General features: G+C 62.1%; 43 protein-coding genes and 1 pseudogene. 14 read left to right on the forward strand and 30 right to left on the reverse strand.

All coding sequences use genetic code 11. From position 1 onward, the window contains the following. Window positions 1-432: 432 nt before the first annotated feature. From J5M66_RS11295 to J5M66_RS11315, 5 genes are all read right to left on the reverse strand, one after another. A complete protein-coding gene (locus J5M66_RS11295) occupies window positions 433-942 on the reverse strand; it encodes a hypothetical protein (RefSeq protein WP_243432987.1) in 510 nt (169 codons plus the stop codon). A gap of 8 nt (window positions 943-950) precedes the next feature. Continuing rightward, on the reverse strand, window positions 951-1,466 hold the full coding sequence (locus J5M66_RS11300) for a hypothetical protein (protein ID WP_207809847.1): 516 nt from the start codon (window positions 1,464-1,466) through the stop codon (window positions 951-953). Further along, window positions 1,463-2,116, reverse strand: coding sequence for a hypothetical protein (locus tag J5M66_RS11305; RefSeq protein WP_038862158.1), 654 nt, complete (start codon window positions 2,114-2,116; stop codon window positions 1,463-1,465). Before J5M66_RS11305 ends, J5M66_RS11300 begins: the two co-directional genes overlap by 4 nt. Window positions 2,117-2,342: 226 nt before the next feature. Continuing rightward, window positions 2,343-3,638, reverse strand: a complete 1,296-nt coding sequence (locus J5M66_RS11310; protein ID WP_207809850.1) for an OprD family porin — start codon at window positions 3,636-3,638, stop codon at window positions 2,343-2,345. 192 nt (window positions 3,639-3,830) lie between these two features. Beyond that, a complete protein-coding gene (locus J5M66_RS11315) occupies window positions 3,831-5,534 on the reverse strand; it encodes an amidase (RefSeq protein WP_122611565.1) in 1,704 nt (567 codons plus the stop codon). 444 nt (window positions 5,535-5,978) lie between these two features. Here J5M66_RS11315 and J5M66_RS11320 point away from each other — a divergent pair, with 444 nt between their 5' ends. Further along, window positions 5,979-7,094, forward strand: a complete 1,116-nt coding sequence (locus J5M66_RS11320) for an AI-2E family transporter (RefSeq protein ID WP_207809852.1) — start codon at window positions 5,979-5,981, stop codon at window positions 7,092-7,094. Window positions 7,095-7,104: 10 nt separating this feature from the next. Then, window positions 7,105-8,718, forward strand: a complete 1,614-nt coding sequence (locus J5M66_RS11325; protein ID WP_207809855.1) for a mechanosensitive ion channel domain-containing protein — start codon at window positions 7,105-7,107, stop codon at window positions 8,716-8,718. A 3-nt stretch (window positions 8,719-8,721) separates the two neighbouring features. Here the strand turns inward: J5M66_RS11325 and J5M66_RS11330 are convergent, their stop codons facing one another. The 6 genes from J5M66_RS11330 to J5M66_RS11355 form a co-directional block, all read right to left on the reverse strand. Beyond that, window positions 8,722-9,999 (reverse strand): OmpP1/FadL family transporter, encoded by a 1,278-nt coding sequence (locus J5M66_RS11330; RefSeq protein ID WP_207809857.1) that lies wholly within the window; start codon window positions 9,997-9,999, stop codon window positions 8,722-8,724. A gap of 86 nt (window positions 10,000-10,085) precedes the next feature. Continuing rightward, window positions 10,086-11,588, reverse strand: a complete 1,503-nt coding sequence (gene proP / locus J5M66_RS11335; RefSeq protein ID WP_024013032.1) for a glycine betaine/L-proline transporter ProP — start codon at window positions 11,586-11,588, stop codon at window positions 10,086-10,088. 449 nt (window positions 11,589-12,037) lie between these two features. After that, entirely contained in the window at window positions 12,038-13,336 is a 1,299-nt protein-coding gene (locus tag J5M66_RS11340; RefSeq protein ID WP_207809860.1) for a carbohydrate porin, read from the reverse strand. Between the two features lie 97 nt (window positions 13,337-13,433). Then, on the reverse strand, window positions 13,434-15,839 hold the full coding sequence (locus J5M66_RS11345; protein ID WP_207809862.1) for a glucose/quinate/shikimate family membrane-bound PQQ-dependent dehydrogenase: 2,406 nt from the start codon (window positions 15,837-15,839) through the stop codon (window positions 13,434-13,436). Window positions 15,840-16,201: 362 nt separating this feature from the next. Next, a complete protein-coding gene (locus J5M66_RS11350; RefSeq protein ID WP_207809501.1) occupies window positions 16,202-17,218 on the reverse strand; it encodes an NADP-dependent oxidoreductase in 1,017 nt (338 codons plus the stop codon). A gap of 55 nt (window positions 17,219-17,273) precedes the next feature. Continuing rightward, window positions 17,274-18,062 carry an SDR family oxidoreductase gene (locus tag J5M66_RS11355; protein WP_207809503.1) on the reverse strand — a complete coding sequence of 263 codons (789 nt, stop codon included), beginning with the start codon at window positions 18,060-18,062 and terminating at the stop codon, window positions 17,274-17,276. A 139-nt stretch (window positions 18,063-18,201) separates the two neighbouring features. Here J5M66_RS11355 and J5M66_RS11360 point away from each other — a divergent pair, with 139 nt between their 5' ends. Then, the gene (locus tag J5M66_RS11360; protein WP_207809506.1) at window positions 18,202-18,804 is read left to right on the forward strand and encodes a TetR family transcriptional regulator; all 603 of its coding nucleotides are present in this window, start codon (window positions 18,202-18,204) and stop codon (window positions 18,802-18,804) included. 5 nt (window positions 18,805-18,809) lie between these two features. Here the strand turns inward: J5M66_RS11360 and J5M66_RS11365 are convergent, their stop codons facing one another. Both J5M66_RS11365 and J5M66_RS11370 read right to left on the reverse strand, forming a co-directional pair. Further along, a complete protein-coding gene (locus J5M66_RS11365; protein ID WP_280074191.1) occupies window positions 18,810-19,211 on the reverse strand; it encodes a response regulator in 402 nt (133 codons plus the stop codon). After that, window positions 19,208-20,197, reverse strand: coding sequence for a response regulator (locus tag J5M66_RS11370; protein ID WP_130901270.1), 990 nt, complete (start codon window positions 20,195-20,197; stop codon window positions 19,208-19,210). Before J5M66_RS11370 ends, J5M66_RS11365 begins: the two co-directional genes overlap by 4 nt. Window positions 20,198-20,459: 262 nt before the next feature. On the opposite strand from J5M66_RS11370, the gene J5M66_RS11375 reads away from it, so the two are divergent. After that, window positions 20,460-25,709, forward strand: a complete 5,250-nt coding sequence (locus J5M66_RS11375) for an AAA family ATPase (RefSeq protein WP_243433059.1) — start codon at window positions 20,460-20,462, stop codon at window positions 25,707-25,709. Window positions 25,710-25,965: 256 nt separating this feature from the next. On the opposite strand, the gene J5M66_RS11380 is transcribed toward J5M66_RS11375, so the two are convergent. The 5 genes from J5M66_RS11380 to J5M66_RS11400 form a co-directional block, all read right to left on the reverse strand. Then, on the reverse strand, window positions 25,966-26,442 hold the full coding sequence (locus tag J5M66_RS11380) for an AraC family transcriptional regulator (RefSeq protein ID WP_016774798.1): 477 nt from the start codon (window positions 26,440-26,442) through the stop codon (window positions 25,966-25,968). Window positions 26,443-26,530: 88 nt separating this feature from the next. Continuing rightward, window positions 26,531-27,643: an alkene reductase gene (locus J5M66_RS11385; protein WP_207809508.1), complete on the reverse strand. Its 1,113-nt coding sequence runs from the start codon at window positions 27,641-27,643 to the stop codon at window positions 26,531-26,533. 171 nt (window positions 27,644-27,814) lie between these two features. Further along, window positions 27,815-30,049, reverse strand: a complete 2,235-nt coding sequence (locus J5M66_RS11390) for a molybdopterin cofactor-binding domain-containing protein (RefSeq protein ID WP_207809510.1) — start codon at window positions 30,047-30,049, stop codon at window positions 27,815-27,817. Continuing rightward, window positions 30,046-30,519 (reverse strand): (2Fe-2S)-binding protein, encoded by a 474-nt coding sequence (locus tag J5M66_RS11395; RefSeq protein WP_125927088.1) that lies wholly within the window; start codon window positions 30,517-30,519, stop codon window positions 30,046-30,048. The genes J5M66_RS11390 and J5M66_RS11395 overlap by 4 nt, the downstream gene beginning before the upstream one ends. After that, entirely contained in the window at window positions 30,516-31,796 is a 1,281-nt protein-coding gene (locus J5M66_RS11400; RefSeq protein ID WP_207809614.1) for a c-type cytochrome, read from the reverse strand. The genes J5M66_RS11395 and J5M66_RS11400 overlap by 4 nt, the downstream gene beginning before the upstream one ends. 285 nt (window positions 31,797-32,081) lie before the next feature. On the opposite strand from J5M66_RS11400, the gene J5M66_RS11405 reads away from it, so the two are divergent. The 3 genes from J5M66_RS11405 to J5M66_RS11415 all read left to right on the forward strand — a co-directional run bounded on the left by J5M66_RS11405 (window position 32,082) and on the right by J5M66_RS11415 (window position 36,120). Beyond that, window positions 32,082-33,284: an MFS transporter gene (locus J5M66_RS11405; RefSeq protein WP_125916302.1), complete on the forward strand. Its 1,203-nt coding sequence runs from the start codon at window positions 32,082-32,084 to the stop codon at window positions 33,282-33,284. A gap of 288 nt (window positions 33,285-33,572) precedes the next feature. Further along, window positions 33,573-34,487 (forward strand): LysR family transcriptional regulator, encoded by a 915-nt coding sequence (locus tag J5M66_RS11410; RefSeq protein WP_024013018.1) that lies wholly within the window; start codon window positions 33,573-33,575, stop codon window positions 34,485-34,487. A 130-nt stretch (window positions 34,488-34,617) separates the two neighbouring features. Beyond that, window positions 34,618-36,120 carry a sensor domain-containing diguanylate cyclase gene (locus J5M66_RS11415; RefSeq protein WP_207809513.1) on the forward strand — a complete coding sequence of 501 codons (1,503 nt, stop codon included), beginning with the start codon at window positions 34,618-34,620 and terminating at the stop codon, window positions 36,118-36,120. 6 nt (window positions 36,121-36,126) lie between these two features. On the opposite strand, the gene J5M66_RS11420 is transcribed toward J5M66_RS11415, so the two are convergent. The 3 genes from J5M66_RS11420 to J5M66_RS11430 all read right to left on the reverse strand — a co-directional run bounded on the left by J5M66_RS11420 (window position 36,127) and on the right by J5M66_RS11430 (window position 39,762). Continuing rightward, on the reverse strand, window positions 36,127-37,665 hold the full coding sequence (locus J5M66_RS11420; RefSeq protein ID WP_207809515.1) for a cryptochrome/photolyase family protein: 1,539 nt from the start codon (window positions 37,663-37,665) through the stop codon (window positions 36,127-36,129). 195 nt (window positions 37,666-37,860) lie between these two features. Further along, window positions 37,861-38,982 carry an alkene reductase gene (locus J5M66_RS11425; protein WP_207809517.1) on the reverse strand — a complete coding sequence of 374 codons (1,122 nt, stop codon included), beginning with the start codon at window positions 38,980-38,982 and terminating at the stop codon, window positions 37,861-37,863. Between the two features lie 102 nt (window positions 38,983-39,084). Beyond that, window positions 39,085-39,762 carry a type 1 glutamine amidotransferase domain-containing protein gene (locus J5M66_RS11430; protein ID WP_071172499.1) on the reverse strand — a complete coding sequence of 226 codons (678 nt, stop codon included), beginning with the start codon at window positions 39,760-39,762 and terminating at the stop codon, window positions 39,085-39,087. Window positions 39,763-39,974: 212 nt separating this feature from the next. On the opposite strand from J5M66_RS11430, the gene J5M66_RS11435 reads away from it, so the two are divergent. Beyond that, complete coding sequence (locus J5M66_RS11435; RefSeq protein ID WP_056786121.1) at window positions 39,975-40,559, forward strand: TetR/AcrR family transcriptional regulator; 585 nt, start codon at window positions 39,975-39,977, stop codon at window positions 40,557-40,559. A 673-nt stretch (window positions 40,560-41,232) separates the two neighbouring features. Here J5M66_RS11435 and J5M66_RS11440 read toward each other — a convergent pair. Together J5M66_RS11440 and paoC are read right to left on the reverse strand one after the other, a co-directional pair. After that, window positions 41,233-41,565: a hypothetical protein gene (locus tag J5M66_RS11440; protein WP_207809519.1), complete on the reverse strand. Its 333-nt coding sequence runs from the start codon at window positions 41,563-41,565 to the stop codon at window positions 41,233-41,235. Window positions 41,566-41,590: 25 nt separating this feature from the next. Next, window positions 41,591-43,801, reverse strand: a complete 2,211-nt coding sequence (gene paoC / locus J5M66_RS11445) for an aldehyde oxidoreductase molybdenum-binding subunit PaoC (RefSeq protein ID WP_207809520.1) — start codon at window positions 43,799-43,801, stop codon at window positions 41,591-41,593. A 266-nt stretch (window positions 43,802-44,067) separates the two neighbouring features. Here paoC and J5M66_RS11450 point away from each other — a divergent pair, with 266 nt between their 5' ends. Together J5M66_RS11450 and gabP are read left to right on the forward strand one after the other, a co-directional pair. Further along, window positions 44,068-46,194, forward strand: coding sequence for a TonB-dependent siderophore receptor (locus J5M66_RS11450; RefSeq protein WP_207809522.1), 2,127 nt, complete (start codon window positions 44,068-44,070; stop codon window positions 46,192-46,194). A gap of 235 nt (window positions 46,195-46,429) precedes the next feature. Next, window positions 46,430-47,836: a GABA permease gene (gene gabP / locus J5M66_RS11455; protein ID WP_016774785.1), complete on the forward strand. Its 1,407-nt coding sequence runs from the start codon at window positions 46,430-46,432 to the stop codon at window positions 47,834-47,836. Here gabP and J5M66_RS11460 read toward each other — a convergent pair. Further along, entirely contained in the window at window positions 47,833-48,045 is a 213-nt protein-coding gene (locus J5M66_RS11460) for a hypothetical protein (RefSeq protein ID WP_016774784.1), read from the reverse strand. The two genes, gabP and J5M66_RS11460, sit on opposite strands and share 4 nt — an antisense overlap. 18 nt (window positions 48,046-48,063) lie before the next feature. Beyond that, window positions 48,064-50,115, reverse strand: a complete 2,052-nt coding sequence (locus J5M66_RS11465) for a pyridoxamine 5'-phosphate oxidase family protein (protein ID WP_024013010.1) — start codon at window positions 50,113-50,115, stop codon at window positions 48,064-48,066. 285 nt (window positions 50,116-50,400) lie between these two features. Between J5M66_RS11465 and J5M66_RS11470 the strand changes: the two genes are divergently transcribed. Beyond that, window positions 50,401-51,030, forward strand: coding sequence for a glutathione S-transferase (locus tag J5M66_RS11470; RefSeq protein ID WP_024013009.1), 630 nt, complete (start codon window positions 50,401-50,403; stop codon window positions 51,028-51,030). 20 nt (window positions 51,031-51,050) lie between these two features. Here J5M66_RS11470 and J5M66_RS27235 read toward each other — a convergent pair. Beyond that, window positions 51,051-51,140 (reverse strand): annotated as a pseudogene (locus tag J5M66_RS27235) (metal ABC transporter ATP-binding protein); the annotation flags it as partial. A gap of 43 nt (window positions 51,141-51,183) precedes the next feature. On the opposite strand from J5M66_RS27235, the gene J5M66_RS11475 reads away from it, so the two are divergent. Continuing rightward, the gene (locus tag J5M66_RS11475; RefSeq protein WP_016774781.1) at window positions 51,184-52,104 is read left to right on the forward strand and encodes a LysR family transcriptional regulator; all 921 of its coding nucleotides are present in this window, start codon (window positions 51,184-51,186) and stop codon (window positions 52,102-52,104) included. Window positions 52,105-52,131: 27 nt separating this feature from the next. Here J5M66_RS11475 and J5M66_RS11480 read toward each other — a convergent pair whose 3' ends face one another. After that, on the reverse strand, window positions 52,132-52,908 hold the full coding sequence (locus tag J5M66_RS11480; protein WP_024013008.1) for an alpha/beta hydrolase: 777 nt from the start codon (window positions 52,906-52,908) through the stop codon (window positions 52,132-52,134). Window positions 52,909-53,063: 155 nt separating this feature from the next. Continuing rightward, complete coding sequence (locus tag J5M66_RS11485) at window positions 53,064-53,969, reverse strand: AraC family transcriptional regulator (RefSeq protein WP_207809525.1); 906 nt, start codon at window positions 53,967-53,969, stop codon at window positions 53,064-53,066. A gap of 126 nt (window positions 53,970-54,095) precedes the next feature. Here J5M66_RS11485 and rclC point away from each other — a divergent pair, with 126 nt between their 5' ends. After that, window positions 54,096-54,671 (forward strand): reactive chlorine resistance membrane protein RclC, encoded by a 576-nt coding sequence (gene rclC / locus J5M66_RS11490; RefSeq protein WP_122507415.1) that lies wholly within the window; start codon window positions 54,096-54,098, stop codon window positions 54,669-54,671. A 30-nt stretch (window positions 54,672-54,701) separates the two neighbouring features. Continuing rightward, on the forward strand, window positions 54,702-54,929 hold the full coding sequence (locus J5M66_RS11495) for a DUF2790 domain-containing protein (protein ID WP_136493316.1): 228 nt from the start codon (window positions 54,702-54,704) through the stop codon (window positions 54,927-54,929). A gap of 1 nt (window position 54,930) precedes the next feature. Here J5M66_RS11495 and J5M66_RS11500 read toward each other — a convergent pair whose 3' ends face one another. Both J5M66_RS11500 and J5M66_RS11505 read right to left on the reverse strand, forming a co-directional pair. Next, window positions 54,931-56,172, reverse strand: a complete 1,242-nt coding sequence (locus J5M66_RS11500) for an MFS transporter (RefSeq protein WP_207809526.1) — start codon at window positions 56,170-56,172, stop codon at window positions 54,931-54,933. A 118-nt stretch (window positions 56,173-56,290) separates the two neighbouring features. Next, window positions 56,291-57,424 carry a lactonase family protein gene (locus J5M66_RS11505; RefSeq protein ID WP_207809528.1) on the reverse strand — a complete coding sequence of 378 codons (1,134 nt, stop codon included), beginning with the start codon at window positions 57,422-57,424 and terminating at the stop codon, window positions 56,291-56,293. Window positions 57,425-57,671 lie beyond the last annotated feature (247 nt).

Genomic DNA, 57,671 nt, shown 5'->3' on the forward strand with positions numbered 1-57,671 from the left:
CGGGTGGGTTGGGTGTTGGTTTGATCATGGTGAAGCTCCTATTAAGTGGAGCCGTCAGGCACTGTCGCTAAACAGTGAGGTGGCGGCTGTACGCAGGTTAGCGAACCGGTTATAGGCACCCGGCAGACCCGAAGGTCTCCCACATACAGCCACCATGGCGCAGTCGCAGACATTGAATCCGCGACAAAGCATGGAACGCTGATGCACCTATTCAAGATCCGGGTCGCTAAACCCGATCGCTGATTCGTCAGCGACCGCACCACAATAGAACCCGCCCCCAAGGCGCACAAGCCGGCGGATTCTGGCTTGGCTGTAGGCAATGGCGCAAGGATTTGTAGCCTTGAGACCGTATCCGCAGGTGTCTTTTAAACAGCTTCGTTTAAATCAAAGAATTGCGCCGCAGTCCACCGCACCAGCCCACATCACCCAACCTTATGGCTGATACGGAATCAACCTGTCCCGGTCCATTTCCACCAACAACTGGTCAAGCATCTGCCGTTTGTTCTCGACCCCGGGAATCGGCACATACCACGTCATCACGCTCCAGCCTTCGCGGGAGTAGTTGTAGGTTTTGAGCAGTTGGCCATCCTTGAAGACCGAGCCGCGCAGGTTGTCCTGGTAGTGGTAGGGCATCGGGAAGGTGAACAGGGTGAAGACGTTGACCAGCGCCAGCCAGTTGACCTTGCCGTCGCTGGGTTCGGTGATCAACAGGCTGTAGCCGTTGCGGGTGTAACCGCCATCGAGCATCGAGAACGCGCCGGTCTTTTTCAGGACGCTGACGGTTTCGCGCTGATGCTGCTCGTCGATGCGCGTATACGCCGGCCCCATGCCGAGCGTGACCGGCACGTAGGCCTGATCGGCATGGTAATCGAGCGGTTGCAAGGTGTTGGCGCAGCCGCCCAGCATCAGTGAGGCACAGAGCAGGCCGGCGACTTTTATCATCGCGCGGTTCATTGCGCGACTGCCGGGATCAGCCGGTCCTGCTGCACATCCTGCGCGAAGGCGCGGGCGATGCGGCCGAGGTTCTGTTCGCGCATCTCGCCGCCCTGATCCAGTAGCCAGACGTATTTTTGAGTGATGTTGCGATAGGTGTATTGCTTCAGTCGCTTGTCACCCTGGAACACGGTGAATTCGGTTTGCGTGTCGAATTCGTTCGACAGCGGCAGCAAGAACAACGTCGCGGTGCTCAGCAGAATCACCGGAAACGGCGGCAGGTGACGTTCCACATTGAGTTTGACCTGCACGTTGTACTCGTCAGCTTTACCGCTGCCGGTTTCGATAGTGCGGAACACACCGGTCTGACGCAGGTGGTTGCGCAGGTTGGAGCCGTTTTCCGGATCATCGACCATAACGTGAATCGGCTGCAGATAATCCTGAGCGTCCGTAAGCGTGCGCTCGGGCAAGGTGTTGGTCGCCGCGCAACCGGTCAACAGAGCGGCGGCGGTGAGGGCGATGATTTTTTTCATGGTTTGGCATCCACGGCAATACCCGGAATGGGGCCGGTGAAGATGTAGGGCTGAGCACGGTTGAGGTCGAGTTTCAGCGGTTGCAGCGTTGGCAATCCTGGCGCCAGACGTTGCGCAATCAGCGCATCGCGGGCGTTCTGATCACTCCAGCGGAACGCGCAGAAACCGGCTGTCAGGCAGAACGAGCGGAACTCGCCGATGTAATAGGCCTTGCCGGGTTCCAGGCGCATCGGCAGGTTGAATTTTTCCCGCGCCTCTCTCGAGGTGAAAACAGTGCCTAGCCCAGGTTGATAACGTGCGGAAAAGAACTGGAAATCATAGAACTCGTAATCGCCCGGCTTCAGGGGAAGCACGAATACGCTCGCTGCGCCGACACCGTCCTGAACATCCTGCGGCGTGGAGTAAGCGCCGGCCATTTTCCAGACGCCGGCCGCACCGTATTCGGAACCGCGTTTGCGGAAAAAGATTCGCTGGTTGTCAGCGGCTGATTGCTTGAGTGATTGCGGCCCGATTGAGCCAACGAGATAACTGACTGGCTCGCTTGCCTTGGGTTGCAAGGGTTCGCTGACCCAGGAAGCGCTTTCGGTAATGCAGCCGCTGAGCGTCGCGGCGAGCACGACGGCCGCTCCGAGTTTGAATAGCTGAAACATGTACATCCCTGAATCTGCTTGCGTTGATTGACTACAAACAGGAAGGTCAATCAATGCCTTCCTGGCTTGGCTTTTTATGCGGGGGCGCAGAATAAACGAGGTGATGGCACTTGGCTAGCCGCTGTAGGCGCTGCGGTACGCTGAAATCAATTGATTTGGATCTCAGGGAGCAACCTCAGGGTTTGTGGCCGACGCAGGAACCTGTGGGCGGGTTGATCGTGTTACCTCACAAACCCAACGGGTACTGGATGACCACGTAAATCCGGTCAATATCATCGCCAGCCTGCGCTTCGTTGGCGCGGTGGGTGACGTGCGACAGCTGCACCGACAGATCCTTCGCGGCGCCGGATTGCACGACATATTTCAGGTCGATATCGCGTTCCCAGTGTTTGCCGCCGCTGCCTTGTTGCGGTTGATAGTCGCCGCTCTCGGCGTCGAAAGGGTTATAGGCGCCGCCCTTGGGCGCGTGCGTTCCGTCGATGTGGCTGCCGCTGACGTAGCGGGTCATGAAGTTCAGGCCGGGGATGCCGAAGGCGCCGAGGTCAAGGTCGTAGCGGGCTTGCCAGGAGCGTTCGTTGGCGCCGTTGAAGTCGGCGTATTTGATCGAGTTGGCAAGGTAGATCGAGTCGCCACCGACGAAATCGAACGGCGTGTCGCCATTGATGCGTTGCCAGCCGAGCATCACCGCGTGCGCGCCGAAGTTGTATTTGCCGGAGAGGCTGAAGGCGGTGTTGTCGATTTCGCCGGCCCGGGCGCGGCCGGTGTCGCGGGTGTGGTAGAGGTTGGCGTCGAGCAGCACGCCGGACTGTTTGAAGTGCAGGTTGCCGTAGTACTGGTGCCAGGTGTCGCTCAGTTCCGAGGCATACAACGCGCCGCCGATCGGGCTTGAGCTGAACAGGTCGGCACCGACGAAGCTGATGCCACCCGCTTCGGTGTTGGCGCCGTAACCGTAGAAGTCGCCTTGGCCGGAAGAGCTGTCCTGGTTCTTGAACGCGGTGAAATGCCCGGCGAGCAGATTGACGTTGTCGAGCTCGGCGCTGTTGAGCAAAAAGCCTGTGGCGTATTCCGGTTGCAGGCGTTTGTCGGAGGTGTCGAAGACCGGGGTTTCTACGGTCATTTCGCCGAAGGCGAGGGTGGTTCGCGAGACCTTGAGCTTGAACGCACCGCCAGCGCTGGAATAGTCGCGTTCGCTGCGGCCATCGCTGTCGATGGGTAGCAGACCGGTGCCGGAATGGCCCTTGCCGCCGTCGAGTTTCAGGCCGGCGAAAGCGTGGGCGTCGATGCCGAAACCGACTGTGCCCTCTGTGAAACCGGATGAGAAGTTGCCGATAAAGCCTTGTGCCCATTCCTGTTTGTAGTTTTTCCCAGAAGGCGTGGGCGAGCGGTAGTCGTTGCTGAGGTAGAAGTTGCGTAGCAAGAGATCGCTTTTGGCGTCGTCGAAAAAGCCGCTGGCGTGGGCGGTGCCGGTCAGACCGCAGAGCATGGCGAGCAGGGTGAGGCGGGAGGGGGCGCGGTTGATCATGGTCAGGGCCGGTGGTCATCAGGATGGCGCTGATGATCGGCGGATTGGCCTGGAAAGGATTGGGCCGGTGTGCTGAGTTGGCAGCCCTCACACCAAACCCTGTGGGATAGTCAGGTGGAAATGTGGCGGCTGTCAGGCCCCCATCGCTGGCAAGCCAGCTCCCACAGGGTTTGTGGGAGCTGACACAGTGCATCAAGCCAGCGGCGGTGTACGCGGTGGGATCTGGCGTTTGCTGCCGGTGGATTCGAAAGCGGCGGCGAAGCGCAGCAGGTTCGAATCGTCGTAGGCGCGGCCGGCGAAGGTCAGGCCGACGGGCATGCCGATGTCGGCCATCACGCCCATGGGCACGGTGACGGTTGGCACGCCGAGGTGGCGGATCGCGAGGTTGCCGTTGGCCACCCAGACGCCGTTGCTCCAGGCAATGTCGGCCGAAGCAGGATTGACATCCGCATCCGCCGGGCCGACGTCAGCGACGGTGGGGAACAGCACGGCGTCGAGGCCGAGGCTGTCCATCCAGTCTTCAAGGTCGATGCGTCGGGTCTGCTCCAGACCGCGCAAGCCATCAGGCACGGTTGGGATTTCATTCCACGGCGTGATGCCGCGCTCGGCCATGCGCACGTATTCGTCCATGCCGGCGGCCAGATCGCCTTCGCGGTTGGGCAGGGTGCCGGGGTCGTGCGGGAAGATCTTCGGCCCGTCGACGTCAACCAGACGATTAAGCTTCGGGTCACCGTTGGCTTGCAGGAAGTCGTCGAACGCCCAGGCAGTCAGATCCCACAGTTCATGGTGCAGAAACTCTTTCGACACCAGCCCACGGGTGAACACGGTTGGCGCGCCAGGGCGGTCGCCTTCGCAGTTGGAAACCAGCGGAAAGTCGGTTTCGACGACTTCGGCGCCAGCGGCCTCAAGGGCCTGACGCGCCTGTTTCCACAAATCGATCACGGACGCACGGGTGTTGATGCGCTGGCCGGTCGGGCCGCCAATGCCGGGAGCTTCGCTGGTGCCAGCGTCGGGGTCGGCATTGATGTACATGCGCGGGATGGCGAAGCGTTTGCCGGCCAGGGCTTTGGCGTCTGCGGCCAGTTCGCTGTACGCAGCCGGGCGCACTTCGCTGACACGCGGGATCGGCACCCACGGCTGCAAGCGCCAGAGGTCGCCACGGGTGTCGGTATCTTCGGCGACGACCACGTCGAGCACTTCGAGCAGGTCGGCCATGGTCCGCGCGAACGGCACGACGACGTCCATGGTCGGGGTCAACGGCCAGTTGCCGCGCACCGAGATTACGCCGCGCGACGGGGTGTAGGCGCACAGGCCGTTGTTCGACGCAGGGCCGCGACCGCTCGACCAGGTTTCCTCGGCCAGGCCGAACGCAGCGAAACTCGCAGCGGTCGCGGTGCCGGCGCCGTTGGACGAGCCGGAGGCGAACGGGGCGGTGAGGTAAGCGGCGTTGTACGGGCTTTCAGCGCGGCCATAGACGCCGCGTTGCATGCCGCCATTGGCCATCGGCGGCATGTTGGTCTTGCCCAGGCAGATCGCCCCGGCAGCGCGCAGGCGCTCGATGGTGAAGGCGTCGCGATGGGCGACCAGATCGGCGAACGCCGGACTGCCGGAAGCGGCGGTCAGGCCCTTGACCAGATAGCTGTCCTTGGCGGTGTAGGGGATGCCATCGAGCGGGCCGAGGGTTTCACCGTTGGCACGGCGGGCGTCGGAGGCGCGGGCTTCGTTCAGTGCTTCGGGGTTGCGCACGACGACGGCGTTGAGTGCCGTCGGGGTGTCGGCGCCGTCGTAGGCATCGATCCGTGCCAGATAGGCCTGCACCAGTTCCACGGCAGTGGTCTGGCCGGATTCGAGGGCGGCGCGCAGTTGGGCGATGGAGACTTCGGTGACTTCGATCATGGGGTCACCTGTTGAGCGAGGATGTTCTGGGCAGGGGTTTTCATAGCGGTTCTCGTGGCACGGCTTGAAGCGACAAGGTCGGGACTGGCGCCTATTTAACACCATGCGGCGGGCGGAGTAATCGGTGTGGTGATGGTTTTGTTGGTAGATGGCCTGAGCATCCGTGCTGCCTGACCTTGCGCTTTCGCGAGCAGGCTCGCTCCCACACTGGATTTGTGGGCGGGTTGAGATTGAGGATTAACGCAAAGCCTAGTGGGAGCGAGCCTGCTCGCGAAGGCGCCGGCAGATTCAAAAGGGTCTTGGCCCTGAAATACTGCTTTCGCCAGCAGGCTTGCTCCCACAATGTGTTGCGTAAACCGATAATCCCGCGCCCCACAGGAAGACCGGCCCAACATGTTCTAGGCTCAGCGCATCCCGAATGCAGCACCGCTCAGGAATGTCGCCATGGAAGATAAGCCGCTGATTGCCTTCAACAGTTCCAAAGCCTTGCTCGACGTACTGATCCGCGCCGGGTTGATCGCCACTCTGGTGCTGTTCTGCTACGACATTTTCCATCCGTTTCTCAATGTGATGCTGTGGGCGCTGATCCTCGCGGTCACCCTGTACCCGCTGAACCAGAAGCTCGGCGCCAGACTCGGCAACCGTTACGGTTGGGCGGCGATTGTGCTGGTATTGCTGGGGCTGGTGATTCTGATGGTGCCGCTGAGTCTGCTCGGCGCATCCGTGGCCGATTCGGTGAAGGTGGGCATGCAAACTGTGGAAGCGGGGCAGTTCGAGATTCCGCCGCCGCCCGCCAATGTCGCCGACTGGCCGCTGATCGGCGCGCCGTTGTATGGCATCTGGATGCACGCTTCGCAGGACCTGAGCTGGGTGCTCAAGGAACTGGCGCCGCACCTGACCAGTTGGGGCCGGGTGCTGTTGCATCAGGCCGCCGGCGTCGGCGCAGGCATCGTGGTGTTTGTCGTCGCGCTGATCGTCGCCGGACTGATCATGACCCACGGCGAACGCGGCCATCGCACGGCGGTGGCGATCACCACGCGGATTTCCGGCCCGGTGCGTGGCCCGCAGATCGCGCAGCTGTGCACTTCGACCATTCGCGCGGTGGCGCAGGGCGTGGTCGGTATCGCTTTTATCCAGATGATCTTGATCGGTGTGGCACTAGTGATCATGGGCGTGCCCGCTGCCGGCGTGCTGGCGTTGATGGTGTTGCTGCTGGGCATCATGCAACTGCCGGTGCTGCTGGTTACCGTGCCGGTGGTGGTGTTTGTCTTTGCCCATGATGGCGTCGGCCCCGGCACGATCATCTTCGCCGTGTGGATGGTGATCGCCGGGCTCTCCGACAACGTGCTCAAACCGATGTTGCTCGGGCGTGGCGTGGCGGTGCCGATGCCGGTGGTGCTGATCGGCGCGCTGGGCGGCATGGTCACCAGCGGCATCATCGGCCTGTTCACCGGGCCGGTGATCCTGGCGGTCGGTTATGAATTGTTCATCGGCTGGGTCTATCAGCCGGCCGACGTCAGCCAAGTGCTGGATGAAACCCCTCACGACAATCAGCCATAAGGAACGGCGCATGCGTAACAGGCTGATGGTGCTGGCGATGCTGCTGGCTGCAACACTGTGGTCCGGGCTCGGCCAGGCACTGGAAGACACCACGCCAGCAACGGACGAAGCGGTAGAACTGAAAGTGGCCAACCGCAGCATCATGCTGTTTCGCGCAACCATTCTTGGCGAGGCGCCGGCCTCACGGGGCAAGCGGGCGAAGCGGGTGATCAGTGAAGCGCTGGAGGAAGACCCTGAGCTGAAAATCAGCACTGATTCGATCCAGAACAGTTACATGGTGCTGATCGGCAATACCCGTGCGTTCATCGTTGCACCGAAAGACGTCGACAGCCTGGCCTATTCCTCGGTGCAGGAAGCCGCCGAGGGCGCAGCGGAAAAACTGCGCCAGGTGGTCAACGAGACCCGTGAGGCGCGCAACGTGCAGATGATTGTGCGTTCGCTGGCGCTGGCCGCGGTGGCCACGCTGATCTATCTGGCGCTGCTGTGGTGCCTGTCATGGCTGCGCCACAAGCTGTTGGCGAAACTGCCGGCGCTGATGGATCGCCACACCAAGGCGCTGAAGGTCGGGCGGGTGCAACTGATCGATTCGAATTTTCTCTACCCGTTGGTCAGCCGCTGTCTGTTGTTCCTGCGTTGGTTGCTGATCCTGCTGCTGACCTACGAATGGCTGGGCTTTGTCCTGTCACGCTTCCCGTATACGCGGCCGTGGGGCGAAAGCCTCAACAACTATCTGGTGGAACTGGCCGGTTATCTGTTGCAGAGCATCGTCGATGCGATACCGGGGCTGGGCGTGGCGCTGGCGATTTTCTTCATCGCCCGGGGCGTGACCGCATTTACCCGACGCATCCTGCGCCGGATGGCCGCGCCGGGGACGTTCAGCTGGCTCAACCATGAAACCCTGCAACCGACGCAACGCCTGACCGCACTGGCAGTCTGGCTGTTTGCGCTGGCGATGGCTTATCCCTATCTGCCCGGCGCCGGGACCGATGCGTTCAAAGGCTTGTCGGTGCTGATCGGACTGATGATTTCCCTAGGCGCCACCAGTGTCGTCGGGCAAGCGGCGGCCGGGTTGATCCTGACCTACACGCGGACTTTGCGCCCCGGCGAGTTTGTCAGGATCGGCGAGTACGAAGGCACCGTCACCGAATTGGGCATGTTCACCACGCGGATTCGCACTGGCCTCGGAGAAGTGCTGACGCTGCCCAACTCGATGATCACCGGCACCGTGACCAAGAACTACTCGCGCACCGTGCAAGGTCCGGGCTACGTGGTCGACACGGTGGTGACCATCGGCTACGACACGCCATGGCGCCAGGTCGAAGCGATGCTGCTGGAGGCGGCCAAACGCACGCCGGGCGTGCTCGAAGACCCGCCGGCGCAGGTGTTCCAGACCGCGCTGTCGGACTTCTATCCCGAGTATCGCCTAGTGGCCCAGGCCATCCCCAGCCAGCCGCGCCCGCGTGCGGTGTTGCTGAGCATGCTCCACGCCAATATTCAGGACGTGTTCAATGAATACGGCGTGCAGATCATGTCGCCGCATTACCTGGGCGATCCGCAGCAGGAAAAACGCGTGCCGCCGGAGCAGTGGTTCACCGCACCGGCGCAGGCACCGAAGGATGAGTGATCCCTAGAAACGCCAGACCACGCCGCCGCCCAGCACATGCAGGGCGGCGTTTTTGTATTCGCCGGAGACCGAGCCGCCGGAGCGCGCTTTGGTCTGTTGCACGTCCATGTCGCCGAGGTAGATCAGCGTGTAGCTCATGTGCACGTCGACATCGTCCTGCAATGCATAGCTGACCCCGGTCGCCAGGCGCCACGCTTCGTTCATCGGGTTGTCGACGGTGCGATCCTTGTCGTCCACTGCCGAGGAGTCGTAACCGAGGCCGACGTTCCAGCGCAGTTTCGGGTTGATCTGGTGCTGCGCGCCGATCGAGGCATGCCAGGTGTCCTTGTATTGCCGCTGCGCCGTTCTGGCAGTCGAGCCCAGGTCGGTATCGACTTCCACGCCGACCTTGCCGAAATCGCTCCAGTCCTGCCAGCCGAGGCTGCCGAGCAACGTCCACTGCGGATCGAGCTGGTAGGACACGCTGGTGGTGACGGTCTGCGGCACGTTCATGTCGACGTTCAGCTGATCGGCGTCGAGACGGTTGAGCGCCAGACGCAGCAGCGGATTGGTGATTTTCTTCAGCTCGGGTTTGTCTTCGAATTTGAGCTTGATCTTGCTGGTCCAGGCCAGCCCGAGTCTGGTCCGCTCGTTGAGGTTGTAGAGCACGCCGACGTTGGCGCCCGTGCCCCAGTCGGTGTCCTTGTAACGCAACTGACCATCCTCGGCGTTGCCCAGACCGAGCACGTTATTGTTGACCGCCACTTCGGTGCGGAAGTAGCCAAGCATGAAGCGCGGGCCGAGGCCGACGGACAGGTCGTCGGTGATCTTGTAGGCATAGGTGGGCTGGAACGACACACCGATAATGGCCGACTCCTGAGCGAAATAGCGCCCGGCCCAGTCATCGTCGTAGTCCAGCGCCAGACCGAAATTGCCGTACATGCCGAAGCCGATCGAGGAGCGCTCATCGAGTTGATGGCTGATGAAGAAGCTGGAGCCGGGCAGGTACTTCAAGGCGTTGCCACCTTCGTTGCCGCCGAAGGTATTGGCGTTGTCGCGGGAGAAGCTGACGTCGCCGAGGATCAACTGCGCGTTGAAGTTGATCTGAGTGCCCGCCAGTTGGCTGATGCCCGCCGGGTTGGTCATCAGAATGCTCGGGTCGCTGGCCATGACCGCAGAGCCGGCGTTGGCCAGCCCGGTGCCTTCGTGGCCGGCCTCGTAAATCATGATGCCGCCGGCTTCGGCCTGGAGGCTGGCGAAGAGCAATCCGCCAGCGACCGAACTTTTGATCAGCTTGAACATGTGAACTCCTTGAATGGCATGCGATCCGGTTTCAAGGCTAGCTCAAGCTCGGCGCGGCGTCGGACCGATTGCCGGCGCCGCACTGATCAATCGATGCGCGGATGCTGGAGCGCCAGTTCCTTGCGCTTGGCTTCCAGCGCGGCGATTTCGGCATCGATGTCTTCGATTTTCTGCTCGATGTTGTCGTGGTGTTCTTGCAACAGCTCCTTGGCCTCTTCGAGGTCGGAAGCCGCCGGGGCCGCGCCGCGCAGGGGCTTGTTGGCGGTTTCCTTCATGGTCACGCCAGTGACCAGACCGACCACGGCGATGACCATCAGGTAATACGCAGGCATGTACAGATCGTTGGTGCTTTCCACCAGCCAGGCCACGGCAGTCGGGGTCAGACCTGCTATCAGCACCGAGACGTTGAAGGCACTGGCCAGCGCGCTGTAGCGGATGTGCGTGGGGAACATCGCCGGCAGGGTCGAGGCCATCACGCCGATGAAGAAGTTGAGCAGCACCGCGAGGATCAGCAGGCCGGAGAAGATCAGGCCGATGCTGCCACTGTTGATCAGCATGAATGCCGGAATGGCGAAGATGAACAGGCCAATGCTGCCGACGACGATGAAGGGCTTGCGGCCGATCTTGTCGCTGATGAAACCGATCAACGGCTGCACGAAGAGCATGCCGACCATGATCGCGATGATGATCAGCACGCCGTGGTTTTCGCTGTAATGCAGGTTGTGCGTCAGGTAACTCGGCATGTAGGTGAGCAGCATGTAATAGGTGACGTTGGTCGCCGCCACCACGCCGATGCAGGTCATCAGGCTGCGCCAGTGTTTGGTTGCGACTTCCTTGAACGACACCTTCGGGCCGCCGGCGAGGCCTTCGCGGTCGCCTTGTTCGAGTTTTTCCACGTGTTGCTGGAACGCCGGGGTTTCTTCCAGGGCGTGGCGCAGATACAGGCCGATCATGCCCAGCGGCAGGGCGAGGAAGAACGGAATCCGCCAGCCCCATTCTTCGAAGCGCTGTTCACCGAGAATCGTCGAAATCAGCACCACCACGCCGGCGCCGAAGACGAAACCGGCGATCGAGCCGAAATCCAGCCAACTGCCGAGGAAGCCGCGTTTGCGGTCCGGGGCATATTCAGCGACGAAGATCGAGGCACCGGTGTACTCGCCACCGACCGAGAAACCCTGAGCCATTTTCGCCAGCAACAGCAGGATCGGCGCCCAGATGCCGATCGAGGCATAGGACGGAATCAGGCCGATGGCGAAGGTGCTCAGGGACATGATGACGATGGTCGCGGCGAGGACTTTCTGCCGTCCGTACTTGTCGCCCAGCGCGCCGAAGAACAAACCGCCAAGCGGACGGATGAGGAAGGGCACGGAGAAGGTCGCCAGCGCGGCGATCATTTGCACGCCGGGATCGGCGCCGGGAAAGAAGACCTTGCCGAGCACATAGGCGACAAAGCCGTAGACGCCAAAGTCGAACCATTCCATGGCGTTGCCCAGTGCGGCGGCGGTGATCGCCTTGCGCATCTTGGCGTCGTCGACAATGGTGATGTCTTTCAAACCGATCGGTTTGACGGTGTTCTTGCGTGATTTCATTGCGCTGTTCCCGCTCGCTGATCCAGATTACCGCTGCGATGCCATCTCCATGATGGCGCCGGCTCTTCTGGCTCAGATACATGCGGACACGAAATAATTCACCGATGGGCTGGAATTAATTTCGACAGGTGGGGCGGGTGGTCGGTGCGCTGAAGAGCTTGGTTGGAACATTCAAGACAGTTGTTGCCTGAGCCCATGCCATCGCGAGCAGGCTCACTCCTACAATTTTGCGCGGCGAATCACAATTCCCTGATCCAACACAAATCCCGTGTGGGAGCGAGCCTGCTCGCGAAGGCGGCGCTACATTCAATATCGCAGTCGCCTGACCCGACGCTTTCGCGAGCAGGCTCGCTCCCACAGTGGTTTTGTGTTTTTCAGGGATTTTGCGCACGCCGCCAATCCTGCAGGAGTGAGCCTGCTCGCGATGACGGCAGCCTTTCACCAAAGGCTTAAAGTGCAGCCTTTACTTGCAAACCCACCACCAGCGCATTATCGATGTCCTGCCCGGAAAACGCCCCCGGTTCGATGATGTATTGCAGGTTCGGCCGCAGGGTCAGCCATGGGGTGGCCTGGTAGCCGTAACCCAACTCGATCAACTGCTCGGCGCTATCGAGGTTCGGAAACGCAGCACCATTGGCCAGCGCGGCATCCTGCTGCACATCGCGGCTGCGCGGGTTCGGCACGGCGCGGCCGTAGCCCAGCGCCAAGGTGTCACGCGGGCGGCCTTCGAACGGTTTGTACAAAACCACGCCGGTGCCGTACCACTTGCTGAACGGCGAGGCCGCTTCGCTGGCCGCCGAATACTGACCGAACGCATGCAGGCTGCGGCCCTCGGAGGTCGGCGAACGCCATACGGCCTGATCGATCAGCAGATAATGCCCGCCACGCCCGGACACCTCGTCGTCGCTGCCAATGCGTTTGACGTCGGAGCTGTCGTAGTAATAGCCGAGCTTGTACTCGCCGGGCAGCTCGCCGGCGTGCTTGTACACCAACTCGATCGGCACGACGGTGCCAGTGGTGTGCTTCGGCCCCATATGCCAGGCGCGGCTGGAATTGCCGTTGCTCTCGGGGTCGACGTTGAACGCCGCCACACGCAGCTGCCAGGACGGCGACAGGTCGTATTTGACCCGCACGCCCAGACGAGCGTTGGGGTAGTTGGTCCAGCCGCTGCCGCCGGACATGTTCAGCGGATGGCCGCAAAAACCGGCGTTCATGAAGTTGCACAGAATGCCGCTGTCGAGACCGCCGAGGTCGTTGCCCATGGCCATGTAGCCGAGCTTCACGTTCAGCGCCGGGGTGAACAGGCTGCGCTCGTAACTCAGTTCAGTCAGGCGCGTGTACAGGCCGCCGTAGTTTTCCTGAATCGGCAGGCGGTTGCCGACCAGATCTTCCGAAGCGCTGTTACCGCGACGGTCGTTGATGGTCAGTTGCACTTTGCCGGCGTTGTCGACGCCGTAGAGTTTGCTCAGATCAAACTGCACGCCGAGTTTGATGTTCTGCGAGTAGCGCGCCGAACGGTGCAGGCCGCCGTCGGCGTTGTAAGCGGTTTCGCCGCTGTAATCGCCAGTGAACTTGACGCCGTCTGCATCGAGTTGATGACGCAAGCCGCCCCAGTCACCGGTGAGGGCGCTGCGGGTCAGCAGATCGGAATCGCTGGCGGCCAGCGCGGGGAGGGCAGTGGTGCAGCTCAGGCCCAGCAACAGGCCAGTGGAAAGTTTGGTACGAGAAAAGCGAACAGCCGATGACATGTGAATCCTTCCTGCTGAAATCTTTAACGCAATAAAACGGCGACGCGGTGCTTTGGGGCACCGCGCGCTTGGAGGAGGTTGGTTGTGCGGCAGCGAGTTACGGCAGGGCGTAAGCCATCACGTAATCGCCACGATCGGTCGACTGGCGTGCGCCGCCAGCGGTGACAACGATGTATTGCTTGCCGGTCTTCGGCGAAACGTAAGTCATCGGGCCGCCCTGGCTGCCGACCGGCAGACGGGCTTTCCAGACTTCTTCACCGTTGCCGCTGTTGAAGGCGCGCAGGTAGAAGTCCTGGGTGCCGGCAATGAAGATCAGGCCGCCCTGGGTCGACAGGGTGCCGCCGAGGGTTGGCAGACCGATCTTGATCGGCAAGTGCATGCGGATGCCCAGGGGACCGGTGTCTTCAACGGTGCCGACCGGAACCTGCCATGCGACTTTCTGGGTCTTCATGTCGATCGCGGTCAAAGTGCCGAACGGCGGCGCCTGGCACGGAATGCCGGCCACCGACAGGAAGCGGTTCTTGTTCACCGCGTACGGCGTGCCTTTGAGTGGAACAGCGCCCATGCCGGTGTTCAGCGCTTCGCCACCGCCAGCGGCCTGGCCTTTGTTCTGCGACGGGATCATCTGGATCCACAGACCCAGGCGCATGTCGTTGACGAAGATGAAACCGTGCACCGGGTCAGTGGAGATGCTGCCCCAGTTCATGCCGCCCAGCGAACCCGGGAAACTCAGCGATTTGTCGGTACCCGGTGCGGTGTACAGACCGTCGTAGCGCATGCTCTTGAAGTCGATGCGGCAGAGCAACTGGTCGTACGGCGTGGCGCCCCACATGTCCGATTCGGTCAGGTGCTGCGCGCCGATCTGCGGCATGCCCACGGATTTCGGCTGAGTCGGCGAGTACGGCTCGTTGGGGATGTTCGCGGCTTTCACCGGTACTTCCTTGACCTCGGTCAGCGGCTTGCCGGTGGCGCGGTCGAGCACATAGATCTGCCCGGCCTTGGTGCCGATGATCAGCGCCGGAACGCTTTGGCCGTCCTTGTCGAAGTCGATCAGGCTCGGCTGCATCGGCAGGTCGAAGTCCCACAGATCGTTGTGCACGGTCTGGAACACCCAGCGTTCTTCACCGGTGCTGGCGTCCAGCGCGAGGATCGAGGCGCCGTACTTATGGTCCAGTTCGCTGCGCTCGACACCATAGATGTCGGTGGACGAGCTGCCCATCGGCAGGAATACGGTGTTGGTCGCCGCGTCGTAGGACATCGGCGCCCAGCTGTTCGGCGTGCTGCGCACGTAGGTTTTGCCGTCGGCCGGTGCGTTGCGATCCTGCGGGTTGCCCGGGTCGAACGCCCAGCGCATGGTGCCGGTGATCACGTCAAAACCACGGATCACACCGCCCGGCATGTCGCTTTGCACGTTGTCGGCAACACGACCGCCAACCACTACGGTGGTGCCAGCCATCAATGGCGCGGACGACAACTGATAGTAGCTGTCCGGAACATCACCCAGACCGGCCTTCAGATCGACCTGGCCGTTGTTGCCGAAACCCTGGCAGAACTCGCCGGTGTCAGCATCGACCGCGATCAGGCGGGCATCGATGGTGTTGGTCAGCAGACGGCGCTGGCAGTTGGCAGCCGGCTCGGGTTTGGCTTCGATGATCGAAGAGTTGCTCGGCTGAGCGATGGTGACGGTGGCATCGAAATAGGCCATGCCACGGCAGCGCTGCCAGACTTTCGATTGCGCGTTGATCGCGTTCTTCCACAGCTCTTTGCCGGTGTCGGCATCGAGGGCGATCAGGTTGTTGTGCGGGGTGCAGATGAACACCTTGTTGCCGACCTGCAGCGGGGTGAGCTGGTCTTCGGCGCCGTTGCCATCGCTCTCGGCGACGTCACCGGTGTGGTAGGTCCACGCGACTTTCAATTTGTCGACGTTGTTGCGGTTGATCTGGTCGAGCGCGGCGAAGCGGCTGCCACCTTCAGTGTTGCCGTAGTGCGCCCAGTCTTTCTGCGCCTTGGCCGGCTCGACCGGAGTCAGGCCCGGGCCAGTGCCAGTCGCGGCAACGGTTGGGTGAGCGACGAACATGTTGCCGGCAGCAACCGCGACACCGACCGCGAGCACAGCGGCCACGGCATACGCGCCACGACCGGCTACGCGGCCATTGGCGCGCGCCAGCAGCGGGTAGACCAGAGCGACGACCATACCGATCGCGCTGAACATGAACAGCCGCGAGAACACCGGCCAGAACACCAGCCCGGCGTCAGCCACGGCCCAGATCGCGGTGGCCACGAGAAATGCGGCGAACAGCCAGGCGCCTGCAGTTTTCTTCAGTGCGATCAGCACACCGGAAACGGTCATCGCCAGACCGCCGACCAGGAAGTACCAGGAACCGCCCAGGCTGACCAGCTTCACACCGCCGACCGCGAGCGCCAGACCGAGCAGGGCGATGATCACGCCAAGGCCGACCAGAATGAACGTTGAAACGCCTGAGACGCGTTGACTGTGGTTCACATTGAAAGTCCCGTTTGAATGAAGCGCGGGATTATAGCGGTAACTAACCATTCAGTTAACCGCAGTTTTGCCATGAAAACGTGCACTTCTGTGAATCAAGCGTGGTGCAGGATGGGCGAAATGCAAGTTGAGAGGGTTTCTCGACGTTTCAACGGGGATGGCGAGTCGGGCGTGCAGTTGCAATGCACATCTACAAACACCGCGCTGAATTCACCCCTCATCGGAACGCCGCCCGCCCAGCCCTCTCCCCGGGGAGAGGGAGCCGATTGGTGGCTTTTCAGAACTTGTGTTCACCTCGGTATTGCAGGTTGGAATCACTCGATCAAACAAGTCGGTCAGTTCCTTCTCCCTCCGGGAGAGGGCTAGGGTGAGGGGCTTTTGAGGATGGCCGCGATGGCAACCTTGCCCTTGGCCCGACCTTGTTCAACGTAGTGCAACGCGTCACCAATCTGATCGAACGGAAACGTACGATCAACCACCGGTTTGATCACTCCTGCCTCAATCAACGCAGTGATTTTTTGCAACTGAACGCCATCGGCGCGCATAAACAGAAACGAATAATCCACCCCATGCTTGCGCGCCTTGCGCCGAATGCCACTGCTGGGCAGACGCATGACCAGCCCCAGCAGCCAGGACAAACCCTGCTCCTGAGCGAACTGCGCAGTCGGCGGCCCTGACAGGGAAATCAGTTTTCCGCCCGGTTTCAACACTTTCAACGATTTCTCCAGCACATCGCCGCCGAGGCTGTTGAGCACCACGTCGTAGTCGCGCAGCTCAATGGCGAAATCCTGTTGCTTGTAATCGATCACCACATCAGCGCCCAGCGCCTTGACCCACGCGACATTCGCCGTGCTGGTCGTAGTCGCAACAAAAGCGCCGAGGTGTTTGGCCATTTGAATGGCGACCGTGCCAACGCCACCGGAGCCGGCGTGAATCAGCACCTTCTGGCCTTTTTGCAGCCCGGCGACTTCGACCAAGGCCTGCCACGCCGTCAACGCCACCAGCGGCATGCAAGCCGCCTCGGTCATAACGAGATTGGCGGGTTTCAACGCGATCGCTGTTTCATCGACAGCGATGCGTTCGGCAAACGTGCCAATCCTGTTTTCAGGCGCACGCGCATAAACCTCATCGCCCGGCTTGAAACGCTTGACCGCCGCACCGGTGCTGAGCACCACGCCGGCGACATCGTTGCCCAATATCAAAGGCATTTGATAGGGCAGGATCATCTTGAATTCGCCGCTGCGAATCTTCAGATCCAGCGGGTTGACGCTGCTGGCGCGCACTTCGATCAGCACGTCGTGAGCGCCAACAAGCGGCTCGGGCAGGTCGCCAATCCGGCCGTTCTGCTTGCCGTAGCGCTCGATGAAAAATGCCTTCATTGCGGATGCTCTTGTCGGTAGGAACCCGCCGCGTTTGCAGCGGGTCCGGAAGGGCTCAGGCTTGAGTCAGATAACGCTGCGCCACCGCCGACTGGCGGATCTGCGCCAACAGGCCTTGCCGCGCCGCTTGCAAGGCATCCCAGCGCTCGCCTTCGTGCAGCGGCGGGATGGTCACGACTTCGCGACGGTCGAAACCGACCAGCGCGGCGTCGACCATGTCGCCGACTTCCATGATGTCGGTCAGGGTGTTGATGTCGATACCGGCGCGGTCCCAGATTTCCGTGCGGGTGGCGGCAGGCAGCACGGCTTGCACGTACACGCCTTGTGGCGACAGTTCCAGGCTCAGGCCCTGGGAAAGGAACAGTACGAACGCCTTGGTCGCGCCATACACCGACATGCCGAACTCCGGCGCCAGGCCCACCACCGAGCCGATGTTGATGATCGCGCCGTCGCCGGCCTTGGCCAGGCGCGGGGCGATGGCACTGGCCAAACGCACCAGCGCCGTGGTGTTGAGCGCGACCAGTTGCGCCACGCTGTCGGTGCTCTGCTCGATGAAGGTACCGGACTGCGCCGCGCCGGCATTGTTGACGAGGATACCGATGCGCGCGTCGTCACGCAGACGCGCCTCGACGGTTTGCAGGTCGCTCAGTTGCGTCAGGTCGGCCTGTAGCACTCCGACATTGACGTTGTGTTCAGCGCGCAAACCGGCAGCAAGGGTGTCCAGGCGCGCGTGGTCACGGGCGACCAGCACCAGATCGTGCCCGCGTTGGGCGAAACGTGCGGCGTAAACCGCGCCGATGCCGGAGGAGGCGCCAGTGATCAGAACAGTAGGGCGAGTAGTCATGGTGTGGGCTCTTTGTCAGTTGAAGACTGATTGCGGGCCTTTAGGATGATGATCGAAATCTAACCTGTCAACGGTTTTGATTATGGCCAACATCTATGTATCATCGGCCGATGAATTTTCAGCGCTGGAGGTATTCAACATGCGCGTATCCAAGGCTCAGGCTCAGGCCAATCGCGAGCACATTGTCGAAACGGCATCAGTGATGTTCCGCGAACGCGGTTATGACGGGGTCGGCGTGGCTGACCTGATGGCGGCCGCCGGTTTTACTCACGGCGGTTTCTACAAGCACTTCGGCTCCAAGGCCGACCTGATGGCCGAAGCCTCGGCCAACAGCCTGGCGCAGTCCACGGCCGCCGCCGAAAGCATGAGCGTGCAGGATTTCATCAATGTGTACGTGTCGCGCGAGCATCGCGATGGCCGCTCCACCGGTTGCACCATGGCAGCGCTGTGCGGCGATGCGGCGCGGCAGTCCGGGGATGTCAAAGCGGCGTTCGCTGAAGGTATCGAGCGCACGTTGCAGACGCTCGGCGAGAAATACCCGACCGCAGCGGATGCACCGCAAGGTGAGGGCCGAACCCGGATGATCGACCTGCTGGCCCGCGCCGTCGGGGCGATCATGCTGTCGCGCGCCTGCCCGGATGACTCGGCGCTGGCCGATGAGATTCTGGCGGTGTGTCACGCTTCGATGACTGAGTCGCTGCCCGCGATCGAAACTGCGGAACAAGACACGCAGGACAGCTGAAGCGATCAGTGCTGGCGGTGCAGGGCCTTGTCGAGTGCCGCCAGCAAAACCTCTTCTTCGAAGGGTTTGCACAGGCATTCAAACGCCTGGTAATGCCCGGACTCAGCCAGCGCCGCCTCGTCCCAATGGGCGGACATGCAGATCACCGGAAACTGTCGCGACAGCTGGCGCATCACGTCGATGCCGGACAGGCCGGGCATGCGCAGATCCAGCAGCAGGCAGGCGATTTCGGCGAAGTCTGCTTCGGCGAGAAACGCTTCGCCACTGGCATAAACCTGCGCGCGATAACCGACCGAACGCAGCAGATTCGACAGGCTTTTGCGCACCGACGCATCGTCATCGACGATGCAGACAATCGTCGGTCGGGTGTTCTCGATCACCGTCGGGCGACCCGCCGGGCCGCTCACGACAGGCTCGATGGGCCAGGCGAAGGCGCAGCGCTGATCAGTCCGTAGAGTTCGACGAGGTTGACCAGCGAGCGGGTCTGCATCTTCGCCATGATGTGTTTGCGATGAACCTTGGCGGTCACTTCACTGGTGCCCAATTGGTTGGCGATCTGCTTGTTCGACAGACCGCCGACAATCAGCGGCAGCACCTCGCGCTCACGCGGTGTCAGCTGCGCCGCCAATTGCCGCACGTGCTGAACCCGTTGCCATTGATTGAACGCCGTCGCGGCGTGTTGACGGGTGCTGCGCAGAATGCCGAGCAGTTCATCGTCATTGAATGGTTTGGTCAGGAACTCCACCGCGCCGGCCTTCATCGCCTGCACCGACATCGGAATCGTGCCGTGGCCGGTCATGAAGATCACCGGCCACGGCAAGCCGCGCTCGTTCAGCGCCGCCTGCAATTGCAGGCCTGTGGTTTCGGGCAGGCTGACGTCGAGCAGCAGGCACGCCGGGCCATTGGCGATGTCGGCCTCGAGCAGTTCTTCGGCGGACTGGAAAATTCGGTGTTCGATGCCTTCGGCGCGCAACAAGCGGCTCAATGCGCTGCGCACGCAGGCCTCATCGTCAACGATGAACACCGGCACCGATTGCGTATCGACCAACGGCGGCTGCGCCACCATCGGCGCCGAGGCCAGGGCGTTGAACACGGGCAGTTTGGGTTCGCGGTCTTTCAATAATCGGTAACCTCGACGGGCAACCGTCTGGATGATTTCTTTTTCCCCGAGCAGTTTGCGCAGCGAGGAAATCTGCACTTGCAGATTGTTCTCTTCGACGACGATGTCCGGCCACACCTGATTGATCAGCTCGTCCTTGCTGACGATGCGCCCATCGGCCTGCATCAGTACCGAAAGTATTTCGAACGCCCGCCCGCCCATGCGCAAGGGCCGGCCATCGAGAAAGGCTTCGCGCCGTTCCAAGGAAATCGTGGCTTGGCCGAGTCGGATCATGCGGGCCTCTGCGTTGCGGTGAGAAGGACAGGGCGCGGGCGCCGGGTTATCAGGTTCGTACGCTAGGGGACGGCCTGGCATAAAGCAATTATCCCGAGGGATAAGACGTGCGCTTGTATAGCGCAAGAAACAGCCGCGCAAGGCTCTGGACGGCCATCTTGAGGCTGCGGACGGACATCAGCGCAGCGGCTGGCCCTCTGGCAAAAAAACGCTGGGTATACTTCGCCACCAGCCTGAATCCCATTTCCAGCGGTGAATGCGTATGCCCGGCCAGCCATCCTCCTCTGCAATTTCCCGCGTGGCCGATGCGCCGATGCTCGATGAAGCATGGCTGGAGAGCTGTCGGTTCAGTCTGCTGCGCCGTGACCATGAACTGACCTGGTTCAGCCTTGAAGACGGCCGCTCGGGCCAGAGCTGGTTCGCCGTGCGTGCGCCGATCCAGCGTCCGGCGCTGTGCCAGCGGCTGGAGCGCGATTTCCATTTGCAGTTGCCTTCGCAGTGGGCGCTCAACCCGCTCGCGCTGATTCGCTCGGCGGACGGGCCGGTGTTGGTCTACCCGCAATGGGGCGCGCCGCTGGCTGGACTGATCGACGCCGCCGGCTTACCACTCGGACGGGTGTTGAATATCGCCGTCGCCGCCGCCAATGCGCTGGTCCACTCCAGGCATACCGAAACGGCGCAAAAACCTGTGGGAGCGAGCCTGCTCGCGAAAGCGTCATTCCAGCCGACAACACCCTTGACTGACCCACCACTTTCGCGAGCAGGCTCGCTCCCACAGGGTTCTTTATTGCCTTGGCATCTGCTGGTCTATGCCGACGACAGCGTCAGGCTGATGGGCTTTCACACCCACGCGCAGGAAACGCCGGCGACCGAACTGCCGAGCCTGGAACACTGGCCTTATCTGGCGCCGGAACAGCTGCAGCGCGACGGCGTCGATTCCGATGAGCGCAGCGACGTCTATGCGCTGTCGGCAATCATCTACGAGGCGCTGACCGGGCGCCCGCCGCTGATCGCTCGCGACGCCTCGCAATGGTTGCATGTGCACGCCGCCGTCCAGCCATTGTCGCCAGCGCAATATCAACCCGACCTGCCGCAAGGCATTTGCCATGTGCTGCTCAAGGGCCTGGCCAAGGAGCCGGACGCGCGCTATCAAAGCATCGAATCGCTGGCCGCCGATCTGACCTGGTGCCTGCGCCAATGGCAGAAAAAAGGCCAGATCGAAGCGTTCCGCCTCGGTGCTTTCGATGCTCGCGCAACGGCCACGCGCGGCGATGTGCTGTTTGGTCGTGATGACGAACGTCAGCAGCTGCTTGAACAGATCCGGCGCGTGCGCAGCGACGGCATCGCTCGGGTGCTGCTGGTTGCCGGCGCACCGGGAGCGGGGAAGTCGACGCTGATCCAGCAACTCCTGCGTAGCCAGGCACCCGGTTATTGGGCCAGCGGCAAGATCGAACTGCTGAACAATGACCGGCCCTTCGCGCCGCTGGCGCAGATTTTTCAGTCTCTGATCAGCCAAGTGTTGACCAAGCCCACGCTGGCCTTGCAGGCCTTGGCCGAGCAACTGCGCGAAACCCTCAAGGGCCGTGGCCGCTTGCTGCTGGACCTGGCACCGGAAGCCGAACTGCTGATCGGCGCCACCGCCGAACTGCCGAACATGCCGGCGCGCCACGCCCTGGATCGGGTCAATCGGGCGCTGCTTGATGTGCTCGAAGTCTTTGCGCAACCGGGGCATCCGCTGCTGCTGTTTATCGACGACTTGCAGTGGGCTGACGACTCGACGCAGGCGTTTCTCAAAGCCTTTATCGGCCGACCGACGCGGCATCTGCTGCTGGTTCTGGCGTATCGCGAGGGCGAGTTGACGGAGCATCCGGGCGGCTGGCTCGATGAGATGCGCAGAGCACCCGCGCTGCCAGTCAGTGACCTTCGACTAGGGCCGCTGTCGGTGCAGGCCGTTGCGCAACTGACGGCGGTCGAACTCGATGCTGACGTCGACAACCTCGAGGCGCTGGCCCGCGTCGTGCACTTCAAAACCGCCGGCAATCCGTTCTTCGTCAGCCAGGTCGCGCGCGCGCTGGTGGACGAGCGTCTGCTGCGTTTCGACGCGACGACGCGGCGCTGGGTGTGGAATCAGGCCGAAGTGAACGGCTATCGCTACGCCGACAACGTGGCCGAATTGATGGTGCAACGCTTGCTGCGTCTGCCGGTCAGTGCCCGTGAAGTGTTGCGCACCGCGGGTTACGTTGGTGGCCGCTGTGACGAAACGCTGTTGGGCGATTTGCTGGGGGACGATCCGGCGCAATTGCTGCGTGACGTGGATTATCTGGTCAGCGCCGGATTTCTCCTGCGCGAGCCTGGCCAACTGGTGTTTCCCCACGATCGGGTGTTGGAAGCCGCCGCTGCGCTGACCGCACCGGCCGGGCGTTCGGCTGAGCATGCGCGCATCGCTGCCGCCATGCTCGATCAATGCGGCGAGCAGCGGCAGGCGCGCGTCTTCGACATCGCCAGTCAGATTCAGCGCAGCGCCGGCAATGCGCTGCAAGCGCCTCGACGCGCTGAGTTCATCCAGTTATTGCTCGAAGCTGCCGAGCGCGCCCGCGATAGTGCCGCTGTCGAGCAGGCCGTGGATTATCTGCGCAGCGCCGAGGTGTTACTCGGCGACAACGGCTGGACGCAGCTCTACCCGCAAGCCTTCGCGGCGCGCTGGCTGGCAGCCGACTGCGCGATGTTGCTGGCGGATCTGCCCGGCGCGCAACAGCGTCTTGACGATTGCCTGGAACACGCTGCCACCGTGCTGGACCGGGCGAAAACCTACCGCCTGCGCGCCAGCCTGCGCACCTTGCATTCCGATTACCACGGCGCGATCGGCGAAGCTCTGGCCGGTCTTGCGTTGCTCGACATCGACCTGCAGCGACAACCCTCGAAGGCGCAACTGGGCGAAGCGTTCGAACGGGTTCGGCAATTGGTCGGTGCGCGACGGATCGCTGAGTTGACGGCATTGCCCAAAGCCAATGAGCCGCGAATCGAAATGGCCATGGAACTGCTGAGCACGCTGATCGCCTCGTTCTTCGTGCAGGACGACATTGCTTTTCTGCACTTGGCGAAGATGGTCGAACTGACTTTGCTCCATGGCACCACGCCGAGCAGCGGCTACGGTTTCGCCTGGTACGGCGTGATGATCGCCGACCGTTATGGCGAGTATCTGGACGGTGTTGCTTTCGCCGAACTGGCGCTTGATCTGACTGATCTGCACGGCTATGAGGCGGGGCGCACCGGCACGCTGGTGGCGCTGGATCAGGTCAGCGCGTGGACCCGGCCGATGGCCTACGCGCGGCAGAAGGCCTTCGCCGCGTTTGAGTGCGGTCAGGCCGGCGGCGATCTGGGCATGTCGTGTTACGCCTGCAACCACATCGGCTCCGATCTGCTGTTCATGGGCGAGCCGCTGCCAAACGTGTTGAACGAGCTGGACGTCGGCCTGAGTTGGGTGCGGCAGTTTCACTACATCGACATCGAGCGCATTCTTGTGGCGCAACAGGCGTTTGCCAGCGATTTGCGCAACGGGCCTGAGCCTCGTTCGATCGCAATGCTGGATGCTTTGGAACATGACCGCTTCGGCCCGCTGCATCGCGACCGCGTTTCACAGCCGACGCTGTTGTGGATGTGGTTGTATTCGGGCATGTCGGCGTTGTATTTCGGTGAAGTGCGTTACGCGTTGCGCCGTTTCGAAGACGCCGAGGCGTTGACCTGGTCGCTGCCGGCGCACATTGATCTGGCGCATTACTACCTGTTCTACAGCTTGGCACTGGCCAGTCCCGAGGCGCCGGGCTCTGTTGTCGAAAAACTGCAGAAGCTGGAGCAGCAACGGCAGCGTTTTCTGCAATGGGTCGAGCTCAATCCTTCGACCTTCAGCAACAAACTGCTGCTGATCGAAGGCGCGATGGCCCGCGTGCGCGGCGAAGGGCTGGCCGCCATTCGCTGCTTCGACCAAGCGCAAATCGCGGCGGCCGCTGCCGGGTTTATCCATGAGCAAGCACTGGCACATGAACAACTGGCCGAGGTCTGCCTGGCCAACGGCCTGGTCTCCGGCACGCATCATCACCTGCGTGTTGCGCGCGACTGCTATGTGCTGTGGGGCGCTGAAGCCAAGGCGCGCCAGCTCGAAGCGCAGCATCCGTTTCTCGCCCACGAGCATTCCCTGGAAGCGGGAACGCCGGTGACGCGGGTGCGCCTTGACCTGGAAATCGGCATTGAAGCGGCACGCGCGGTCTCGCAAGAGGTGTTGCTTGATCGGCTGGTGGAGACCTTGATGAATCACTTGATGATTCAGGCGGGTGCCGATCGCGGCGCGCTGCTGTTGGTCGCCGAGGGTGAGTTGCAATTGGCCGCTGCCGCGCATGTCGAGGCGGGCAACGTGCGGGTCAGTCAGGACAACGATCGCTCGCTGGAGCAGATCGCGCCGGTTTCAGTACTCAATTCGACCATGCGCACGCGCACGCCGCTGGTGCTTGACGATGCCCGCGCCGACTGCCCGCAAGCCTACAGCGCTGATCTGCAGCAACGGCAGACGCGCTCGCTGATGTGCCTGCCGTTGCTCAAGCAAGGCGCGCTGATCGGTCTGGTGTATCTGGAAAACAGCCTGGTACCGAAGCTGTTCAGCGCCGAACGCCTGACCATGCTGGAAATTCTCGCCTCGCAGGCAGCGGTGTCGCTGCAGACCGCGCGGCTCTACGCGCAACTGGTCGAGGACAACCGCTTGCGCGCGCAGATGGAAGCCGATTTGCGCAGCTCGCGGGCGGAACTGGCGCGCAACTCGCACCTGAAAATGATGGGCGAACTGTCGGCCTCGATCGCCCACGAAATCAGCCAGCCGCTGCTGGGCATTTCATCGAACGCCTCGGCCAGTCTGCGCTGGCTCAAGCGCGACACGCCTAATCTCGACGAGGCTATTCAGGGACTCGAAGACATCCGCTCCGACAGCGCCCGTGCCACCGAGATCGTCCAGGCCTTGCGCGCATTGGCCAGGCAGGCGCCGTTGCAACGATTGCCGGTGTCGATTGACGCGTTGATCGGTGAGGTCGTGCAACTGACGGCCAGCGATGTGCACAATCGCGGGGTGAGCTTGCACACGCAACTCAACGCTGCTGACCCGGTGCTGGGGGATCGGGTGCAGATCCAGCAGGTGATCTACAACCTGATCGTCAACGCGCTGGAAGCGATGGCTGGGCAGGGCGTGACTGACGGGCGCCTGGTGATTGAGTCGACGCTGTCCGATGGGCAGGTCTGCGTGGCTTTTCAAGACAACGGGCCGGGGATCGCCGAGCATCAGCGTGAAGAAATTTTCGATGCGTTCTTCACCACCAAGGGCAGCGGCATGGGCATGGGCCTGGCGATTTGCCGAACGGTGATTGGCGCCCATGGCGGGACGTTGCGCGTGGAAGACAGCGAAGAGGGCGCGCGGATCTGCTTCAGACTGCCGCTTGCGCCGGACGCCAGGATCAAAAGCCCCTCACCCTAACCCTCTCCCGGAGGGAGAGGGGACTGACCGAGGTGTTTGGTCGAGCTATGCCGACCTGGGATATCTAGCCGAACTCCGGTTTTGGAAAGCCCACAAATCGGCTCCCTCTCCCTAGGGAGAGGGCTGGGCGGTCGGCGTTCCGATGAGGGGGAATTCACCGCCACTCCAATGCCGAACGGCGGTGCGCCTTTAAAAAAAAAGCCGCGAAAAATCGCGGCCAAAAGGGAGGAGTGAACAAAACCCTTTGAAATCCGACTCAGGGCCGCAGTTCCGTCAAGCGCTGACCCATCGTCGAATTCAGCAACCCATCGCTGAGCCGCCACACATCCGCATCCACCAGCGCCACCCGCGCTCCGCACATCAGTTGGCGCCAGACCTTCGGCGGCATTCCCACCATGCGCCCGAACGTGCGCGTGAAGTGCGAGTGATCGGAAAATCCGCATTCATAAACAATCTCGGTAATCGCCATCGAGGTCAGCAACAGCCCTTTGGCCTTGTCGATCTTCATCTTCAGCATCCATTCCTGGGGCGAGCAGCCGGTGACGATCTTGAACGCCCGGGAAAAGTGGCTGCGTGACAGATTGCAATGTTCGGCAATCTCGCTGACGCGCAGGCTGCGGCTCAGATCGTGCAGCATGTAGGCCTTGGCGCGGCGTTCCTGCCAGCCGGACAGTGCGCCCAGTGGGCGCGCCAGGTGGCAGGAAGGGTCTGACTTCACCGATTGCGGGTTCATGGCGGCTCTCCTGATCGATGGGCAAAGTCTGGCCGCAGGCTTTATTTAAAGTCCTTAAACAAACCTTAAAAGTTATGAAGCCCAAGCCTCAGGCGTGAAACGGATAATCGACGTAACCACGCTGATCGCCGCCGAAGAAGCTGCTCGGATCCGGCGTGTTCAGCTCAAGCCCGTCGTGCAGCCGACGCGGCAGATCCGGATTGGCCAGGAACGGCCGGCCAAAGGCAATGATGTCGGCGCGATCGGCGTTCAGCGCCTGTTCGGCGGACTCGGCGTCGTAACCGCCAGCGAGGATCAGCACGCCGTTCCAGGTCTGGCGCAACTGGGCGATGATCGCGTCCCAGCGCGGGTCGAAGTTTTCGTCCTTGACCGTGCCGACCATGGCCGGCTCGACCAGGTGCAGGTAGGCCAGATTCCACTGGTTGAGCGCCTCGACCAGATAACCGAAGGTCGCTTCAGGCGTGTCATCGCCCATGCCCATGAAGCGGCCCATTGGCGTCAGACGCACGCCGACGCGCTCGGCGCCGACTTCATCAGCGACGGCGGCGACCACTTCGAGCAGAAACCGCGCACGGTTTTCCACACTGCCTCCATAGGCGTCATCACGCTGGTTGCTGTTGCTGTTGAGGAACTGGTCGAGCAGATAACCGTTGCCGGCATGGATCTCCACGCCGTCCATGCCAGCGTTCAACGCGTTGCGCGCAGCGCGGCGATAGTCGTCGACGATGTCGGCGATCTCCGCCGTTTCGAGGGCGCGCGGCACTGGCACATCACCCCACACGCCATTGCCTTGTTCATCGATGATAAAAGTCTTGCCCGGCACAGGCAGGGCGCTCGGCGCCACCGGCAAACCGGCGTCAGGCTGGAAACTCGGGTGGGAAACCCGGCCGACGTGCCACAGCTGCATGAAGATCAGACCGTTGGCCGCGTGCACCGCGGTGCTGACTTCGCGCCAGGCCTGCACTTGCGCATCGGTGTAGATCCCCGGCGTCCACGCATAGCCCTGGCCTTGCTGAGAAATCTGCGTGGCCTCGGTGATGATCAGCGCGGCACTGGCGCGTTGGCGGTAGTACTCGGCGTTCATTGCGGTCGGCACGTCGCCCGGCTGGCCAGCGCGCGAGCGGGTCAGGGGCGCCATCGCCACGCGATGGGCAAGGGTGTAAGGGCCGAGTGCGATAGGTTGGAACAGGCGACGGGTCATGGGTAGCTCCGGATTTCGATGAGTAGGGTTCAAGCGCGGCAGCCAGGTGCCGCGCGCTGTGCAGGTAACTTAACCGGGGGTGGCGGGGCTGATAATCCGTGGCCGGCGCTACGCAGTTTTGCGCGCAACGCAACGGCACCCGCGCTCATCGCTGATGAACGCGGGCGTGGTTCAGGCGGGTTGGGTCGAGCGAGTCAGCGGCAGATTCAGCCAGCGCCGGCCGGTGGCATTGCTGACCGCGTTGCCGAGAGCAGCAGCCATTGGCCCTTGGACGATTTCGGCAGCACCGAGGAAGGGTTCGCCCGGTTGATCGAGCAGGTGCACGTCGACTTTTTTCGGCAATTGCGTGAAACGCAGAATTGGATAACCGCTCCAGTCATAGCTGCGAATGCCGCCGGCGTCGTAGGCGACTTTTTCGTAGAGCGTCCAGCTGGCCGACTGGACGATGCCGCCCTCGACCTGATTGCGCAGGCCATCGGGGCTGACAATCTGGCCGACGTCGACCGCCGTGACCACATGATCGACGCGAATCTCGCCGGTCTGCGGATGCACCCGCAATTTCACCGCGAGGGCGCAGTAACCCATGATGTTTTTGTAGCGGGCGAAGGCAAAACCAATCCCCGCGCCGGGTTCGCTGCTCTTGTGGGGCCAGCCGATTTCGTCACGCACGCGCTCGATCACAGCCCGGGCACGCGAATCGCGCAGATGCGCCAGGCGTAACGCCAGCGGATCGAGCCCGGCCTTGATCGCCAACTCATCAATACCTGCCTCGATCGCGAAGATGTTGATGTGCGCACCGAGCGAGCGCATGGCCGAAGTGCGGAACGGCATGGTGGTGACGAAGTTCATGTTGATTCGCGTCGCGCCCAGCTCGTACAGCGGCACCGCGTTGCGATCGCCATCACCTTCGGGCTGGGCGATCGGCACCGAAGGCGCCGAGGTGAAGGGTTTCGCCAACAGGCGTGCCGGCAGCAGGCGACCAGCGTTGACGATGCGTTCGTTGTGCGGCGTGGTCCACAGCTCGTAGTTCCAGTCCTGCAAACGGCCCTGACTGAGGCCGGCATCGACTTCGGTGACCATCGCCGAGCTGTATGGCTCCCAGAGATTTTCCTGCTCGCGCATCCATTGCACACGCACCGGCGTGCCCGGCAGGCGCATGGCGATCAGCGCGGCATCGGCGGCGGCATCATCGGCGCCGTTGTGGCCGTAGCAACCCGAGCCTTCGGTGTGAATGCAGCGCACGCGCTCCGGCGGCAGACGCAGCATCTCGGCGATACCGGCGCGCAGCGGATAGACGCCCTGAGTGTGGGTCCACACCGTGAGCACGCCATCGTTGAACCAGGCCACCGCACAAGACGGACCGATCGAGCCGTGCATCAGATACTGCTTGGTCACCCGCGCCTTGAAGCGCGTTTCGGTCGCGCCGCTGGGATTGCCGTTGTTGCTGATCGGATAGCGCTTGGAGGGCAATTGCTTGAGCAAATCGTGAATCCCAGCGGCTTCGGGAATCGCCTCGCCGCCACTCCACTTGGCACTCTCAATGCCGCTGCGCATGGCCTTGATCGCTTGCCACTCATCACGGGCGACCACGGCCAGATAGTTGCCGTCGCGGATCACTTTGACCACGCCGTTCAACGCCTCGATGGACGCGGCATCGAACGCCTGAAGCGTGCAGCCGGGACGCGGCGGGCGAATCACCCGCGCATGCAGCATGCCCGGCAGGCGCATGTCCTGCACGAACGCCGCGCCGCCGCTGACTTTGGCCGGAATGTCCAGGCGCGGCAGGTTGTGCCCGATCAGTTTGAAATCGGCCGCCGCCATCGCCGGTGATTGCGCCTTGGCGTACTGGTGCACATCGACATGCTTGAGCGCGTCAGCATATGCCATGCGCTGACCATTCGGCCCTTCGATGATGCCGTCGCGAGTGCTCAGTTGCGCAGCATCGACTTGCCAGCTGCGCGCGGCGGCGTCGACGAGCATTTCTCGCACCTGCGCGGCAGCGTTGTACAGCGCAGTGCCGCTGTCGAAAATACTGTGGCTGCCGGCGGTGTAGCCTTCATTCGGCGTCAGCGCGGTGTCGGCGGTGAGCAAGTTGATCGCGCTGGCCGGCACCTGCAATCGCTCGGCAGCAATTTGCAGCAACGCGGTTTTCACCCCGGTGCCCAGTTCGACCTTGCCGGTGTACACGGTGATGCCGTCGGCGCCGATGCGAATCCACGCGTCCAGGTATGGGTTGGTGCGCAGGCTGCCGGGCAGATCGGGGGCCAGCACCACAGTGCCGAGGGTGTCGACTTCGGTATCGGCCAAGGCACGCCGCGCTACCGGCATCAGGGTGAAGGCCATGAGCAGCGCGCCGCCACGCAGGAAGGCCCGGCGGCTGGGGTTCAAGCCGTTTGCTTCGCTCATGTCAGGCTCCCGTTATGCCCGGCCACCTGTTTGATCGCCTCGATGATGCGCAAATGGGTGCCGCAGCGGCACAGATTACCGGCCATGTGCTCGCGGATGGTTTGTTCGTCCGGGTGCGGGTCACGTTCGAGCAACGCCTGCGCGCGCATCAGCATGCCGGCGATGCAGTAACCGCATTGCGCGGCCTGCTTGTCGATGAACGCCGCTTGCAACGGGCCGGGTTTCTCTGCGCTGCCGAGGCTTTCCACGGTGCGGATCTTTTTTCCTTCAAGGCCAGCGCAAGGTGTCAGGCAGGCGAACACTGGCTGGTCGTCAACGATCACCGTGCACGCGCCGCACTGGCCCAGGCCACAGCCGTACTTGGCGCCGTTGAGGTTCAAGTGATTGCGCAGCGCGTACAGCAGCGGCATGTCCGGTTCCAGCTCCAGCGCTTGGGCGGCTCCATTGACGGTGAGAGTGATCTGGCTCATTTCGTCTCCTGACGTAACGCTTCAATAGTGGAAGAAAGGTCGGTCCATGGCTGCTCGGGTCTGGCTTGCTCGCGCAAGTACGCCGCAAGTGCGCCGAGCTGGGCGTTGTCGAGGCTGGCGGCGAACGGCGGCATCACCGGGCCGGGCGCGCCGGGAATGGCGGGCACGCCTTCGAGTACGGTCTTGAGAAAGTTGCGCGGGCTGGCCGCTTGCAGCGCCGAAGTGCCTTGCAGGCCTGGGCGGCCGTCGATTTCGCGCATCGGCGCGGCGGATGCGTGACATCCGGCGCAGGCGCTGCTGAAGAGCAGGGCGCCGGTTGTGTGATCCGCTTGACTGCTCGGCTGCTTTTTCGCGGTGGTTTCGCTCACCGCTTGCGGGCTTTGCAGGCTCAGCAGGTAGTCGGCAATCGCCTCGGCTTCGCTGGCCGGCAAGCGCGCCAGACTCAGGCTGACCGGGCGCATCGGGCCGGCGGGTGTGCCGTGGCCATCGACGACATCGGCGCGCAGATAGCCGACCAATTGCTCGCGATTCCACGGATTGGCGCGCTGCCCAAGGCCGACCAGGGCCGGCGCTTCCCAGCCATCAACGCTGCCGCCCTGCAGATATTGCGAGGATTTCTCCGCGCCGATCAGGTTCAGCGGCGAATGGCAGCCGGCGCAGTGGCCCGGGCCGTCGACCAGATAGCGTCCGCGATTCCATGCCGCGCTGTGTTCGGCCAGCGGCGTGAGCGGCTCGCCATGCAGAAACAGCAGATTCCAGAACGACACCAGCGGGCGGATGTTCATCGGGAAGTTCATCTGGTTCTGCCGCGCCGGGGCGTGTACGGCGGGGCCGCTCATCAAGTAGGCATAGGCGTCGGCGATGTCTTCGGAGCTCATGCGCCGGTAGTGCACGTAAGGAAACGCCGGGTAGAGAAAGTGGCCGTCGCGGGCAATGCCTTCACGCATCGCCCGCTCGAAGGCCGGCAGTGACCATTCGCCGATGCCGGTCTGCGCATCCGGGGTGATGTTGGTGCTGTACAGCGTGCCGAACGGCGTCACCAGCGGCAGCCCGCCAGCCAGGTATTCGCCGCCGGGGCGGGTATGGCACACCGCGCAGTCGCCGGCCTCGACCACCCGTGCGCCGCGTTGCAACTGCGCAGTATCGAATGACGTCGGCCGTTTGATTGGCGCGATCGCCGGGCGCCACATCAGCGCGACGGCGACGATCAGACCGAGCACCGCGAGCACGCCGACGCTGATCCACAGGGTTCTGGATTTGAGCAAATGGCTGTTCATGGTCGGCAGAAAAACGCGGCGGACAGTGGCAGGACGAGTGCAGTGCGGGTCATGGAAACGCTCCTTGTAGCAGCCGGGGAAGGGCGCCGATGCGGACGTCAGCGCCAGGGCCAAAGCGTAGAGAAGACCCTTGCGGCGGAGAATCACCGGCCCGCGCAACAGCGCGTTGCGCCACAAGCAACGTTGCGCGCCACGCATCAGTGCGTTGTCAGTGGCACAGATTCTCGCGGCCGCCGGGTCACCGTAGCCTTGGCACAACTTTCCCGAACTCAACGAGGTGTCACCATGCTTACGGGCAACCCTGCCGTTGCGGCCCCGGCCGAACAGCCTGCTTCACTCTCCGGCCTGATGGTCGCGTTTCTGGCCTTCTGCTGCGGCGCGGTCGTCGCCAACCTGTATTACGCACAACCCATCGTCGAACTGATCGCCCCGCAGATCGGCCTGTCCAGCGCCAATGCCAGCCTGATCGTGTCGCTGACGCAGTTCGGTTACGCGCTGGGTTTGCTGCTGCTGGTGCCGCTGGCTGACCTGATGGAAAACCGCCGTCTGGTGGTCGGCTTCACCCTCGCCGCCAGCGTGACGTTGCTGTGCGCTGGCCTGACCCATTCGCCGTCGCTGTTTCTGCTGCTCTCTTTGCTGATCGGCCTGACATCGGTGGCGGTGCAGATTCTCGTGCCGCTGGCCGCGCACCTGGCGCCGGAAGCCAGCCGGGGGCGCGTGGTCGGCAATATCATGAGCGGCCTGCTCTTGGGGATTCTGCTGTCGCGGCCGCTGTCGAGTCTGTTGGTTGAAGTGTTCGGCTGGCGCGGGGTGTTTTACAGCGCGGCGGCACTGATGGCGGTGATCGCGTTGATTACCGCTGTGGCATTGCCGCGCCGGGTACCGACGCATAAAGCCACTTATGTCGCGTTGATCGGTTCGGTGTTTGCCCTGGCCCGGCGCTTTTCTGTGTTGCGCCAGCGTTCGCTGTATCAGGGTTTGCTGTTCGCCAGTTTCAGCCTGTTCTGGACCCTCGCGCCGATTGAGCTGATGCGTCACCACGGTTTCAGCCAGGCGCAAGTGGCGATCTTCGCCCTGGTCGGTGCGGTGGGTGCGATTGCTGCGCCAATTGCCGGGCGTCTGGCCGATGCCGGCCACGGTCGTCGCGGTACTTTGGTGGCGTTGCTGCTGGCGCCGCTGTCGCTGTTGATCGCCGCGTTGCCGGGCAGTGGTTACGTGTGGCTGGTGGTGTGTGCGGTGCTGCTGGATTTTGCCGTGCAACTGAACATGGTCCTCGGCCAGCGCGAGGTCTACGCCCTCGACCCGCACAGCCGCGCCCGCCTGAATGCGGTGTACATGACCAGCATCTTCGTCGGCGGCGCCCTCGGCTCACTGGTCGCCAGCCCGCTGTACGAACACTTCGGCTGGAACCTCTCGGCCGTTGCCGTGGCGGTGTTGCCGGCATTGGCGCTGGCGTTGTTCCTGGGTCGCAAGGCTGATCGGACCTGAATCAAAAGAACCCCACAAATCCCCCCTGTGGGAGTGAGCCTGCTCACGAAAGCGGTGGGTCAGCCTGCCCATCAATCACCTGATCCGACGCCTTCGCGAGCAGGCTCGCTCCCACAGGGTTTTGGGTGCACCGGGTTGATCGCTGGCCCGCCACAAAGCCATTGTGGCAACGAGGTACTCGATATGGACTTGTTTGCCGCACCACGCGCCCTCAAGCACGACGATACAAGACGTGTGGCGAGCGCTGATGCACAATCAGCGGCGTTCCCTCACCACCGGACCCCGCTTATGGACAAGTTGCTGGCCTTGAAGATGTTTGTTGAAACCGTGCGCTGCGGGGGCTATTCCTCAGCGGCGCGCAAGCTTGGGATTTCGACGTCTTCGGTGACACGGCAAGTGGCGGGCCTGGAAAACGAGTTGGGCGCCAGCCTGCTCAATCGCACCACGCGCAATACCAGCGTGACCGTCGCCGGCCAGACCTATTTCGAGAAGGCCGTGGCGATTCTCGATGCCATCGACGAAGCCGATGCGGTGGTCGCCGATCGTGGCAGTGATGCCCAGGGCCGCTTGCGCATCAGCGTGCCAGTGGAGTTTGGCCGGCGACTGATTGCGCCGCACCTGAGCCGCTTGCTTGAACGCCATCCCGGGCTGGAGATCAGTCTGTCGCTGAGCGATCAGGTCAGCGATTTGCTCAGCGAGCAGATCGACGTTTCGGTGCGGCTCGGCTCGACGGTGGTCAGCGAAGACATCGTCAGCAAACGCGTCGGCCACTTTCAGCGTTGGATTGTCGCCAGCCCGGATTATCTGGCGCGCAGCGGCGTGCTGGAGCATCCGCGGGATCTGCTCGAGCACCAATGCCTGCGCTTCGACTACGGCGGCAGCCATCACCATTGGACCTTTCAGGGCGACGAAGAGCCGATTCAGCTCAACGTCCAGGGTCGCCTGCAAAGCAACAACGCCGACATCCTGCGCGAAGCGGCGATTGGCGGTGGCGGGGTGGCGCTGCTGGCCGACTGGCTGGTGCGCGACGACGTCGCCGCCGGACGCCTGACGCGCTTGCTTGAGCACTACGAGGTCAATCCCGGCAGTGCCAGCAGTTGCATCAACGCGCTGTACCTGCCCAACCACCGTGGATCGAGCCGGATCAACGTGTTCATCGATTTTCTCGTGGAAATCCTCAAACCCGCCGCACCCGCTGCTTAGCACTACACACTCTGTTGCTGCAGCCGCTGCACACTGCTTGTATGCTTGCGCCCCGGAACACGTGGCCGCCGTGAGTGCCGACGTTCGAATGATGGCTGGAATGGATACCGGACTTCCTTAAGGTACTGACGTGAAGCGTGATACTCGCCTTGTAATGCTCCTGCTGCTGGTGATCGGCTGTTCCCTGACTTCGCTGACGATCTGGAAAGTCTGGTCTTCGCGCGAGCGTGCGCTGGCGGAAGTCGACGTGCATGGCCTGAACCTGACCCAAGCGCTCAACACCTACACCGAAGGCATCGTCCGGCAAAGCTCGCTGCTCTTGCTCGGGCTGGTCGAACGTCTGGAAACCGAGGGCAACGGCCCAGCGCAGATTCAGCGCATCCAGAGCCTGATCGACCGCCAGCAGGCGTTGATGCCCCAGCTCAGCGGCATCATCATCTATGACCGGAACGGGCATTGGCTGATGTCCTCCAACCGGCCGATTCCGGAGGGCGCCAACAGCAGCGACCGCGCCTATTTCATTCACCACCGTGACAGCCCGAGCCGCGAGCCCTTCATTGGCCCGCCGATCCAGAGCCGTGCCAATCACGAATGGGTGGTGACCATCAGTCGGCGCTTCAACGACGATGGCGGGCAGTTCGCTGGCGTGGTAGCGGTGACGCTGGGGGTGGAGAACTTCCTGCGGGTGTTCGGCAAACTCGACGTTGGCCAGGACGGCGCGATCGGTCTGTCTTACACCGATGGCACGCTGCTGGTGCGCTACCCGTTCCGCGAGCAGGACATGGGGCGCAACTTCTCCAGTTCGCCGATCTACGCCAAATACCTCGTCGACCGTTCGGTCGGCACTGCCTCCTACACCTCCAGCCTCGACGGCGTCGAGCGGCTGTACGCGTTCCGCAAAAGCGAAACGCTGCCGCTGATCACCACCGTGGCCCTGGGCAAGGATGAAGCGCTGGCGGCGTGGCGTATTGAAGCGGCGTTGTCGGCGGTAGTAGTGATCGGGCTGCTGGGGCTGACAGGATTGATCGGCTGGTTCCTGATTCTCGATATCCGCCGCCGCACTGCGGCTGAAGAGGCGTTGCGCGATGCCCAACAGCAGTTGCTTGCGTCCAATCGGCAGCTGGAATTGCTGGCGCTGAAGGATGCGCTGACCGGCCTGGCCAACCGCCGCTGTTTCGATGAAACGCTGACGGTGGAAGCGCGGCGCGCGCAGCGTGACGGGACCTCGCTGGCCTTGCTGATGATCGATATCGACCACTTCAAATTGTTCAACGATGCCTTGGGCCACGTCGCCGGCGATGCCTGCCTGCAAGCGGTCAGCAAGATTCTTGAAGGCTGCGTGCGACGCCCCTCGGATCTGGTCGCGCGCTACGGTGGCGAGGAAATGGCGGTGATCATGCCGGCCACCGACAGCGCCGGTGCGACGGTGGTGGCGCAACTGATGCTCGAGCGTTTGCAGCAGGCGAACATCGCCCACCCGGGCAGTCCGTTTGCTCGGATTACGGTGAGTATCGGCATGGCGGTGGGGACGGGCGCTCAGCTGGATTCGCTGCCGGCGTTGATCCAGACCGCCGATCAGGCGCTGTACCGCGCCAAAGCGGCGGGGCGCAACGGGATGGCCGGGCAGGCCTGAGGCGCACTAGAAAGCTTCGCCGTTATCCAGTTTCGCCAACAGCATTTGTCCGCGTAGCCACAGTGCATCCTGCTTGGCCAGCGGCATGCGGTCGAGGTTCTTGTACATCATGCCCATGCGCTGATTGCCGCGCAGGATATCGCCGTGGCGCATGAGGAAATGCCAGTACAGCGCATTGAACGGGCAGGCATCGTCCGCGCTGCTTTCCTTGACCTTATAGGCGCAGTCGCCGCAGTAATCCGACATCCGATTGATGTACTGGCCGCTGGCGCAGTAAGGCTTGGAGCCGAGATAACCGCCGTCGGCGTGCATGACCATGCCAAGGGTATTGGGCAGTTCGACCCAGTCGAAGGCGTCCATGTAGATCGCCAGATACCACTCACAGATTTCCTTCGGCGCAATCCCGGCGAGCAAGGCAAAGTTACCGGTGACCATCAGGCGCTGGATGTGGTGGGCGTAGGCATGTTGCAGGCTTTGGCCGATGGCCTGGCGCATGCAGTTCATCTGTGTCTGCCCGGTCCAGTAGAACTCCGGCAGCGGGCGCGTGTTGCCGAACACATTGCCCTCGGCGTAATCCGGCATCTTCAGCCAGTACACACCGCGCACGTATTCACGCCAGCCGATCAGCTGCCGAATGAAGCCTTCGGCCGCGTTGAGGCCGATGCTCCCCGACCAGTACGCCGCCTCGACATCGCTGCACAGCTGGCGCAAATCGAGCAGGCCGATGTTCAGCGCGGCACTGATCCGCGCGTGAAACAGGAACGGCTCGTCGCTGGCCATGGCGTCCTGGTAATCACCGAAGCCGGCCAGCGCGTAGTCGAGAAAGTATTGCCACAGGGCCTGGGCATCGGCGTGGGTCACCGGGTAATTGAAGTCATCCAGCGTGCCGTAATGGCTGGCGAAGCGCTCGCCGACCAATACCAGCACCTCTTGGGTGATTGCGTCATTGGCGAAACGCGCCGGGTAGGGCGGTTTGGCGTGTTTGGGCAGCGCCTTGCGATTCTCCGCATCGAAATTCCACGCACCGCCGACCGGCGTGCCGTCGCCATTGAGCAGCAGCCGACTCTTGCGCCGCATCTCGCGGTAGAAAAACTCCATGCGCAGCTGCTTCTTGCCGCTGGCCCAATTGGAGAACTCTTCGCGGGAGCAGAGGAAACGGCGGTCTGAATGCCAGTGCACGGGCAAGCCCGAATCTTTGATTGACTGCTCAAGGCGCCAGTCGCCGCATTCGGTGATATGAATCTGTTCGGCGCCGGTGAGGGTTTGCCAGCGCTGCAATTCGCCGGGGATGGAGCCGCTGTTATCCGGGTCGTCGAGGCGGACGTATTGGACCCGGTAGCCTTTATCGCGCAACGCCTCGGCAAAGTGGCGCATGGCGCTGAAGATCAGGGCGATTTTTTGCGGATGATGAGCGACGTGGGTCGCTTCCTCCATGACCTCGACCATCAGCAGCAGGTCGTGCTGGGGATCGAGTGGCTGCAGGGAGGCCAGGTCGAAAGACAGCTGGTCGCCGAGGATCAGGAGCAAGCGGTGGGCAGGGGGCATGGAGCGAAGTCCGGTTAGAGATTCAGACTCCAATAGTTATACAGATTGTTTGTTATGTATAGGTTTTAGCGGCCACTGACATCCTATTGTGGGAGCGAGCCTGCTCGCGAAAGCGTCCTGTCAGCAAATACAAATGCTGACTGACCCACCGCCTTCGCGAGCAGGCTCGCTCCCACAGGGATTTGTGTTGTGTGCTTATGCGGGGTAGGTCGGATAGTCGATATAACCCTCGGCACCGCCGCCATACACTGTCGCCGGATTCAACTGATTCAACGGCCAGTCATGGGCAATCCGCGCCGGCAGGTCCGGGTTGGCCATGAACGGTCTGCCAAACGCAACGAGATCGGCCAGCCCCGACTCAAGCAATTGCGCGCCGGTTTTGGCGGTGTAGCGGCCGGCATAAATGATCGCGCCGCTGAACGTGTCGCGCACGGCCTGGCGAAAGGTCTGCGGCATGGCTGGCGCGTTGTCCCAGTCGGCTTCGGCGATCGACAGGTAGGCGATGCCGACGTCTTGGAGAATCTTGATCGCGGCAATGTAAGTTGTGTGCGGATCTTCCTCGACCAGGCCCAGATACGTCCGCGCTTCATCGGTGGTAGTGAACAACGGCGCGAAACGCACACCGACCTTGTCCTTGCCGATGCATTCGGCAACACCGGCCACCACTTCGCGCAAAAAGCGCAAGCGATTGTCCAGCGAGCCGCCGTACTGGTCGGTGCGCAGGTTGCTGTGGGCGGAGATGAACTGGTTGACCAGATAACCGTTGGCGCAGTGCAGTTCGATGCCATCGAAACCCGCATCCATCGCGTTGCGCGCGGCCTGGATGTACAGCTGAATCAGTTCCTGCACTTCATCGGTGCTCAGCGCGCGCGGAGCGGACGGCGGCACCAGTTCACCGACACCGGGCGCGGTTTCGATGAACACGCTGACGCGGTCCGTCGCCACCGCAGAGGCCGACACGGGCGCATCACCATTAGGCTGCAACGCCGTGTGCGAGACCCGACCGACATGCCAGAGCTGGGCGAAGATCACGCCATCCACGGCGTGCACCGCCTCGGTGACTTTGCGCCAACCGGCGATCTGCTCCGGCGTGTGAATGCCCGGCGTCCACGCATAACCCTGGCCGCGCGGTTCGATCTGCGTGCCTTCGGTGACCAGCAAACCGGCACCGGCGCGCTGCTGGTAATACTCGGCCATCAACTCGTTGGCGACATTGCCCGGTTGCGTACTGCGCTGGCGGGTGAGGGGCGGCAGGACGATGCGGTTTTTCAGGGTGTGGTTGCCCAATTTAGCGGGCGTGAAAAAAGCGTTATTCATGGAGTAAGCCTGGAATCTGATTAGACCAGTCGACTAGTGACTGGGCAAAAAAACAACGCCGGGCTGTACGCACACGGCGTTGATCGGGTTGGAGCGATGGATTCAGCCGAGCATCTTCAACAGCTTTTCGGCAACGGCGGCGGAGCTGGCCGGGTTCTGGCCGGTGACCAGTTGACCGTCACCCACCACGTGAACCTGCCAGTCGGCGACTTTCGAGTAACGCCCGCCGAGACGCTGGAACTCGTCTTCGATGAGGAACGGCACCACGTCAGTCAGGCCGACCGCCGCTTCTTCGGCATTGGTGAAGCCGGTGACATCACGGCCCTTGACGATTGGCTGGCCGTCAGCGCGCACCACATGACGCAACACGCCGGGTGCGTGGCAGACAAAACCGTGGGGCTTGTTGGCGCGGTCGAAGGCTTCGATCAGCGCGATCGAGGCCTTGTCTTCGGCCAGATCCCACAGCGGGCCGTGGCCACCTGGGTAGAACACTGCGTGGAAATCTTCGGCCTTCACATCAGCCAGACGGCCAGTAGTGGCCAGTGCTTGTTGTGCGGCCGGATCGGCGCGGAAGCGGTCGGTTTCGGCAGTCTGCGCGCTTGGCTCATCGCTTTTCGGATCGAGCGGAGGCTGGCCGCCGGCAGGCGATACCAGGGTGACGTCGGCGCCGGCGTCCTTGAAGGCAAAGTAGGGCGCGGCGAACTCTTCCAGCCAGAAACCGGTTTTCTTGCCAGTGTTGCCGAGTTGATCGTGGGAAGTCAGAACCATCAAGATTTTCATAGAGCACCCTTGGGTTGGTCTGGCATCGGCAGAAGGCGAGGGATTCGCTTGTTGTCGGTGCCGCATGAATTTGTGTGTCGGGGCGCAGCATAGTTTCCAATTAGACCAGTCGTCTAGTAATTTTTTCAGAAAATGTTTTTGCCCGTCGGTTATGGCAAACTTCCAGTCCTGAAAACTATACGACTGGTCTATTGTCTGGAATTTTGCGCACCATGAAGCCGACCTTTGACGACACCCGCCAACACTTGCTCGACACCGGCCACCGGATGATGGCCGAGAAGGGCTTCACCAGCGTCGGCCTCAACGAGATCCTGCAGACCGCCGGCGTGCCCAAGGGCTCGTTCTATCACTACTTCAAATCCAAGGAGTTGTATGGCCAGGCGCTGCTCGAGGATTACTTCGTCGACTACCTCGCCGACATGGAGCGCCGCTTGACGCTGCCGGGGCTGACTGCCTTCGAGCGTTTGATGGATTACTGGCAGGGCTGGCAGAACCGCTGCACCCTCGAAGGCCACGGCGATGAATGCCTGGTGGTGAAACTCAGCGCCGAAGTCGCCGACCTGTCCGAATCAATGCGCCTGACCTTGCGCGACGGCGCCGAACGCATCGTCGCGCGGATCACCGAATGCATCGAACAAGGCCAAAATGACAAAAGCCTGCCCGAGGGCGATGCGCGCAAGTTGGCAGAGACGCTGTATCAGCTCTGGCTCGGCGCGAGTCTGCTGAACAAACTGCAGCGCACCGGGCAGTCGCTGGAAACCTCGATGGCGATGACCCGGCAGTTGTTGCGAGTCTGAGCCTCGCCGCAGATCCCTTGTAGGAGTGAGCCTGCTCGCGAAGACGGCGGCACATTCAATATTTTCATCGCCTGACCGGATGCATTCGCGAGCAAGCTCGCTCCCACAGGTTTTCGCGGCGTGTGCCAAATCCCGGCGACATGCAAAATCCACTGTGGGAGCGAGCCTGCTCGCGAAGACGGCGGCACATCCAACATCTTCTTTAACTGACCCAACGCCTTCGCGAGCAAGCTCGCTCCCACAGGTTTTCGCGGCGTGTGCCAAATCCCGGCGACACGCAAAATCCACTGTGGGAGCGAGCCTGCTCGCGAAGACGTCGGCACATTCAACATCTTCATCGCCTGACCCAACGCATTCGCGAGCAGGCTCGCTCCCACAGGTTTTCGCGGCATGTGCCAAATCCCGGCGACACGCAAAATCCAGTGTGGGAGCGAGCCTGCTCGCGAAGAGGGCGGCACATTCAACATCTTCTTTAAATGACCCAACGCCTTCGCGTGCAAGCTCGCTCCCACAGGTTTTCGCGGCGTGTGCCAAGTGTGGGAGCGAGCCTGCTCGCGAAGACGTCGGCACATTCAACATCTTCATCGCCTGACCCAAACCATTCGCGAGCAGGCTCGCTCCCACAGGGGACCTGCGTTGCTTGTTTGATTGGGGTTCTACAGGCCATCAGTACTCAGGCAGGTCCGCCGTTCTTGTCTGGCATTTGGGCAAACCACTGCGCATACGGTGTATTGCTCACTTTGAAACGGTTGTAATCCGGGCTGCCGTCATCCCACCACACCGGCCCGCGTTCACCCAGCGCGACTTTGGCGTCGTTGACGCGAGCTCTCGCTGACTTCAACGCCTGTGCATCCTCCGCACGCTTTGCCTCTTTGACCGCACGCCGCGCTGACATGAGTTCGGCTACAAACGCCTCACGCTCGGCGGCTGGCAGTGATGGATTGCTGCAACGCCACAGCTGTTGCTTGACCACAAAATAGCGGCCATCGGGGGTGGTGGGGTACATGGGCGATATCCTGTGTGAAACAGTCTCAGACCGGGTAGGACAACTCGCCGATGAGTTTATCCAGCGTAATCGGATAATCGCGCACCCGTACGCCACAGGCGTTATAGATCGCGTTGGCGATGGCCGCCGCCGCGCCGCTGATACCCAGCTCACCGACGCCTTTGGCCTTCAGCGGGGTGGCGTACGGGTCGACTTCATCGAGAAAGATCACTTCCTGATGGGGAATGTCGGCGTGCACCGGCACCTCGTATCCGGCCAGATCGTGATTGACGAAAAAGCCGATTCGATGATCCACCGCCAGCTCTTCCATCAATGCCGCGCCGGCGCCCATGGTCATGCCGCCGATGATCTGGCTGCGCGCGGTTTTCGGGTTGAGGATGCGCCCGGCGGCGCACACGGCCAGTTGCCGGCGCAGGCGAATTTCGCCGGTCGCCGCATTGACCGCGACCTCGGCGAAATGCGCGCCGAAGGTCTGCTGGGCAAAACGCTCGGCCAGATCGCCGTATTCCATGCGGTCCTCGCCCGTCAGCTCGCCATTGGCTGCGGCCTGAGCCAAGGCAACCTGCTGCGAGCCTGCGCGAATTTGCCCGTCGACAAACTCCGCTTGCTGCGGGTCAAACCCGACGGCTTGAGCGGCGGCTTCACGCAGTTTCACGCACGCGGCATATACGCCGGCAGTGGAGGAGGCGGCGCCCCACTGGCCGCCGGAGCCCGACGATTCCGGAAACCGCGAATCGCCCAAGTGCACCACGACACGGTCCAGCGGCACGCCCATCATTTCGGCAGCGGTCTGGGCGATGATGGTGTAACTGCCGGTGCCGATGTCGGTCATGTCGGTTTCCACGGTGATGACGCCTTGACGATCGAGTCGCACCCGCGCCGCCGAAGCGGTCGTCGGTGCGCCGCGAATCGCCGAGGCCAGACCGATGCCGATCAGCCAACCGCCCTCACGGCGCTGACCGGGTTGAGGGTTGCGCTGACGCCAGCCGAAGCGTTCGGCCCCAGTGTTCAGGCATTCCACCAACTGCCGTTTGGAGAACGGCCGCGCCGGTTGCTCAGGATCGACCTGCGAGTCGTTGAGGATGCGCAACTGCAGCGGATCCATCTGCAGCTTTTCCGCCAGTTCATCCATGGCGATTTCCAGCGCCATCATCCCCGGTGCCTCGCCCGGCGCGCGCATCGCCGAACCCTCGGCGAGATCGAGCACGGCCAGGTTCAAACGAGTCATGCGATTGGCACCGGCGTAAAGCAAGCGGGTTGACGCGGTAGCCGCTTCGGCGCGACCACCGCGCAGATTGCCCGACCAGCTCTCGTGGCCGATCGCCGTGATCACGCCGTCACGGTTGGCACCGATGCGCAGGCGCTGAAGCGTTGCCGGACGATGGGTCAGGTTGTTGAACATCAGCGGCCGCGGCAGCGCGACTTTCACCGGTCGCCCGGCATGTCGAGCGGCCAGGGATGCCAACACTGCGTCGCAAAGAATCGTGCCCTTACCGCCGAAGCCACCGCCGATATACGGCGAGATCAGGCGCACATCTTCCTTGGCGATGCCGAGGGTTTTCGCCAGATCGCGCACGCCCCAGTTGATCTGTTGGATCGATGTCCACAAGGTCAACTGCGTGCCGCTCCAGCGGGCAATGGTTGCGTGCGGTTCCATCATCGCGTGGGCCTGGTCAGGCGTGCTGTAGTGCTGATCGATTTGCACGGGCGCAGCGTTGAAGGCGCCTTCAAAGTCACCGACGCTGGTCTGCGGCGGCGGGCCAAAACCGGCCGGTGGCGGTGGGGTTGCGGAGTCTTTCGCAGCCGCCAGATCGAAGGAACCTGGTTCGGCCACGTAGCGGATGTCGAGCAAGCCGGCGGCCGCACGGGCCTGTTCAAAGGTGTCCGCGACGACAATCGCCACGGCCTGGTGATAGTGATCGACCTGCGGCCCGGCCAAGGCCCTGGCTACGTAAAACTCGCCTTTGGCCAATGGCCCGGCGTTTTCGTAAGTGACGATGGCAATTACCCCGGACGCCTCCCGCGCTTGCGTCGAATCGATCGAGGCAATGCGCCCCTTGCCGATCCCGGCGCCGACGATATAGCCATAGGCGGCGTCCGGCACCGCTGCGTTTTGCTCGTAGGCGTAGGTGGCGGTGCCGGTGGTTTTCAGCTTGCCGTCGATGCGGTCGGCAGGTTGGCCGATGACGTTCAGCTGGTCGATCGGATTGGAGCCGGCCGGGGTGTCGAATTTCATCTGCAAATTCCTTTCAGACAGGCTGGCGGCGCCCACGTAGCGCGGCGCAGCCATCGATTGACGTCGGATCTCTACGAGCCTAGGCCATCGACGCGCTGCTGATAATGCGCGGTTTCAGGATGGAGTGATGAATCCCGCTCACCAATCCTGACCAACATGACAAATAAGAATACGTTTCAATTACTAATGCGACCGTATACCATGCGCGACGTTTTCAATGGCGGTTTTGCCCTTCGTTCTGGCCTATTCGTAAAGGTTTTCACCTCATGCGTCGAACTCTGCTTTCCATTTGTGTGCTACAGGCGTTGTCTTCGTCCTCGTGGGCTGAGTCAGCCGAACCGACTTCTTCAACGCTTGAGCTGGAAGCCACCGATGTGGTCGGCACAGCGGATTACGAAAGGGCAGACGGCCCGGTGCAAGGCTATCGCGCGACGCGTTCGGCCAGCGCCACGCGCACCGACACTTCGATTCATGAAACCCCGCAATCGATCAGCGTGGTGACCAAGGATGCCGTTGAAGACCTCGGCGCGACGCGTTTGCAGGATGCGCTGGATTACGCCGGTGGCGTCGGTCGGGCGAACAATTTCGGTGGGCAGGGCTTGACCACCTTCACCGTGCGCGGTTTTACCACCGGTGAGTTCTACCGCAACGGTTTCCCGATCAACCGTGGCTACCCGAACATGCCTGACGCCAACACCATCGAGCGCCTGGAAGTGCTGCGCGGTCCGGCGACCATGCTCTATGGCCGTGGCGATCCCGGCGGTACCTTCAACGTGGTGTCGAAACAGCCGTTGCCCGAGCGCACCGTTACGTTAGGCAGCCAATTGAACGACCAAGGCATGAAGCGCGGCACCCTCGACGCTTCCGGGCCGCTGGATGAAGAAGGGCGTCTGGCCTATCGCTTGAATGTGGTGGGCGAGGGCGGTGACACCTTCCGCGATCATGTCGAGACCGAGCGCTACGGCATCACGCCGGTGCTGACCTGGCAGGCCACCGACGCGACCAAGCTGATATTCGAAGGCGATTTCATGCGCAACAACGCGCCGCTCGATCGTGGCGTGACGCGCTACCCGGCGCAAATCGGCACTGCCTCGCGCGATACCTTCTTTGGCGAGAAGGACGTCGGCAAGCTGCACAACGACAACAACATGGCGCAACTGCGTTTCGAGCACATGCTCAACGACGACTGGACCCTCGGCGGCGGTTTCCAGTGGCTCGACGGCTCGCTCAAGGGCAACGCGATCGAGGCCAACGGCATTGCCGCTGACGGCCGCACGCTGGGGCGCAACTTCAACTACCGCAAGCTGGAATGGACCGACAAGGACACCCAGCTCAATCTCACCGGGCATTTCGACACTGGCGGTCTGCAGCACACCTTGCTCACCGGCATCGAGTATGAAGATTACGATTACAAGTCGATCATCCAGCGCTCCAGCGGCGCGGTCAGTGCCTACCCGATCGACATCTTCAACCCGGTCTACGGCCAGCCACGCCCGGCGCTGACCCGCACACCGACCCACGATAAAGAGAACCTCAAGACCTACGCGGCATTCGTGCAGGATCAGGTAGCCCTGACCGACAAACTGAAAGTGCTGGCCGGCGCACGTTTCGAGCGCTTCGAGCACGACTATGAAACCTACGTGCCGGGTGGCAAGAGCTGGCAGGCCAGCGACAACGCCGTCACCCCGCGTATCGGCGTCACCTATGATTTGACCGATACCCTGGCGATCTACGCCAACACCGCGCGCTCGTTCAAGCCCAACACCGGCGCCAGTCGCGAAGGCGGCGGCTTCGCCCCGGAGAAAGGCAAGTCCTACGAGATGGGCGTGAAGTGGGAAGCGCTGGATCAGCAGTTGAGCGTCGACGCGGCGGTCTACCAGATCGAAAAACGCAACGTGCTGACCACCGACCCGGTGGATTCGACCTTCAGTGTCGCCGCCGGTGAAGTGCGCAGCCGTGGTTTCGACGTCAACGTCACCGGCAACCTCACCCCTGAGTGGCGAGTGGTCGGCGGTTACGCCTACGTCGACGCCGAGGTGACCAAGGACAACACGCTGCGCTCCGGCACGCGCCTGCTGAACATCCCGAAGAACAGCTTCAGCCTGCTCAACATGTACGAGTTCCAGGACGGCACGCTCAAAGGTCTTGGCCTTGGCACCGGCCTGAAATACGTCGACGAGCGCGCCGGGCAGACCGCCAACACCGCGTTTTCCATGGGCAGTTACACCGTGGTCGACCTGCTGAGCTTCTACAAGGTCAACGATAAAGTGCGGCTCAACCTCGATGTGAAAAACATCTTCGACCGCGACTACGAAGAAGGCGCCTTCGGCAACGTTTACGCCTACCCGGGCGCGCCGCGAACCGTGCAGGTGGGGATTTCCTACACGCTGTAAATCGCCGCAGCGGTTGCCGCCGACCCATGCTGGCCTGAGAGTGGCATGTCGAAATCAGACATCGGCATGCCGCACTCAGGCTAGTTGCGCGGCGGTCGGGCCACGTAAGGTGAAGCATCATTTCGTCGGCAAAGCGTCTGCGTCGCAGCTTTCGCCTGATGTCGACACCGGAAATGATGATCGCCTGACGCTCAGTCAGTGGCCCAAACGTCGATCATGAGAACAATAAGAACCCATGACTAGCCTGAACCCCAAGGACTCCAACGGTCAGTTGGCGCAAGGTTTCAAACCGCGTCACGTCACCATGCTTTCCATTGCCGGCATCATCGGCGCAGGACTTTTCGTTGGCTCAGGCCACGCCATCGCCGCCGCAGGACCTGCGGTGCTGCTCGCTTATCTGTTCTCCGGTCTGCTGGTCGTGCTGGTCATGCGCATGCTCGGTGAAATGGCCGTGGCGCACCCCGACACCGGCTCGTTTTCCACCTACGCCGATCAAGCCATTGGCCGCTGGGCCGGCTTCACCATCGGCTGGCTCTACTGGTGGTTCTGGGTGCTGGTAATTCCCATCGAAGCACTGGCCGCCGGGCACGTGCTCAATCAGTGGTTTCCCCAGGTCGATGCATGGTTATTCGCCTTGCTGTCGATCGTGCTGCTGGTCATCACCAACCTGTTCAGCGTGTCGAAATACGGCGAGTTCGAATTCTGGTTCGCCATGGCCAAGGTCATCGCGATCATCGGTTTCATCGGCCTGGGTTTTGCGGTGCTGATGGGCTGGATTCCCGAGCGCGAAGCCAGTGGCTTGAGCACGCTGATGGCCGAGCACGGCGGCTTTGCGCCGAACGGCATGTCGGCGGTGGTCGGCGCGTTCATCACCATCATGTTCAGTTTCATCGGCACCGAAGCGGTGACCATTGCCGCTGCGGAATCGAACAATCCGGCGCAGAACATCGCCAAGGCCACGCGCTCGGTGATCTGGCGCATCGGCATTTTCTATCTGCTGTCGATCTTCGTGGTGATTTCCGTGGTGCCGTGGAATGACCCGCAACTTGCGTCGGTCGGTTCCTACCAGCGCGCACTGGAACTGATGAACATCCCCAACGCTAAATTCCTTGTTGACGTGGTGGTGTTGATCGCGGTGGCCAGTTGCATGAACTCGTCGATCTACATTTCCTCGCGCATGCTCTATTCGCTGGGCCGACGCGGCGATGCGCCGCCGGCATTGAAGGTGACTTCGGCGGCCGGCGTGCCACGCGCGGCGGTGATTGCCAGCACGGTGATCGGCGCAGGCGTGACGTTACTCAGCTATTTCATGCCGGCCGGGCTGTTCCAGTTCCTGCTCGCCAGCTCCGGCGCAATTGCCTTGCTGGTGTATCTAGTGATCGCCATTTCGCAGTTGCGCATGCGCCGCCGACTGGAACGGGAAAAGGTCGAAATGACCTTGCGCATGTGGCTGTTTCCCTGGCTCACCTGGCTGGTCATCGCCTTCATCTGCGCGGCGTTGGCAGTGATGATGATCACCCCTGAACACCGCCTGGAAGTGACCTCGACCATTGGCCTGGCGTTGCTGATCTCGTTCATCGGCCTGGTCACCAGCCGCCAGCACCGGCCGGCGAGCAGGGTGGCGGCTGTTAGCAAAGCCTAAGCAAACAACGCCTTGAGCCCGCGGGAAAACCAGCCGTTCGGGCTCGATGGCAGATGCTCACGTTGACTGAGTGAGCCAGTCAACGCGCAGGTTTCACCGGCGAGCGAGCCCATCAGTTGCGGCAGCAAAAAACTGCGTTCGCATTCGCTGGCGGACAGTCCGGTGTTCTCTTGCGGCCAAACGACGCTGGTTTCGGCAAACGGCTTCATGGCGCACCTCCTCAACAATCAAACGTCCAGCACCAGGGTTTCGCTGCCCTGCGCCGGGGCGGCGCAGCAGATCAGCACTTCGTCGTCCGCCAGGCGCATGGCCGGCGGGGTGAGGTAATGCACCTGGCCGCTGGTAAGGCGGGTTTTGCAGGTGCCGCACGAGCCGCCGCGACAGCTGAACTCCGGATTCAAGCCACGTGCCTCGGCCAGTTCCAGCAAGGTGCCGCTGCCCGGTTCCCAGCGTGCTTCCTTGCCGGACGTCGCAAACAATACCTTGACCGGTTCTTCGGCGACCGGCACCTGCGGCGGCGCCGGGGTGCTGATTTCGACATCGCGGATCAGCGTCGACGGGCCGAAGGTTTCGGCGTGGATGCGATCGTCGGGAATGCGCATTTTGCGCAAGCCGTCGTACAGCGCCTGAGTGAAGCTGCCCGGGCCGCACAGGTAGAAATCGTAGTCATCCAGCGGCAGCAGGCTTTTCAGCAAGGCGATGTCGATGCGCCCGGCGTGATCGTAACCCTGCGCTGTTGCTTCCAGCGGCGGCTGGCTGACCACGCGCAGCACCTTGACCTTGTCACCCGCGCGCGCAGCCAAGGCGTCGATTTCTTCGCGAAAGGCCAGATCCTCAACGGTGCGACTGCTTTGCACCACCCAGGTCGGACGCATGCGGCTGATGCGTTTGCCCTGATAGACCACCTCGCGCAGCATCGACAGCAGCGGCGTTACCCCAACCCCTGCGGCCAACAGCACCAGTGGCCGGCGTTCGGTGGCGTCGACGGTGAAATCGCCTTGCGGCGCGCGGGCTTCGATCAAATCCAGTGCCTGGACCCGATCATGCAGATGCGAGGATACCGAGCCATCGCGTTTGACGCTGATGCGCAGGAACTCGTCCGACGGCGCGCTGGACACGCTGTAGGTGCGGATCGACGCGGCATCCTGACCGTCGAGCAAGACCTTGATCGGCAAGTGCTGGCCCGGTTCAAAGCGCGGCAGGCCGAAGCCGTCGTTGGCTTGCAGGTAAAAGGAGCGGATCTGCGGACTCTCATCGACCACCCGCGTGACGTGCAGCGCGCGCCATTGATTGCGCAGCGCCTCGGCCTGCAAACGCTCGCGGGTCTGTTCCCAGCTGCCGGTCATTTGCGAATTGGGCGAATCGCCTTCCGGCTGCTCGGCCCAGCGCAGTGGCAGCGCGGCCTGACGGTAAACGATGCGCTGCGGCTTGAAGCGCCACAGGCGCTCGGCGCCCTGGAACGCGGCGATTTGCGGATCGTCGAGCAGCACTTCTGCGCTGCCGGTCATCTGCAACAGATCGCCGCTTTCGAAATCGATGAAAGTCAGCCCGGCGCGCGGGTTGAGCAGGATGTTGCCCAAGGTGTTGAAGAACAGATTGCCGGAGAAATCCGGGATGGTCAGGGTGCCGTCCTCGTCCATGTGCACGAAGCCGGATTTGCCGCCGCGATGGGACACATCGACTTGCCGCTCACCGTCGCGCACCACATAAGTGGCCACGTAGAACGAATCGGCGGCGGTGATCATGTCGCGCACCAAGGGTTCGCTGACCGGCAAGTCGAGCGCGTTGTCGGTGGTCTCATCGACGAAGGCGTAATGGCGCAGGTTGATATAGCGCGGGCAGTTGCCGTAAGCCTGGGTCACGCGGATCTCGAGGCTGTTGTCATCGCGGCGACTGATGTTGCCGTTCATGCGATTGCGCCGACGGGTGTGCAGCTCGATGCCAAGCATGCCGATCGCATCGCCGGGCTGCAGGCCTTGATTGGCCGGGTCATTGGGCTGCGCATCGAGTTTGATCTTCAGCACCTGCGGCGACGGCGAATCCATGAACCCCGGTTGACCGGTGCGCAGCGTCGCCCACGGATCGCCCTGGCTGTCGACAGCGCCGAGTACGACAAAGGGCAGTTGCGCATAGAACTCGCGGTGCTGGTCCGGCATCCAGTCGCGGGCCAGTTGCCGCTGGCCGACACCGACCATCATTTCCACCGCACCGACGGCACGTTGCAGGGTCAGCTCACCTTCATGCCAGGGCGAGGGCTGCGGTTTCGACGCTGTGTCCATTTCGATTCTCCTCGGGTGCAAACGGGCCGGTGAGCCGCCAGGGGCTGAAGCTCAAGTGGGCTCATGTTCGCCCTCGGCCGGTTGCGAGGGAATGGCCAGAAACTGCAATCCACTGTTTCACGCGGTGAAATGATCCCTGCGCGCGCCTAAGGAGGCGGGTGATTATTTCACTGGCTGAAATGCTCGATTGTATTTGCTGAGGATTCCGCGATTTGCGGCAGGGGAGCAGGATGAGCCCCATCGACACGATCAGCGGGTCGACCTCAAATAATCCAGGAGCACGTCATGTCCCAGTCAGCCGTCAAACTGTATCGCCATCCGTTGTCCGGCCACTCGCATCGCGTCGAGTTGATGTTGTCCCTGCTGGATGTGCCGACCGAACTGGTGTTCGTCGACCTGATGAAGGGCGCCCACAAAACCCCTGAATTCCTCGCCCTCAACCGTTTCGGCCAGGTGCCGGTGATTGATGACAACGGCACGGTGCTCGCGGACTCCAACGGCATTCTGGTTTATCTGGCGAGCAAATACGGCAACGGCCAGTGGCTGCCGAGCGATCCGGTCGAGCAAGCCAAGGTGCAACGCTGGTTATCGGTGGCTGCCGGGCAGATCAGCTCCGGCCCGGCCACGGCGCGCTTGATCACTGTGTTCGGCGCCGGTTACGACGCGGCTGATGCGATCAAGCGTTCCCACGCTTTATTGCAAGTGATGGAAGACGAGTTGGCCAACAGCGCATTCCTTGCCGGCGACAAGGCAACCGTCGCCGATGTGGCCGCCTACACTTACGTCGCCCACGCACCGGAAGGCAATGTCTCGCTTGAGGATTACCCGAATGTGCGGGCGTGGCTGGCGCGGGTCGAGGCGCTGCCGAAATTCGTCGGCATGCAGCGTACAGCGGTGGGCCTGCAAACAGCTTGACTCACAACGATGCACATCCCCTGTGGGAGCGAGCCTGCTCGCGAAAGCGGTGTGTCATTCAACGGTGATGTTGACTGACAGAATGCCTTCGCGAGCAGGCTCGCTCCCACATGATTTCACTGTGTTTTCGAAGTTTTTTACAGGTTCCCGCCTATGGATCGTTTTCAGGAAATGCGCATGTTCCTGGCCGTGGCCGAGGAGGGTGGCTTTGCGGCGGCGGCCCGGCGTTTGAACACCTCGCCCCCCAGCGTCACCCGCGCCATTGCCGCGCTGGAGCAACGCATTGGCACGCGCCTGTTGTCGCGCACCACGCGCAGCCTACATCTGACCGAAGCCGGGCATCGTTATCTGGACGATTGCCGAAGAATTCTGTGCGACGTCGACGAAGCCGAAGAGGCCGCTGCCGGCAGTTATCGGGTGCCGTGCGGGCACTTGAGCGTGACCGCGTCGGTGTTGTTTGGCGAGTTGTTCATCGCGCCGTTGCTGGCGCAATACGTCGATGCGTTTCCTTCGGTGCATCTGAAGGCTTTGCTGGTCGATCGCGTGGTGAACATGGCGGAAGAGGGTATTGATGTCGCCGTACGCATCGGCCATCTGCACGAGAACAATCAGCATGCGATCAAGGTCGGTGAGGTCCGTCAGGTGATTTGCGGCACGCCGGATTACTTCGCCCGCTATGGCCGACCGCAACATCCGAACGAGCTGAGCCGCGCCAATATCGTCATGTCGTCCGCCAGTCATTTGCTCAGCGATTGGCAATTCGCCCATGCCGATGGCCCGTTGAGTTTTCGCTTCGAACCGCGTCTGGTGGTCACGGCGAATCAGGCGGCGATCAACATCGCCAGTTCCGGTTGGGGCATTACCCGGGTGCTGTCTTATCAAGTCGCCAGCCAGGTTGCGGCCGGTGAACTGGAATTGGTGTTGCAGGCCTTTGAGCCGCCGGCGTTACCGGTGCAACTGGTCTATCTGAAACATCCGCGCGTACCGGCGAAGGTGCGCACGTTCGTGGACTTTCTCAGCGAGCGGCTGCAACACCACCCAGCGCTGAAAGCCGTGAACAGGGTTCACGGCTAGGGCTTGAAGGTTCAACTCAGCGCTGGATCACTTCGCGGCCGCAGCGGTTTCGATCAGGCTGGCGACGGCTTTCGGGTTGGACACCATCACCACGTGCGAGGCGCCTTTGACCACGACGGTCTGCTTGGAGTGCGCGCGCTCGGCCATGAACGCCAGGGCTTGCGCCGGGATGTTCTTGTCCTGGTCACCGTAGACGAAGTACGACGGCACGGTTTTCCATGCAGGCTCGGTGGCGGCTTCGTTGAGCGCGGCGACGGTCACCGGGCGCTGGGTCGCGGCCATCAACTTCGCATCAGCAGGGGAAACATCGGCAGCGAACTGCTCATGGAATTTGTCCTGCTGGATGTACAAATCCTTGCCACCATCGGCCAGCTCAACCGGGGCCGACAGGGTCGGGCCAAGGGTGCTGCCAGGGAAGCGTCCGGACAATTCGGCTGCGGTTTCACCCTTTTCCGGGGCGAACGCGGCGACGTAAACCAGCGCTTTGACATTGGCATTGCCGTAAGCGGCTTCGCTGATCACCGGGCCACCGTAAGAGTGGCCGACCAACACCACCGGGGTTTTCACGCTGGCCAGCACATCCGCCACCGATTGCGCATCACCCTTGACCGAGCGCAGCGGGTTGGCAGCGGCGATCACCGGGTAGCCATCCTTCTCGAGAATCTTGACCACGCCGTTCCAGCTGCTCGAATCGGCAAAGGCGCCGTGCACCAGTACCACGGTCGGTTTAACGGGGGCGGCGAAGGCGGCGGTGGCACCAAACATGGCGGCGGTAAGGGCGAGGGTAGCGAAGACTTTGTTCATGGTGATGTCCTGTCGATTGATTAAGGTAGGAATGGAAGCGACAGTGGTATTTAGCGCGCTAAATGTGTCAGTTGTGTGTGCGCACGGCCGAACTTCGCATGCGTATGTATCTGGGTTGGCGAAAGCTACATGCTGATACAAAGCGATCCATTCAATCAGATCGCGCGGCGGACTTTGCCCGGGGCCTCGCCGTAGATTTCCTTGAATTTCTTGCTGAAGGCAGCCTGCGACTGATAGCCGACCTGTATGGCAATGTCGTTCAGGCCCAGATGTGAATGGCTCAGCAGACTGAACGCCAGCTCCATGCGCAACTGGGTCAGCAACACCCACGGCGATACGCCAGCGACCCGGGCGAAGGTGCGCATGAACGTTGCACGGGACATGTTCGCGGTGTCGGCCATGGCTTCGATAGTCCATTCGTGCGCCGGGTCGGCCAATATCGCCTGACAGGTGCGGCCGAGGCGCTGGTCGCCGAGGAGCGCCAGGGTACTTTTGTCGTGATCGGCACGCGCCAGGTGCGCACGCAGGATCAAGGTGAACAACGCTTGGGACAGTGAATCGAGGAGGAACCGCGCGCCCGGCTGTTCGCTGTCGGCTTCGCTGCGCAACAGCGCAATCAGGGCGGTCAGCGGCTGATCGACCGGCAGGCCATCGTTGGCAATCAACAGGTAATCGGGGAGGGCAGCGAACAGCATCGACGCGCGGTTGTAATGAAAGCCACCGCAGAGCATGTCCAGATCGGCGCTCGCGCCACCCAGCCGATAGATCGGCAATACCCCGCCGGGAATCAGCGTTGGCGACATCGCAGCTACGTTTTTGCCGGCACTGTGCAGCACATGTGGCGTCCCCCGTGGCAACAACAGAATATCGCCGGCGCGCATTGCCAGGCGTTGTCCGCTGGCCAGTTCAACCCGGCATTCACCTTTAAGCACGATGTGATAGGGCGCCTTGCCCAAGGCTTCCTGTTGATGATCGCGCGCCCAATCGCCTTGAAACTGGCAACGCAGATCGAGGCTGCCGCGCACGTTGGCCAGGCTGATGAGTTTATCGAGCGAGTTCATTGGCACCCATCACGATGGAAATCCGCAAAGTTGAGACGATTGAGCAAGACGTTGAGCATGACCGACAAAAGCGCGATTCGGTAGCACCGCAGACTGACTCCACTTTCATTGATCTGGAGAAGTCGCATGTTCACCTCAATCAACGCCGGACTACAACAGCTCGGCAAACTCGATCGCCTCGGTATCCCGCTGATGCGCGTGGCCATCGCCATCGTCTTCCTGTGGATCGGCGCGCTGAAATTCGTCCCGTACGAAGCCGACAGCATCACGCCCTTCGTCGCCAACAGCCCGGTGATGTCGTTCTTCTACGAACACCCGCAAGACTACAAGGCGCACCTGACCCATGAGGGCGAGCTGAACGCCGACAAGCGCACCTGGCAGACCGCGAACAACACCTACGGCTTTTCCACCGGGCTTGGCGTGGTGGAAATCCTCATCGGTCTGCTGGTCCTGTCCAACCCGCTGTCCCGCCGCACCGGCCTGCTCGGTGGCGCGCTGGCGTTCGCTACGCCGCTGGTGACCCTGAGCTTTCTGGTCACCACGCCTGAAGCCTGGGTCGCTGCGCTGGGCGATGGTCAGCATGGCTTTCCCTATCTGTCCGGCGCCGGACGCCTGGTGCTCAAAGACGTCCTGATGCTCGCCGGAGCGCTGCCGGTCATGGCCGATTCCGCGCGCCAATTGCTGACCGAACGTCAGGCCTGAGTTCCTTCCCCTTTATAGAGAGATCACACGATGAAAACGTTTATTGCTTTGACCCTGACCATCCTCGCCGGCAACGTGTTCGCCGCCACCGAACCTGCACAAACCGGCGTGCCACTGGATATCACCAAAACCATCAGCATCACCGACACCAGCGCCGCCTGCGGAATTGTTCCGGTGGAGGTCGTCTATGAAGACAGTCACGGCCAGCGGCATGTCGCCACTTACAGCGTTTTAGGCGATGGCTGCGGTGGCGATTAGCTCAGGTTTGGCCCATAACTGCAGCGGACTCGAATTGCTCAGTCCGCTGCAGCGTTTCCGGAACGCCGATCAATAGCAGCAGAAACGCTGCCCCTGCAATTGCGGCCAGGGTCAGGAATGCCGCGCTGTAACCGGCGGCCTCGACGACAAATCCGGCCAGCCCATTGCTCAGCGCCGCGCCAAGGCCAAATGCTGTGGTCAGCGCGCCGAGGCTGACATTGAAATGCCCGGAGCCGAGGGTCAGATCCTTGACCATCACCGGGAACAGCGCGCCGAACAGCCCAGCGCCGACGCCGTCGAGCAACTGCACGGCGACCAGCCAGTACGGATCATCCGAGAAGGTGTAGAGCAAGCCACGCAGCGGCAGGATCAGAAAACCCGCCAGCAATAACGGTTTGCGCCCCCAGACATCGGCTTTCGCACCGGCCAGCAGCGCCATCGGCACCATCACCAGTTGCGCGGCGACGATGCACGCCGACGTCAGCGGCGTGGCCATGTGCAAGTTGGCTTGGGCGAGTTTCTGGCTCACCAGCGGCAGCATCGCCGCGTTGGCCAAGTGGAACAGCGCGCAGCACAGGGCAAACATCAGCAACGGGCGATTGCTCAGCAGTACCTTGAATCCGGACGGCTGATGGCTTTGATCGCCAGGCTGGAGGCCGCGCGCGACATCGTGATCAATCGCCTCGGCCGAGACGAACAGCACGGCAATCACGCTGGCCAGCGCCATGACCGCCATCAGATAAAACACCGCCACCGGACCGAACAGATACGCAAACAAACCGGCCAATAACGCCGCGCACGCGTTGCCGGCGTGGTTGAACGTCTCGTTGCGACCGGTACGCCGGGTGAATGCTCGCGGGCCGGTGATGCCCAGGGTGATCGCGGAAATCGCCGGGGCAAAAATAGATGCTGCCGCAGCGCTCAAAGCCTGAGTCAACGCCACCAGACTGAATGACGAAATGAACGGCAGGAGCAGACAACTCACCGTCACCAACAGCGCGGCGATGATGATCAGCGCACGTTTCGCCCGGCTGCTGTCAACCAGCGCACCAGCGGGCGTCTGCGTGACCAGCGCGGCAATGCCGGCGAGGGTCATGACCACACCGATGCTGGCCGGGTCCCAGTGGTGCACGGCGATCAAGTAGATGGCGAGGTACGGCCCGAGGCCGTCGCGGACATCGGCGAGAAAGAAATTCAGACTGTCCAGCGAGCGGTTGTTGCGGCGATCGAGATGGCTGATCACGGTGGGCAGTCTCTTGAAAGTGAGGTCTGCGTAAATGTATCAACCTCGGCAAACCTAATGACCGAAGCGGCGGGGGATTAGTTGCAGAACGGCGGAGCAGTTGCTGCTCCGCAGATATTCATGCGTCAGGCGTTTGCAGTATCTCGATCCACAATGAGCCTTTGCCGGACGCCGCTTCACCGACACGCTTCAGCGCGCCATCCTTGCTCACCGCGTACGTACCGACCTTGGCGCTTTTCTCGCCCGTCACCAGCAGCCAGCGGCCATCTGGGGAGAAGGCGATGTTGCGTGGTTGCTGTTCTTGCACGGGGTAGTTGTCGAGAAACGTGAGTCCCCCTGTTGCCGGATCCACGGCAAATGCCGAAACGCTGCTGCTGGTGCGCTCACTCATCAGCAGCAGTTTTCCATCCGGCGACATGCGCAGGTCGGCAGCCCAGATGCGTGGGGTCGGGTCGTCTTTCAGATCGTTGTTGCGCGCATCACGGACTTCGCCGTGGGCCAGCTTCAATCGCTCGGGAATGCCATTGGCTTCAGCGATTCGGGTCAACGCGCCGCTGGCCTCGTCGATTGAAAACGCCGTCACGGTGCCGCTCATTTCACCGACCACGTAAAGGAATTTGCCGTTGGGCGAGAACGCCAGGTGCCGAGGCCCGGTTTTCTCCGGGACGCTGACCGAGCCGCTGCCGATCGGGCTGAGCTCGCCAGTCTTGGCGTCCAGGCGATATTGCAGCACCTTGTCGGTGCCCAGGTTGCCGGCGTAGGCAAAGCGATTGCTCGGCTCGGTGCGAATCGAATGCGCGTGCAGGCCGGTCGGATAACGCAGGATGTTGGCGGAAGGTTGATGATCCTCGCCGATCTTTTGAACGCTGAGCGCATCGGCGCCGTAGGACGCAGCGAGCAGGTAGCGACCTTTTCGGTCAGTCGACAGATAAGCCATGCTCTCTGCCAGAGGCGCCTGGGTAAACTTTGTCAGGTGCCCGCTTTTGGAGTCGATCTGATAGCCCAAAACCTGGAAAGGCTTGACCCGCAACGCTGCAAACAGCACTTTGCCGTCCGGGGTGAGGGCCATGGGATTGACCTGATCACCGGCCTGAATCTGCTCAACGAGGGTGAGTGCGCCGTTGCTCTGATCGAGGCTATATTGCGAGATCAGACCGTCGCCGGGGCTTGAGATGTAAGCGTAGGTAGCGGCGTTAGCCGTCACGCTCAACGTGGAGGCGAGCGCAGCGATCAAGAGGGTTCCTTTCATCATTTTCAGCCTTATTGTTGTTGTGATCAGTCATCCTATGAGTGATTGGCTGGGCCATCAATGGCTATTTCGTCGGCCTGTAACGTCGCTACGCTTATTTAACATGCTTGTTCTAGATGATTTTGATCAGCGGAAATGATCGGAGAGGGTGGTCGTGATTGAGGTTTGACACATTTCTACATACTCTCCCGTTAGCGTTGTTGTACGACATCCTACCTAATGTGCGCAGTGCAACAACTCTCACAAAAAC

It is taken from the genome of Pseudomonas sp. 67(2021) (genome assembly GCF_017491835.1).
Taxonomy (GTDB): domain Bacteria; phylum Pseudomonadota; class Gammaproteobacteria; order Pseudomonadales; family Pseudomonadaceae; genus Aquipseudomonas; species Aquipseudomonas atacamensis.

What these genes read in the sequence shown, in the direction of transcription:
- J5M66_RS11420 (WP_207809515.1), bottom strand. Translation starts at nt 37,665, where the DNA reads ATGCCCCCTGCCCACCGCTTGCTCCTGATCCTCGGCGACCAGCTGTCT.
- J5M66_RS11470 (WP_024013009.1), top strand. Translation starts at nt 50,401, where the DNA reads ATGTCCCAGTCAGCCGTCAAACTGTATCGCCATCCGTTGTCCGGCCAC.
- J5M66_RS11325 (WP_207809855.1), top strand. Translation starts at nt 7,105, where the DNA reads ATGCGTAACAGGCTGATGGTGCTGGCGATGCTGCTGGCTGCAACACTG.
- J5M66_RS11330 (WP_207809857.1), bottom strand. Translation starts at nt 9,999, where the DNA reads ATGTTCAAGCTGATCAAAAGTTCGGTCGCTGGCGGATTGCTCTTCGCC.
- J5M66_RS11495 (WP_136493316.1), top strand. Translation starts at nt 54,702, where the DNA reads ATGAAAACGTTTATTGCTTTGACCCTGACCATCCTCGCCGGCAACGTG.
- J5M66_RS11405 (WP_125916302.1), top strand. Translation starts at nt 32,082, where the DNA reads ATGCTTACGGGCAACCCTGCCGTTGCGGCCCCGGCCGAACAGCCTGCT.
- J5M66_RS11360 (WP_207809506.1), top strand. Translation starts at nt 18,202, where the DNA reads ATGCGCGTATCCAAGGCTCAGGCTCAGGCCAATCGCGAGCACATTGTC.
- J5M66_RS11315 (WP_122611565.1), bottom strand. Translation starts at nt 5,534, where the DNA reads ATGATCGAAGTCACCGAAGTCTCCATCGCCCAACTGCGCGCCGCCCTC.
- proP (WP_024013032.1), bottom strand. Translation starts at nt 11,588, where the DNA reads ATGAAATCACGCAAGAACACCGTCAAACCGATCGGTTTGAAAGACATC.
- J5M66_RS11425 (WP_207809517.1), bottom strand. Translation starts at nt 38,982, where the DNA reads ATGAATAACGCTTTTTTCACGCCCGCTAAATTGGGCAACCACACCCTG.
- J5M66_RS11390 (WP_207809510.1), bottom strand. Translation starts at nt 30,049, where the DNA reads ATGAGCGAAGCAAACGGCTTGAACCCCAGCCGCCGGGCCTTCCTGCGT.
- J5M66_RS11370 (WP_130901270.1), bottom strand. Translation starts at nt 20,197, where the DNA reads ATGATCCGACTCGGCCAAGCCACGATTTCCTTGGAACGGCGCGAAGCC.
- J5M66_RS11505 (WP_207809528.1), bottom strand. Translation starts at nt 57,424, where the DNA reads ATGATGAAAGGAACCCTCTTGATCGCTGCGCTCGCCTCCACGTTGAGC.
- J5M66_RS11355 (WP_207809503.1), bottom strand. Translation starts at nt 18,062, where the DNA reads ATGACTACTCGCCCTACTGTTCTGATCACTGGCGCCTCCTCCGGCATC.
- J5M66_RS11320 (WP_207809852.1), top strand. Translation starts at nt 5,979, where the DNA reads ATGGAAGATAAGCCGCTGATTGCCTTCAACAGTTCCAAAGCCTTGCTC.
- J5M66_RS11435 (WP_056786121.1), top strand. Translation starts at nt 39,975, where the DNA reads ATGAAGCCGACCTTTGACGACACCCGCCAACACTTGCTCGACACCGGC.
- J5M66_RS11410 (WP_024013018.1), top strand. Translation starts at nt 33,573, where the DNA reads ATGGACAAGTTGCTGGCCTTGAAGATGTTTGTTGAAACCGTGCGCTGC.
- J5M66_RS11385 (WP_207809508.1), bottom strand. Translation starts at nt 27,643, where the DNA reads ATGACCCGTCGCCTGTTCCAACCTATCGCACTCGGCCCTTACACCCTT.
- rclC (WP_122507415.1), top strand. Translation starts at nt 54,096, where the DNA reads ATGTTCACCTCAATCAACGCCGGACTACAACAGCTCGGCAAACTCGAT.
- J5M66_RS11450 (WP_207809522.1), top strand. Translation starts at nt 44,068, where the DNA reads ATGCGTCGAACTCTGCTTTCCATTTGTGTGCTACAGGCGTTGTCTTCG.
- gabP (WP_016774785.1), top strand. Translation starts at nt 46,430, where the DNA reads ATGACTAGCCTGAACCCCAAGGACTCCAACGGTCAGTTGGCGCAAGGT.
- J5M66_RS11430 (WP_071172499.1), bottom strand. Translation starts at nt 39,762, where the DNA reads ATGAAAATCTTGATGGTTCTGACTTCCCACGATCAACTCGGCAACACT.
- J5M66_RS11480 (WP_024013008.1), bottom strand. Translation starts at nt 52,908, where the DNA reads ATGAACAAAGTCTTCGCTACCCTCGCCCTTACCGCCGCCATGTTTGGT.
- J5M66_RS11310 (WP_207809850.1), bottom strand. Translation starts at nt 3,638, where the DNA reads ATGATCAACCGCGCCCCCTCCCGCCTCACCCTGCTCGCCATGCTCTGC.
- J5M66_RS11375 (WP_243433059.1), top strand. Translation starts at nt 20,460, where the DNA reads ATGCCCGGCCAGCCATCCTCCTCTGCAATTTCCCGCGTGGCCGATGCG.
- paoC (WP_207809520.1), bottom strand. Translation starts at nt 43,801, where the DNA reads ATGAAATTCGACACCCCGGCCGGCTCCAATCCGATCGACCAGCTGAAC.
- J5M66_RS11465 (WP_024013010.1), bottom strand. Translation starts at nt 50,115, where the DNA reads ATGGACACAGCGTCGAAACCGCAGCCCTCGCCCTGGCATGAAGGTGAG.
- J5M66_RS11350 (WP_207809501.1), bottom strand. Translation starts at nt 17,218, where the DNA reads ATGAAGGCATTTTTCATCGAGCGCTACGGCAAGCAGAACGGCCGGATT.
- J5M66_RS11400 (WP_207809614.1), bottom strand. Translation starts at nt 31,796, where the DNA reads ATGAACAGCCATTTGCTCAAATCCAGAACCCTGTGGATCAGCGTCGGC.
- J5M66_RS11485 (WP_207809525.1), bottom strand. Translation starts at nt 53,969, where the DNA reads ATGAACTCGCTCGATAAACTCATCAGCCTGGCCAACGTGCGCGGCAGC.
- J5M66_RS11380 (WP_016774798.1), bottom strand. Translation starts at nt 26,442, where the DNA reads ATGAACCCGCAATCGGTGAAGTCAGACCCTTCCTGCCACCTGGCGCGC.
- J5M66_RS11305 (WP_038862158.1), bottom strand. Translation starts at nt 2,116, where the DNA reads ATGTTTCAGCTATTCAAACTCGGAGCGGCCGTCGTGCTCGCCGCGACG.
- J5M66_RS11460 (WP_016774784.1), bottom strand. Translation starts at nt 48,045, where the DNA reads ATGAAGCCGTTTGCCGAAACCAGCGTCGTTTGGCCGCAAGAGAACACC.
- J5M66_RS11395 (WP_125927088.1), bottom strand. Translation starts at nt 30,519, where the DNA reads ATGAGCCAGATCACTCTCACCGTCAATGGAGCCGCCCAAGCGCTGGAG.
- J5M66_RS11295 (WP_243432987.1), bottom strand. Translation starts at nt 942, where the DNA reads ATGATAAAAGTCGCCGGCCTGCTCTGTGCCTCACTGATGCTGGGCGGC.
- J5M66_RS11340 (WP_207809860.1), bottom strand. Translation starts at nt 13,336, where the DNA reads ATGTCATCGGCTGTTCGCTTTTCTCGTACCAAACTTTCCACTGGCCTG.
- J5M66_RS11300 (WP_207809847.1), bottom strand. Translation starts at nt 1,466, where the DNA reads ATGAAAAAAATCATCGCCCTCACCGCCGCCGCTCTGTTGACCGGTTGC.
- J5M66_RS11440 (WP_207809519.1), bottom strand. Translation starts at nt 41,565, where the DNA reads ATGTACCCCACCACCCCCGATGGCCGCTATTTTGTGGTCAAGCAACAG.
- J5M66_RS11475 (WP_016774781.1), top strand. Translation starts at nt 51,184, where the DNA reads ATGGATCGTTTTCAGGAAATGCGCATGTTCCTGGCCGTGGCCGAGGAG.